This is a genomic window from Paracoccus gahaiensis (genome assembly GCF_005048225.1).
In the GTDB taxonomy this organism is placed as follows: Bacteria; Pseudomonadota; Alphaproteobacteria; order Rhodobacterales; family Rhodobacteraceae; genus Paracoccus; species Paracoccus gahaiensis.
This window is the reverse complement of record NZ_SUNI01000007.1, coordinates 55,770-111,744: the sequence shown is the minus strand read 5'-3', so window position 1 is coordinate 111,744 and position 55,975 is coordinate 55,770. Positions and strand designations below refer to the sequence as shown.

The 55,975-nt window shown below is 69.6% G+C and carries 54 protein-coding genes, 1 tRNA gene and 1 riboswitch (2 of these 56 only partly in view); of the genes, 36 read left to right on the top strand and 19 right to left on the bottom strand.

Features of this window, described 5'->3' with window-relative positions:
* The 3 genes in view from cysT to FA743_RS10150 are tightly spaced (at most 16 nt apart) and all read left to right on the top strand, a layout consistent with a single transcriptional unit that may run on beyond the window.
* Positions 1 to 749 carry the 3' portion of a sulfate ABC transporter permease subunit CysT gene (cysT, locus tag FA743_RS10160; RefSeq protein WP_136885993.1) on the top strand. It extends 91 nt beyond the left edge of the window, so 749 of the gene's 840 nt are visible here — the last part of the coding sequence; the start codon falls outside the window, past its left edge; the stop codon is at positions 747 to 749.
* Positions 750 to 765: 16 nt separating this feature from the next.
* Positions 766 to 1,638, top strand: a complete 873-nt coding sequence (cysW, locus tag FA743_RS10155; protein ID WP_136886031.1) for a sulfate ABC transporter permease subunit CysW — start codon at positions 766 to 768, stop codon at positions 1,636 to 1,638.
* A gap of 14 nt (positions 1,639 to 1,652) precedes the next feature.
* Positions 1,653 to 2,372: a sulfate/molybdate ABC transporter ATP-binding protein gene (locus FA743_RS10150; RefSeq protein ID WP_136885992.1), complete on the top strand. Its 720-nt coding sequence runs from the start codon at positions 1,653 to 1,655 to the stop codon at positions 2,370 to 2,372.
* Between the two features lie 69 nt (positions 2,373 to 2,441).
* On the opposite strand, the gene FA743_RS10145 is transcribed toward FA743_RS10150, so the two are convergent.
* The 4 genes from FA743_RS10145 to FA743_RS10130 form a co-directional block, all read right to left on the bottom strand.
* Positions 2,442 to 2,518: transfer RNA gene (locus FA743_RS10145), tRNA-Arg, on the bottom strand.
* A gap of 52 nt (positions 2,519 to 2,570) precedes the next feature.
* Positions 2,571 to 3,308 carry a triose-phosphate isomerase gene (gene tpiA / locus FA743_RS10140; RefSeq protein ID WP_136885991.1) on the bottom strand — a complete coding sequence of 246 codons (738 nt, stop codon included), beginning with the start codon at positions 3,306 to 3,308 and terminating at the stop codon, positions 2,571 to 2,573.
* Between the two features lie 72 nt (positions 3,309 to 3,380).
* Complete coding sequence (locus FA743_RS10135) at positions 3,381 to 3,752, bottom strand: HesB/IscA family protein (protein ID WP_136885990.1); 372 nt, start codon at positions 3,750 to 3,752, stop codon at positions 3,381 to 3,383.
* 164 nt (positions 3,753 to 3,916) lie between these two features.
* Positions 3,917 to 4,273, bottom strand: coding sequence for an SUF system Fe-S cluster assembly protein (locus tag FA743_RS10130; protein ID WP_136885989.1), 357 nt, complete (start codon positions 4,271 to 4,273; stop codon positions 3,917 to 3,919).
* A 125-nt stretch (positions 4,274 to 4,398) separates the two neighbouring features.
* Here FA743_RS10130 and tgt point away from each other — a divergent pair, with 125 nt between their 5' ends.
* Both tgt and FA743_RS10120 read left to right on the top strand, forming a co-directional pair.
* Positions 4,399 to 5,529 carry a tRNA guanosine(34) transglycosylase Tgt gene (gene tgt, locus FA743_RS10125; protein ID WP_136885988.1) on the top strand — a complete coding sequence of 377 codons (1,131 nt, stop codon included), beginning with the start codon at positions 4,399 to 4,401 and terminating at the stop codon, positions 5,527 to 5,529.
* Positions 5,530 to 5,583: 54 nt separating this feature from the next.
* A riboswitch (FMN riboswitch) is annotated at positions 5,584 to 5,715 on the top strand.
* A gap of 77 nt (positions 5,716 to 5,792) precedes the next feature.
* Positions 5,793 to 6,263: a 6,7-dimethyl-8-ribityllumazine synthase gene (locus tag FA743_RS10120; RefSeq protein WP_136885987.1), complete on the top strand. Its 471-nt coding sequence runs from the start codon at positions 5,793 to 5,795 to the stop codon at positions 6,261 to 6,263.
* 157 nt (positions 6,264 to 6,420) lie between these two features.
* On the opposite strand, the gene tkt is transcribed toward FA743_RS10120, so the two are convergent.
* Positions 6,421 to 8,445: a transketolase gene (tkt, locus tag FA743_RS10115; protein WP_136885986.1), complete on the bottom strand. Its 2,025-nt coding sequence runs from the start codon at positions 8,443 to 8,445 to the stop codon at positions 6,421 to 6,423.
* Between the two features lie 131 nt (positions 8,446 to 8,576).
* On the opposite strand from tkt, the gene FA743_RS10110 reads away from it, so the two are divergent.
* From FA743_RS10110 to FA743_RS10045, 14 genes are all read left to right on the top strand, one after another.
* A complete protein-coding gene (locus FA743_RS10110) occupies positions 8,577 to 9,359 on the top strand; it encodes a DeoR/GlpR family DNA-binding transcription regulator (protein ID WP_136885985.1) in 783 nt (260 codons plus the stop codon).
* Positions 9,356 to 10,117 carry a triose-phosphate isomerase gene (locus tag FA743_RS10105; RefSeq protein ID WP_136885984.1) on the top strand — a complete coding sequence of 254 codons (762 nt, stop codon included), beginning with the start codon at positions 9,356 to 9,358 and terminating at the stop codon, positions 10,115 to 10,117. The genes FA743_RS10110 and FA743_RS10105 overlap by 4 nt, the downstream gene beginning before the upstream one ends.
* Positions 10,114 to 10,575: a D-erythrulose-4-phosphate isomerase gene (derI, locus tag FA743_RS10100; RefSeq protein ID WP_136885983.1), complete on the top strand. Its 462-nt coding sequence runs from the start codon at positions 10,114 to 10,116 to the stop codon at positions 10,573 to 10,575. The genes FA743_RS10105 and derI overlap by 4 nt, the downstream gene beginning before the upstream one ends.
* Positions 10,575 to 11,549: a class 1 fructose-bisphosphatase gene (locus FA743_RS10095; protein ID WP_136885982.1), complete on the top strand. Its 975-nt coding sequence runs from the start codon at positions 10,575 to 10,577 to the stop codon at positions 11,547 to 11,549. Before derI ends, FA743_RS10095 begins: the two co-directional genes overlap by 1 nt.
* 6 nt (positions 11,550 to 11,555) lie before the next feature.
* Positions 11,556 to 12,596: a class II fructose-bisphosphate aldolase gene (gene fba, locus FA743_RS10090; RefSeq protein WP_136885981.1), complete on the top strand. Its 1,041-nt coding sequence runs from the start codon at positions 11,556 to 11,558 to the stop codon at positions 12,594 to 12,596.
* Positions 12,597 to 12,777: 181 nt separating this feature from the next.
* Positions 12,778 to 13,482, top strand: coding sequence for a gamma-glutamylcyclotransferase (locus FA743_RS10085; RefSeq protein ID WP_136885980.1), 705 nt, complete (start codon positions 12,778 to 12,780; stop codon positions 13,480 to 13,482).
* Positions 13,483 to 13,577: 95 nt separating this feature from the next.
* Entirely contained in the window at positions 13,578 to 14,231 is a 654-nt protein-coding gene (locus FA743_RS10080) for a GNAT family N-acetyltransferase (RefSeq protein ID WP_136885979.1), read from the top strand.
* Positions 14,232 to 14,454: 223 nt separating this feature from the next.
* Positions 14,455 to 16,050, top strand: coding sequence for a glycerol-3-phosphate dehydrogenase (glpD, locus tag FA743_RS10075; protein WP_136885978.1), 1,596 nt, complete (start codon positions 14,455 to 14,457; stop codon positions 16,048 to 16,050).
* 21 nt (positions 16,051 to 16,071) lie between these two features.
* Entirely contained in the window at positions 16,072 to 17,550 is a 1,479-nt protein-coding gene (gene glpK / locus FA743_RS10070; RefSeq protein WP_136885977.1) for a glycerol kinase GlpK, read from the top strand.
* A gap of 172 nt (positions 17,551 to 17,722) precedes the next feature.
* Positions 17,723 to 19,321: an ABC transporter substrate-binding protein gene (locus tag FA743_RS10065; protein ID WP_136885976.1), complete on the top strand. Its 1,599-nt coding sequence runs from the start codon at positions 17,723 to 17,725 to the stop codon at positions 19,319 to 19,321.
* Positions 19,322 to 19,421: 100 nt separating this feature from the next.
* A complete protein-coding gene (locus tag FA743_RS10060; RefSeq protein WP_425467181.1) occupies positions 19,422 to 20,438 on the top strand; it encodes an ABC transporter permease in 1,017 nt (338 codons plus the stop codon).
* A complete protein-coding gene (gene nikC / locus FA743_RS10055; RefSeq protein WP_136885975.1) occupies positions 20,435 to 21,379 on the top strand; it encodes a nickel transporter permease in 945 nt (314 codons plus the stop codon). Before FA743_RS10060 ends, nikC begins: the two co-directional genes overlap by 4 nt.
* Complete coding sequence (locus tag FA743_RS10050) at positions 21,376 to 22,290, top strand: ABC transporter ATP-binding protein (RefSeq protein WP_136885974.1); 915 nt, start codon at positions 21,376 to 21,378, stop codon at positions 22,288 to 22,290. The genes nikC and FA743_RS10050 overlap by 4 nt, the downstream gene beginning before the upstream one ends.
* A 75-nt stretch (positions 22,291 to 22,365) precedes the next feature.
* Positions 22,366 to 23,136, top strand: a complete 771-nt coding sequence (locus FA743_RS10045; protein WP_136885973.1) for an ABC transporter ATP-binding protein — start codon at positions 22,366 to 22,368, stop codon at positions 23,134 to 23,136.
* Here FA743_RS10045 and FA743_RS10040 read toward each other — a convergent pair.
* The 8 genes from FA743_RS10040 to FA743_RS10005 form a co-directional block, all read right to left on the bottom strand.
* Entirely contained in the window at positions 23,133 to 24,290 is a 1,158-nt protein-coding gene (locus FA743_RS10040) for a glycosyltransferase (protein WP_246054916.1), read from the bottom strand. The genes FA743_RS10045 and FA743_RS10040 overlap by 4 nt on opposite strands.
* 2 nt (positions 24,291 to 24,292) lie before the next feature.
* Entirely contained in the window at positions 24,293 to 25,270 is a 978-nt protein-coding gene (locus tag FA743_RS10035; protein WP_136885972.1) for a glycosyltransferase family 2 protein, read from the bottom strand.
* On the bottom strand, positions 25,267 to 26,421 hold the full coding sequence (locus tag FA743_RS10030; protein ID WP_136885971.1) for a glycosyltransferase: 1,155 nt from the start codon (positions 26,419 to 26,421) through the stop codon (positions 25,267 to 25,269). The genes FA743_RS10035 and FA743_RS10030 overlap by 4 nt, the downstream gene beginning before the upstream one ends.
* Positions 26,414 to 28,519 (bottom strand): HAD-IIB family hydrolase, encoded by a 2,106-nt coding sequence (locus FA743_RS10025; RefSeq protein WP_169308839.1) that lies wholly within the window; start codon positions 28,517 to 28,519, stop codon positions 26,414 to 26,416. The genes FA743_RS10030 and FA743_RS10025 overlap by 8 nt, the downstream gene beginning before the upstream one ends.
* A gap of 103 nt (positions 28,520 to 28,622) precedes the next feature.
* A complete protein-coding gene (locus FA743_RS10020) occupies positions 28,623 to 29,495 on the bottom strand; it encodes an ABC transporter ATP-binding protein (RefSeq protein WP_136885970.1) in 873 nt (290 codons plus the stop codon).
* Complete coding sequence (locus FA743_RS10015; RefSeq protein ID WP_246054915.1) at positions 29,495 to 30,541, bottom strand: FecCD family ABC transporter permease; 1,047 nt, start codon at positions 30,539 to 30,541, stop codon at positions 29,495 to 29,497. Before FA743_RS10015 ends, FA743_RS10020 begins: the two co-directional genes overlap by 1 nt.
* Complete coding sequence (locus FA743_RS10010) at positions 30,538 to 31,593, bottom strand: FecCD family ABC transporter permease (protein WP_136885969.1); 1,056 nt, start codon at positions 31,591 to 31,593, stop codon at positions 30,538 to 30,540. Before FA743_RS10010 ends, FA743_RS10015 begins: the two co-directional genes overlap by 4 nt.
* Positions 31,590 to 32,567 (bottom strand): iron-siderophore ABC transporter substrate-binding protein, encoded by a 978-nt coding sequence (locus FA743_RS10005; RefSeq protein ID WP_136885968.1) that lies wholly within the window; start codon positions 32,565 to 32,567, stop codon positions 31,590 to 31,592. Before FA743_RS10005 ends, FA743_RS10010 begins: the two co-directional genes overlap by 4 nt.
* 253 nt (positions 32,568 to 32,820) lie before the next feature.
* Here FA743_RS10005 and FA743_RS10000 point away from each other — a divergent pair, with 253 nt between their 5' ends.
* Entirely contained in the window at positions 32,821 to 34,920 is a 2,100-nt protein-coding gene (locus FA743_RS10000) for a TonB-dependent siderophore receptor (RefSeq protein ID WP_136885967.1), read from the top strand.
* 16 nt (positions 34,921 to 34,936) lie between these two features.
* On the opposite strand, the gene FA743_RS09995 is transcribed toward FA743_RS10000, so the two are convergent.
* Positions 34,937 to 35,842 (bottom strand): helix-turn-helix domain-containing protein, encoded by a 906-nt coding sequence (locus tag FA743_RS09995; protein ID WP_211242234.1) that lies wholly within the window; start codon positions 35,840 to 35,842, stop codon positions 34,937 to 34,939.
* 217 nt (positions 35,843 to 36,059) lie between these two features.
* On the opposite strand from FA743_RS09995, the gene FA743_RS09990 reads away from it, so the two are divergent.
* Positions 36,060 to 37,349: a glycerate kinase type-2 family protein gene (locus FA743_RS09990; protein ID WP_136885966.1), complete on the top strand. Its 1,290-nt coding sequence runs from the start codon at positions 36,060 to 36,062 to the stop codon at positions 37,347 to 37,349.
* 3 nt (positions 37,350 to 37,352) lie between these two features.
* On the opposite strand, the gene FA743_RS09985 is transcribed toward FA743_RS09990, so the two are convergent.
* Positions 37,353 to 38,048: a GntR family transcriptional regulator gene (locus tag FA743_RS09985; RefSeq protein WP_136885965.1), complete on the bottom strand. Its 696-nt coding sequence runs from the start codon at positions 38,046 to 38,048 to the stop codon at positions 37,353 to 37,355.
* A gap of 84 nt (positions 38,049 to 38,132) precedes the next feature.
* Here FA743_RS09985 and uxaC point away from each other — a divergent pair, with 84 nt between their 5' ends.
* The 9 genes from uxaC to FA743_RS09940 are packed head-to-tail and all read left to right on the top strand — an operon-like array spanning position 38,133 to position 47,266.
* Positions 38,133 to 39,539 carry a glucuronate isomerase gene (uxaC, locus tag FA743_RS09980; RefSeq protein ID WP_136885964.1) on the top strand — a complete coding sequence of 469 codons (1,407 nt, stop codon included), beginning with the start codon at positions 38,133 to 38,135 and terminating at the stop codon, positions 39,537 to 39,539.
* A 23-nt stretch (positions 39,540 to 39,562) separates the two neighbouring features.
* Entirely contained in the window at positions 39,563 to 40,534 is a 972-nt protein-coding gene (locus FA743_RS09975) for a TRAP transporter substrate-binding protein (RefSeq protein WP_136885963.1), read from the top strand.
* A gap of 55 nt (positions 40,535 to 40,589) precedes the next feature.
* Complete coding sequence (locus FA743_RS09970; protein WP_136885962.1) at positions 40,590 to 41,252, top strand: TRAP transporter small permease; 663 nt, start codon at positions 40,590 to 40,592, stop codon at positions 41,250 to 41,252.
* 4 nt (positions 41,253 to 41,256) lie between these two features.
* Entirely contained in the window at positions 41,257 to 42,537 is a 1,281-nt protein-coding gene (locus FA743_RS09965) for a TRAP transporter large permease (protein WP_136885961.1), read from the top strand.
* Between the two features lie 11 nt (positions 42,538 to 42,548).
* Positions 42,549 to 42,830: a cupin domain-containing protein gene (locus tag FA743_RS09960; protein WP_136885960.1), complete on the top strand. Its 282-nt coding sequence runs from the start codon at positions 42,549 to 42,551 to the stop codon at positions 42,828 to 42,830.
* A 13-nt stretch (positions 42,831 to 42,843) separates the two neighbouring features.
* Positions 42,844 to 43,668 carry a 5-dehydro-4-deoxy-D-glucuronate isomerase gene (kduI, locus tag FA743_RS09955; protein WP_136885959.1) on the top strand — a complete coding sequence of 275 codons (825 nt, stop codon included), beginning with the start codon at positions 42,844 to 42,846 and terminating at the stop codon, positions 43,666 to 43,668.
* Positions 43,665 to 44,390, top strand: a complete 726-nt coding sequence (gene kduD / locus FA743_RS09950; RefSeq protein ID WP_136885958.1) for a 2-dehydro-3-deoxy-D-gluconate 5-dehydrogenase KduD — start codon at positions 43,665 to 43,667, stop codon at positions 44,388 to 44,390. Before kduI ends, kduD begins: the two co-directional genes overlap by 4 nt.
* A 1-nt stretch (position 44,391) precedes the next feature.
* Positions 44,392 to 45,798: a mannitol dehydrogenase family protein gene (locus tag FA743_RS09945; RefSeq protein ID WP_425467180.1), complete on the top strand. Its 1,407-nt coding sequence runs from the start codon at positions 44,392 to 44,394 to the stop codon at positions 45,796 to 45,798.
* Complete coding sequence (locus tag FA743_RS09940) at positions 45,791 to 47,266, top strand: UxaA family hydrolase (protein WP_136885956.1); 1,476 nt, start codon at positions 45,791 to 45,793, stop codon at positions 47,264 to 47,266. Before FA743_RS09945 ends, FA743_RS09940 begins: the two co-directional genes overlap by 8 nt.
* A gap of 79 nt (positions 47,267 to 47,345) precedes the next feature.
* Here the strand turns inward: FA743_RS09940 and FA743_RS09935 are convergent, their stop codons facing one another.
* The 3 genes from FA743_RS09935 to FA743_RS20995 form a co-directional block, all read right to left on the bottom strand.
* Positions 47,346 to 48,257 (bottom strand): sugar kinase, encoded by a 912-nt coding sequence (locus tag FA743_RS09935; protein WP_136885955.1) that lies wholly within the window; start codon positions 48,255 to 48,257, stop codon positions 47,346 to 47,348.
* Between the two features lie 25 nt (positions 48,258 to 48,282).
* Positions 48,283 to 48,945: a GntR family transcriptional regulator gene (locus FA743_RS09930; protein WP_136885954.1), complete on the bottom strand. Its 663-nt coding sequence runs from the start codon at positions 48,943 to 48,945 to the stop codon at positions 48,283 to 48,285.
* Between the two features lie 180 nt (positions 48,946 to 49,125).
* Positions 49,126 to 49,212, bottom strand: coding sequence for a small membrane protein YohP (locus FA743_RS20995; RefSeq protein ID WP_135314421.1), 87 nt, complete (start codon positions 49,210 to 49,212; stop codon positions 49,126 to 49,128).
* A gap of 249 nt (positions 49,213 to 49,461) precedes the next feature.
* On the opposite strand from FA743_RS20995, the gene FA743_RS09920 reads away from it, so the two are divergent.
* The 3 genes from FA743_RS09920 (at position 49,462) to FA743_RS09910 (ending at position 50,384) form a co-directional block, all read left to right on the top strand.
* Complete coding sequence (locus tag FA743_RS09920; protein ID WP_169308838.1) at positions 49,462 to 49,623, top strand: hypothetical protein; 162 nt, start codon at positions 49,462 to 49,464, stop codon at positions 49,621 to 49,623.
* Positions 49,624 to 49,717: 94 nt separating this feature from the next.
* Positions 49,718 to 49,981, top strand: a complete 264-nt coding sequence (locus tag FA743_RS09915; protein WP_136885952.1) for a hypothetical protein — start codon at positions 49,718 to 49,720, stop codon at positions 49,979 to 49,981.
* Between the two features lie 106 nt (positions 49,982 to 50,087).
* Positions 50,088 to 50,384 (top strand): PRC-barrel domain-containing protein, encoded by a 297-nt coding sequence (locus FA743_RS09910; protein WP_136885951.1) that lies wholly within the window; start codon positions 50,088 to 50,090, stop codon positions 50,382 to 50,384.
* 12 nt (positions 50,385 to 50,396) lie between these two features.
* Here FA743_RS09910 and FA743_RS09905 read toward each other — a convergent pair whose 3' ends face one another.
* Entirely contained in the window at positions 50,397 to 50,906 is a 510-nt protein-coding gene (locus tag FA743_RS09905; protein WP_136885950.1) for an RrF2 family transcriptional regulator, read from the bottom strand.
* Positions 50,907 to 51,037: 131 nt separating this feature from the next.
* Between FA743_RS09905 and FA743_RS09900 the strand changes: the two genes are divergently transcribed.
* The 3 genes from FA743_RS09900 to FA743_RS09890 all read left to right on the top strand — a co-directional run.
* On the top strand, positions 51,038 to 52,699 hold the full coding sequence (locus FA743_RS09900) for an ABC transporter ATP-binding protein/permease (RefSeq protein WP_246054914.1): 1,662 nt from the start codon (positions 51,038 to 51,040) through the stop codon (positions 52,697 to 52,699).
* Positions 52,696 to 54,351: an amino acid ABC transporter ATP-binding/permease protein gene (locus tag FA743_RS09895; protein WP_136885949.1), complete on the top strand. Its 1,656-nt coding sequence runs from the start codon at positions 52,696 to 52,698 to the stop codon at positions 54,349 to 54,351. Before FA743_RS09900 ends, FA743_RS09895 begins: the two co-directional genes overlap by 4 nt.
* A 121-nt stretch (positions 54,352 to 54,472) precedes the next feature.
* A protein-coding gene (locus tag FA743_RS09890; protein ID WP_136885948.1) for a cytochrome ubiquinol oxidase subunit I crosses the window boundary here: on the top strand, positions 54,473 to 55,975 show its 5' portion. It continues 108 nt past the right edge of the window; the window shows 1,503 of its 1,611 coding nt (coding positions 1-1,503); the start codon lies at positions 54,473 to 54,475; its stop codon lies off the right edge, out of view.

The following is a 55,975-nucleotide window of genomic DNA, read 5'->3' as shown; positions in this document are numbered from 1 at the left end:
CCCTGCCCATCGGCGCGCTGCTGTGGCAGGGCGCGAACTTCGGCCTGTCCAACATCTGGGCCACCATCAACCGCGACCGGGTCTGGGCGGCGCTCTGGCTGTCCTTCCGCCTGTCCTTCCTGGCCGCCTGCTTCAATCTGGTCTTCGGCGTGATCCTGGCCTGGGTGCTGGTCCGCTACCGCTTTCCCGGCCGCCGGATCATCGACGCGGCCGTCGACCTGCCCTTCGCCCTGCCCACGGCGGTGGCGGGCATCGCGCTGACCGCGCTCTATGCCCCGAACGGCGTGCTGGGGGGGCTCACCGACCAGATCGGTTGGCAGATCGCCTATACCCGATGGGGCATCTTCCTGGCGCTGGTCTTCGTGGGCCTGCCCTTCGTCACCCGCACCGTCCAGCCGGTCATCGAGGAGATCGAGACCGAGGTCGAGGAGGCCTCCGCCACCCTGGGTGCCTCGCGTAGCCACACCCTGCGCCATGTCATCGCGCCGATGCTGATGCCCGCCGCGCTGACCGGCTTCGCGCTGTCGCTGGCCCGCGCGGTCGGCGAATACGGCTCGGTCATCTTCATCGCCGGCAACATCCCGCTGCGCACGGAAATCGCACCCCTGCTGATCGTCATCCAGCTGGAGGAATACAATTACGACGCCGCCGGAGCGATCGGCCTCGCCATGCTGGCGATCAGCTTCACGATGCTTCTCTTCATCAATCTCATCCAGATCTGGTCACGCAAAAGGATTGGTCATGTCTGACGCCACCCTGCCCAAGATGCAGGCCCGTCCTGCGGCCACGGCGCCGCGCTTCAGGTCCGCGACCGAGGAATCCCCTGCCGCCCGGGGGGCGCTGATCGCCATCGCGACAGGCGGCCTAGCGCTGCTGGTCGGCGCGCCGCTGGCCGCCGTCTTCGCCGAGGCGCTGATGCAGGGCTGGGGCGCCGCCGTGGCCAGCCTGGCCAGCCGGGACGCCCAATCGGCCATCCGCCTCACCCTGCTGATCACCGCCATCGCCGTGCCGCTGAACGCGGTCTTCGGGATCGCCGCCGCCTGGTTCATCACCAAGTTCGACTTTCGCGGCAAGGCCTTCCTGATCACCCTGATCGACCTGCCCTTCAGCATTAGCCCGGTCGTAGCGGGCCTGTGCATCGTGCTGCTCTTCGGCGCCAATTCCGCGCTCGGCGGCTGGCTGGTGGCCAGCGGCCATCCGATCGTCTTCGCCGTGCCCGGCATCGTTCTGGCCACCGTCTTCGTGACCTTTCCCTTCGTGGCGCGCGAGCTGATCCCGGTGATGATCGAACAGGGCCGCGCCGAGGAAGAGGCCGCCCTGACCCTCGGCGCCACCGGCTGGCGGGTCTTCCGCACCGTGACCCTGCCCAACATCCGGTGGGCGCTGCTCTATGGCACGCTGCTCTGCACCGCCCGCGCGATGGGCGAATTCGGCGCCGTCGCGGTCGTCTCGGGCAAGATCCGCGGCCAGACCGCGACCATGCCGATCACCATCGAGATGTTCTACAACGAATACCTCTCGGTCGCGGCCTTCTCGATGGCCGCCCTGCTGACCGGTTTCGCCCTGCTGACGCTTCTGCTGAAAACCGCGCTGGAGCTGCGTCACGCCGACGCCCTCTCGGCCACCCGCCGCCATTGAGGAAAGGGACCCCCATGCATATCCAGATCGACGAGATCGCCAAGGAATTCGGCACTACCACCGCGCTGCACCCGGTGTCGCTGTCCATCCCCTCGGGCGCGCTTGTGGCGCTGCTGGGGCCCTCGGGTTCGGGCAAGACCACGCTGCTGCGTATCCTGGGCGGACTCGAGTTCCCGACCTCGGGGCGGGTGCTCTTCAACAGTCAGGACGCCACCGGCCTGTCGGTGCAGGAGCGTCGCGCAGGCTTCGTCTTCCAGAGCTATGCCCTCTTCCGCCACATGACGGTCTTCGACAACATCGCCTATGGCCTCAACGCCCGCCCGCGCGCCAGCCGTCCCAACAAGGCCGAGATCGACCGCCGCGTGCTGAAACTCCTGGACCTGATCCAGCTGCCCCAGATCGCCGCCCGCTATCCGACGCAACTCTCCGGCGGCCAGCGCCAGCGCGTGGCCCTGGCACGCGCCCTTGCCATCGAGCCCCGCATGCTGCTGCTGGACGAGCCCTTCGGCGCGCTGGATGCCAAGGTCCGCAAGGAACTGCGCCAGGGCCTGCGCGACATCCATGACGAGACCGGCCTCACCTCGATCTTCGTCACCCACGACCAGGACGAGGCCATGGAGCTGGCCGATCTGGTCGTCGTCATGTCCATGGGCCGCATCGAGCAGATCGGCAAACCCGCCGACATCCGCGCCAGACCGGCCACAGAATTCGTCCGCGAGTTCATCGGGGCGTGACATGATCCAGGCACATCCACCCGGCGGTGAGGGATGCACAGCGCGATCCGCACAAGAGAATGTCGTGATTGGTGCACCCGACTGGATTCGAACCAGTGACCTCTGCCTTCGGAGGGCAGCGCTCTATCCAGCTGAGCTACGGGTGCCTGTGCCGCCTGATTACCGGTCCCGCCGGGGCGGCGCAATGGCGAAAATCGCCTAGGCCGCGTCCAGGGCGGTGACGATCGGCAGGAAATCCCCGGCCGTCAGGCTGGCCCCGCCGACCAGCGCCCCATCGACATGGGGGATCGCGAAGATCTCGGCCGCATTGGCGCCCTTGACGCTGCCACCGTACAGCAGGCTGACCTCGGCTCCGTCCGGCAGCCGCGCCGACAGATCCGCGCGCAGACGGGCATGGACCTCGGCGATCTGCCCGGTCGTGGGCGTGCGCCCCGTGCCGATGGCCCAGACCGGCTCATAGGCGATGACGGTGTTCGCGGCCGTGGCGCCCTCGGGGACCGAGCCCGCCAGTTGCGCCGCGATGACCTCCAGCGTCTGCCCGGCGTCGCGCTGGTCCCCGGTCTCGCCCAGGCAGATGATGGCAACCAGCCCCGCCTGATGGGCGGCACGGGCCTTGGCGCGGACGACGTCGTCAGTCTCGTGGTGATCGGCCCGACGCTCGGAATGGCCCAGGATGACATGGGTCGCGCCGGCATCGCGCAGCATCGCGGCCGAGATGTCGCCGGTATGCGCGCCCGAGGCCTCGGCATGGCAATCCTGCCCGCCGACCCGCACCACGCCCTTGGCGACCAGTGCCGGAACCAGCAGCGCCGGGGGGCAGATCAAGACGTCGCAGGATGCGCCCCTGACCGCCCCGGCCATCGCGTTGATCTGGGCCAGCGTGGCCAGATCCCCGTTCATCTTCCAATTGCCTGCAGCCAGTTTGCGCGGTGCCATCCATGCCTCCCTTTTCGGACGGGCTTAGACAGCCCGCCGCAGGGGTGCAACATTGGTAGCGCTGCCAGACGGTCAGCTTTGCGCGCGGCTGCCCTCGATCGGCTCGAAGCGGACGGATTCGCCGCAGCCGCAGCTGTCGGTGACATTGGGATTGCGAAAGCGGAAGCCGGATTCCAGCAGGCCGGTCTCGTAATCGATCTCGGTGCCGAACAGGAACATCTGCGCCATCGGCGCGATCATCACGCGGGCGCCGTCCAGTTCGACCACCTCCTCGTTGGGGGCAGGGGTCGCGGCCAGCTCCATCGTGTATTCCATGCCCGCACAGCCGCCCTTCTTCAGGCCGATCCGCAGGCCATAGGCCTCCTTGCCGGCCATCAGCCGCGCGATCTGTGCGGCGGCAGCAGGCGTGATCGAGACGGGGGGCGTGCCGGGGATGGCGAACATGGACATGATCCTTTCGGGGCTGGCCTCAAGATAGGCATGCGGGGCCCAGTCCTTCAAGCCCGCCCTGCCGCTTCTTCTTTGTGCAAATACCCTCGGGGGGAGGGCGCCGCAGGCGACCGGGGGGCGGACAGCCCCCTGCGACCGATCCGCCCGCGCGCAGCGTTCTACATGAAGCCCAGTTCCAGACGCGCCTCGTCGGACATCATGTCCATGCCCCATTGCGGCTGGAACGTCATTTCGACATCGACCTGCTTGACGCCGGGCACCGCCTCGACGGCATCCGCGACCCAGCCCGGCATCTCGCCCGCGACCGGACAGCCCGGGGCGGTCAGCGTCATGATGACCCGCACCTCGGAAGCATCGTTGATCTCGACCGTATAGATCAGGCCCAGATCGTGGATGTTCACCGGGATCTCGGGGTCGTAGACCGTCTTGCAGGCCTCGACGATCGGCTCGTAGAGCGGGTGATCGGTGGTCGAGGGCGCGATCAGCGGGGCGCCTTCCATCAGGGGTTCGGTCATCGCGTCATCCTTCAATTCCGACCGATTATATAGGGCACCAGGGGGCCGTGGTCCAGTGGTGGCCCGCATTGCGCCGCAGGTTCCGCAGGGCTACAAGCGCCCGGTTCCCGATCGCAGGCTTGATGATGACCACGCCCTTTTCCTTCTCCCTGACCGCCACCGACGGGGGTGCCCGCAGCGGCGTCATCGACACGCCGCGCGGGCAGATCCGCACCCCGGCCTTCATGCCGGTCGGCACGGCGGCGACCGTAAAGGCGATGCTGCCCGAAAGCGTGGCCGCGACCGGGGCCGACATCCTTCTGGGCAACACCTATCACCTGATGCTGCGCCCCGGGGCCGAGCGGGTGGCGCGCATGGGCGGGCTGCACCGCTTCATGAACTGGGACCGGCCCATCCTGACCGATTCGGGCGGCTTCCAGGTCATGAGCCTGGCGGGCCTGCGCAAGCTGACCGAAAAGGGCGTGACCTTCTCCAGCCATGTCGACGGGTCCAAGCATTTCCTCAGCCCCGAAACCAGCATGCAGATCCAGGCGCTGCTGGGCAGCGACATCGTGATGGCCTTCGACGAATGCCCCGCGCTGCCCGCCACGGACGAGGCGGTGGCCGCCTCCATGCGCCTGTCGATGCGGTGGGCGCAGCGCTCGCGAGACGCCTTCGGCGACCGCCCCGGCCATGCGCTCTTCGGGATCATGCAGGGCGGCGTGACGCCGGACCTGCGCGCGGAATCGGCCGAGGCGCTGACCGGCATCGGCTTTGACGGCTATGCCGTGGGGGGCCTCGCCGTGGGCGAGGGGCAGGAGGCGATGTTCGGCGTCCTCGACTATGCCCCGGGCCTGCTGCCCGTGGACAAGCCGCGCTACCTGATGGGCGTGGGCAAGCCCGACGACATCGTGGGGGCGGTGCAGCGCGGCATCGACATGATGGATTGCGTGCTGCCCTCGCGATCCGGGCGCACCGGGCAGGCGTGGACCCCGCGGGGCCAGGTCAACATCAAGAACGCCCGCCACCAGGACGACCCGCGCCCCCTGGACGAGGATTGCACCTGCCCCTGCTGCACCGGCTATTCCCGCGCCTATCTGCACCATGTCTTCCGCGCGAAGGAGATGATCAGCGGCATGCTGCTGACCTGGCACAACCTGCATTACTACCAGCAGCTCATGGCGGGCCTGCGCGACGCGATCGCGGCGGGCCGGCTGGACGCCTTCGTGGCGGAGTTCCACGCCACCCGCGCGCAGGGCGACATCGACCCGCTCTGATCACCTTTGACGTCGCGTGCCCCTTGGCGCGGGAGCAAGCAGGGGCTATCTTGGACGGGTTCTCAGGGCGGGGTGCAATTCCCCACCGGCGGTCACAGCCCGCGAGCGCCCTTTCCTCGGAAAGGGGTCAGCAGATCCGGTGAAATTCCGGGGCCGACGGTATAGTCCGGATGGAAGAGAACCGCGACCGAGGCGCCCCCAAGCGCCCGGGCGTGGTGCATGCCTTGGGACCTGACGCAATTCACACGTAAGGTTCCTGACCGATGACCACATTCCCCCGTATCGCCTTCATCAGGGCCCGCTGGCACGCCGATGTCGTGGACCGCGCGCATGAGGGCTTCCTGGCCGAGGCCGCCCGGCTGATGCCCGGCGCGCAGATTGATCCTTGGGACGTGCCCGGCGCGTTCGAGATGCCGCTTCTGGCCAAGCAACTGGCGCAGACCGGCCGCTATGACGCGGTGGTCGCCGCCGCCCTGGTGGTCGATGGCGGCATCTACCGCCACGATTTTGTGGCGCAGGCCGTAGTGTCGGGCCTGATGCAGGCGGGGCTGGAGACGGGCGTGCCCGTCTTCTCGGTCTCGCTGACGCCGCACCACTATCAGGAAACCGAACTGCTGACCGGCTTCTATCGCGCGCATTTCATCGAGAAGGGCGCCGAGGCCGCCCGGGCCGTGGCGCAGATGATCGGGGCGCGCGCGCGCCTCGCCGATCTGGGCCGCGCCGACGCGGCCTGAGGTCTGCATGACGCCGGGGCGCGGAAAGGCCGTGCCCCGGGCGGTGCCGTTCCGCCTTCGGGCCACAGCTGAAAAGGGACGGGCCGGGGAAACCCCGGCCCGGTCGTTGCCACTGGGCCCCACGCGCGCGATGCGCGCGCAGGGAACCGCGACGGGATCAGCGGTTGGTCAGCGCCTTGGCGCGGGCCACGATCGCGTCCGAGGTGATGCCGAACTCGGCATAGAGCCGGTCGATGGGCGCCGAGGCGCCAAAGCCGGTCATCCCGATCACGTCATCCTCGGAGGCGACATAGCGCGTCCAGCCGAACTTGCCCGCCGCCTCGATCGCGATGCGCGGGGCGGTGCCCAGAACCTCGGCCCGGTAGTCGGCGGGCTGGGCATCGAACAGCTCCCAGCTGGGCATGGAGACGACGGCCACGGACAGGCCCTCGGCCGACAGCGCCTCGGCGGCCGTGACAGCGATGGCGACCTCGGTGCCGGTGGCGATCAAGGTCACGTCGCGGCCCTCTCCGAACTGCCGGATCACATAGGCGCCCTTGGCGGTCAGGTTCTCGGTCCCCGGCTCCAGACGCAGCTGCGGCACGTCCTGACGCGACAGCGCCAGCAGGGACGGCACGTCGCGGGCGCGGATGGCGATGTCCCAGGCCTCCAGCGTCTCGATCACATCGGCGGGGCGCAGGACCGTCAGGCCGGGGATCGCGCGCAAGCTGGCCAGATGCTCGATCGGCTGGTGCGTGGGGCCATCCTCGCCCAGGCCGATGCTGTCATGGGTCATGACATAGATCGTGCCCACTCCCATCAGCGCCGACAGGCGGATCGCGTTGCGGGCATAGTCCGAGAAGACCAGGAAGGTGCCGCCATAGGCGATGAAGCCGCCATGCAGGTTGATGCCGTTCATCGCGGCGGCCATGCCGAACTCGCGCACCCCGTAGCCGATATAGCGGCCCGGCGCGTCGCGGGTGTACTGGCTGTCCACCGCCTTGACGCGGGTCAGGTTCGACCCGGTCAGATCCGCCGATCCGCCGATCATCGCGGGCAGGGCCGGGGCCAGCGCCTCCAGCGCCATCTGGCTGGCCTTGCGGGTCGCGGCCTTCTTGGGCGCGTCGAACAATGCCTTGCGGGCGTCGGCCACGGCGGCCTCATAGCCCTCGGGCAGCTCGCCGGTCAGGCGCGCGGTCAGCGCCTCGCGATGGTCGGATGCGGCCAGCCGCTCCTCCCATGCAGCACGGGCGTCCGCACCGCGCGTGCCGATCTTGCGCCATTCGGCACCCAGATCCTCGGGGATGGCGAAGGGCTCGGAGGCCCAGCCAAGCGCCTCCTTGGTCAGCGCGCCCTCGTCCTGGCCCAAGGGGGCGCCATGCACCGAATAGCTGCCCGCCCGGTTGGGCGAGCCGAAGCCGATGATGGTCTTCATCGCGATCAGCGAGGGCTTGCCCGTCTCGGCCTTGGCCGCCGTGATGGCGGCATCCAGCGCCTTGCCGTCATGGCCGTCGCAGGTCTGCACATGCCAGCCGCAGGCGGCCAGGCGGGCGGGCACGTCCTCGGAGAAGCTGATCGAGGTCGGCCCGTCGATGGTGATCGAATTGTCGTCATAAAGGACGATCAGCTTGCCCAGGCCCAGATGGCCCGCAAGGCTGATCGCCTCTTGCCCGATGCCCTCCTGCAGGCAGCCGTCGCCTAGCATTACATAGGTGTGGTGATCGACCAGATCGGCGCCGAATTCCCCGGCCAGCGCGCGTTCGGCCAGCGCCATGCCCACGGCGGTGGCGATGCCCTGACCCAAGGGGCCGGTCGTCGTCTCGATCCCCTTGGCATGGCCGTATTCCGGATGGCCGGCGGTGATCGCGCCCCATTGGCGGAAGTTCTTGACCTGCTCCAGCGTCATGTCCTCGTAGCCGGTCAGGTGCAGGAGGCTGTAGAGCAGCATCGAGGCATGGCCGTTCGACAGCACGAAGCGGTCGCGGTCGGGCCAGTCGGGGTTCAAAGCGTCGAATTTCAGGTGGTTGCGGAACAGCACCGTGGCGGCATCGGCCATGCCCATGGGCGCGCCGGGATGGCCGGAATTCGCGGCATTCACCGCGTCGATGGTCAGCGCACGGATGCAGTTCGCCAGCGCGAAATTCTGCGGGTCCAGATCGGCCTTGGCGGCCAGGGCGGGGTCTTTGGGCGTGTCTAAGGGCATGGGATCCTCCTTTGCAAAAAGCCATACCGCGTCGCGCGGCTCATCACAAGAATAAATCACAAAGTCACAACAAAGGTGTTGTTATGTGGGTTTCCCATGTTATGACCGGGGCGGACAAAGGGGAGGAACCGGTGAAGCGCGAAGAACGCAGGCAGGCGATCATGGATCAGCTGGTCGCGGCGCGTGCCGTCGATCTTGACGATCTTGCGTTGCGCTTTGCTGTCAGTCGCATGACGATTCACCGCGATCTGGACGATCTGGAACAGGCGGGCCTGCTGCGCAAGGTCCGGGGCGGCGCCACGATCGAGGCGGGCACCCAGTTCGAAAGCGATTTCCGCATCCGAGAGCTGCAGGATGGCGAGGCCAAGGCCCGCATGGCCCGCGCCGCGCTGGACCTGGTCGAGCCGGGGATGACCGTGATGGTCAATGACGGCTCGATGGCGGCGCTCCTGGGCGCGCGGCTGACCGACCGGGCGCCCCTGACCGTCATCACCAACAACGCCGCCGTCATCGACCGGCTGAAGGACGCCCCCCGCGTCACGCTGATCGCGCTTGGCGGGATCTACAGCGCCAAGTTCAACGGCTTCTTCGGCATGGTGACCGAGGACGCGCTGGCCGGGCTGCGGGCGGATCTGGCCTTCATCTCGACCCCCGCCGTGGCCGGGCTGCAGGCCTTTCACATGGACGACGACGCGGTGCGCGCCAAGCGGGCCATGATGCAGGCGGCCGAGAAGAGCGTGCTGCTGGTCAACCATGCCCGCTTCGGGCGCAGCGCGCTGCACATGCTGGCCGACCTGACGGAATTCGATGCCATCATCACCGACGCGCCCCCCGCGCCCGAGGATCGCGCCGCGATCGACCGGGCGGGGATCGCGCTGACCATCGCCCCCGAGCCGAAGGAGCCCCTGACATGACCGACTTCTGGATCGGCACCAGTTGGAAGATGAACAAGACCCTGGCCGAGGCCCGCGCCTTTGCCGAAGGGCTGGCGGGTGCCCCGGGCGATCCGCGCATCCGGCGCTTCGTGATCCCGCCCTTCACCGCCTGCCGCGAGGTGGCCCAGATGCTGGCGGGCAGCGACGTCAAGGTCGGCGCGCAGAACATGCATTGGGACGACGCCGGCGCCTGGACCGGAGAGATCAGCCCGGTGATGCTGACCGATTGCGGCCTGGACATGGTCGAGCTGGGCCACAGCGAACGCCGCGAGCATTTCGGCGAGACGGACGAGACGGTGGGCCTGAAGACCGCCGCCGCCATCCGTCACGGCCTGATCCCGCTGATCTGCATCGGCGAGACCCTGGCGGAACGCGAGGCGGGCCGCGCGCAGGAGGTGCTGGAAACCCAGGTCCGCGGCGCATTGCAGCCGGTGGCCGGGTCCGACGCCCCGATCCTCCTGGCCTACGAGCCGGTCTGGGCCATCGGCGCCAACGGCATCCCGGCGACCTCGGATTATGCCGATGCGCGGCAGGCCGAGATCATCGCCGTCGCGCGGGACGTGCTGGGGCGGCGCATCCCCTGCCTCTATGGCGGGTCGGTTAATCCCGGCAATTGTGCCGAGCTGATCGCCTGCCCGCATGTGGACGGGCTGTTCATCGGACGCTCGGCCTGGGACGTGGCCGGCTATCTGGACATTCTGGCGCGCTGCGCCGCAACCATCGGAGATGACGCATGAGACTGGCAATTGCAGGCGACAGCGCGGGCGAAGGCCTGGCCAAGGTTCTGGCCGATCACCTGAAGGACCGCTTCGAGGTGTCCCAGATCAGCCGCACCGATGCGGGCCCCGACGCCTTCTATGCGGGCCTGTCGGACCGGGTGGCCTCGCAGGTCGTCGATGGCACCTATGACCGCGCGATCCTGGTCTGCGGCACCGGCATCGGGGTCTGCATCGCGGCCAACAAGGTGCCGGGCATCCGCGCCGCGCTGACGCATGACACCTATTCGGCGGAACGCGCCGCGCTGTCGAACAACGCCCAGATCATCACCATGGGCGCCCGCGTCATCGGGGCCGAGGTCGCCAAGACCATCGCCGATGCCTGGCTGGCCGAGACGATGAACTTCGACGCCGGCGGCAAGTCCGCCGGGAACGTGGACGCCATCGACGCGGTCGGTGCCAAGTATTCCAAGACCTGATGCTGCGCTTGCCCAATGACGGGGCCGCCACCGGCCCGCTGCTGGCCGAGGTGCTGGACGCCGGCGGCCCCTCGGCCATCGTGCGCGCCATCGCCGAGGCGCTGCCGCCGCTGGCCGCGCGTCTGGCGGCGGGGCGGCTGCATGGCGATCCCGAGGCGATCGTCGGCATCAATGACAGCGGCGACAAGCAGAAGGCGCTGGATGTCGCGGCGCATGACCACATGATCGCCGTGCTGCGCGACGCGGGCGTCCGGCAGGTCCTGTCGGAGGAGGCCGAAGAGGTCATCCTGCTGGACCCAGAGGGCGCCTTCGACGTGGCCATCGACCCGATCGACGGGTCGGGCAGCATCGGCATCGGCGCGCCCCTGGGGATGCTGTTCAGCGTCCTGCCCGCCGATCCGCGGGGCTTCCGGCGCCCGGGGCGGCATGTGGTGGCGGCGGGCTATGGCTCGTTCGGCCATTCGGTCGATTTCGGCTGGTCCACCGGCGCGGGCGTCCATGTGGCCACCTGGGACGCGCAGGTCTCGGCCTTCCGCGTCGCCCAGCAGGACCTGCGCCTGAGGCCCAGCTCGTCCACCATCGCCTACAACGCCTCGAACGAGCGGCACTGGCCGCCGGGGCTGCAGGCCTGGGCGCGCGATCTGAGGGCCGGGCGCGAGGGGCCGCGCGGGCGCGATTTCAACATGCGCTGGCTGGCCGCCGCCGTGGGCGAATTGCACCGCATCCTGCTGCAGGGCGGCGCGTTCATGTATCCTGCCGATGCCCGGCCCGGATATGCCCAGGGCCGCCTGCGGCTGATCTATGAAAGCGTGCCCATCGCCTTCCTGATCGAGCAGGCGGGCGGGCAAGCGACCGACGGCCACGGCCCGATCCTCGACCGCCAGCCCGACGGGCTGCACGACATGACCCCCCTGATCTTCGGCGCGACGGACGAGGTCGCCGCCATCCACCACGCCCTTGCCAGCAAAGGATAACGCCCCATGGCCATGATCACCCTCCGCCAGCTTCTGGATCACGCCGCCGAGCAGGGCTATGCCGTGCCCGCCTTCAACATCAACAACATGGAGCAGGGCCTTGCGGTGATGCAGGCCGCCGAAGCCACCCGCTCGCCAGTCATCCTGCAGGCCAGCCGGGGCGCGCGCGCCTATGCCAACGACCTGGTCCTGGCGGGGCTGATCGAGGGGCTGGCCCGCGCCTATCCCGACATCCCGATCTGCATGCATCTGGACCATGGCAACGGCATGGAGACCTGCGCGACCGCGATCCAGAACGGCTTCACCTCGGTGATGATGGATGGCAGCCTGAAGGCCGATGGCAAGACCCCCGCCGATTATGCCTACAATGCCGACATCACCCGCCGCGTGACCGAGATGGCCCATGCCTGCGGCGTGTCGGTCGAGGGAGAGCTGGGCGTGCTGGGCAGCCTGGAGACCGGCATGGGCGATCAGGAGGACGGCCACGGCGCCACCGAGAAGCTGGGCCATGACCAGCTCTTGACCGACCCCGCCGAGGCCGAGCAGTTCGTCAAGGATACCGGCGTGGACGCTCTGGCCATCGCGATGGGCACCAGCCACGGCGCCTACAAGTTCACCAGGAAGCCCGACGGCGCCATCCTGGCCATGCATGTGATCGAAGAGATCCACAAGCGCCTGCCCAACACCCATCTGGTGATGCACGGGTCCTCCTCGGTCCCCGAGGATCTGCAGGAGATCATCAACAGCCATGGCGGCGAGATCCGCCCGACCTGGGGCGTTCCGGTCGAGGAGATCCAGCGCGGCATCCGGTCCGGTGTGCGCAAGGTCAACATCGACACCGACAACCGGCTGGCGATGACGGCGGCGATCCGCAAGACGCTGACCGAGGATCCGTCCGAATTCGATCCGCGCAAGTATCTCAAGCCCGCGATGCAGATGATGGCGCAGGTCTGCAAGGACCGCTTCGAGGCCTTCGGCACCGCCGGTCAGGCCGACAAGCTGCGTCCCCTGCCGCTGTCGGTGATGGCGGGCCGCTACACCGCCTGATCCTGCGGACCGCGACATCGAAAGGCCGCCCGGGATCGATGCCGGGCGGCCTTTTGCCGTGCCGATCCCGGCGATCCCGGCGCGCCGAACGGGCAGCAGGGGCGGTTCCCACCCGTTGCCGCTTGACCCCGGCCGCGCGGGTGACCAGATCGGACCCGACCCCCGATCCCGCAGGACCCCCATGCCCCAGACCATCCCGCTTGTTCTGTCCGACGACCATGTCGCCCGCGTCGCCCCCGCCGAGGGGCTGATCCACGACCCCGCCTGGCGGCTGCTGGAAGAGGTCGATCTGGACGCGCTGGCGGACCGGCTGACGCAGGGGCGGCCCCGCCCGATCCCGATCTTCGCCTATGGCTCGCTGATCTGGAACCCCGGCTTCGAGGTCCAGGACCGCCGCCGCGCCACGGCCATCGGCTGGCATCGCGACTTCTCGCTCAGCCTCGACCATTTCCGCGGCACGCCCGAGCGGCCGGGGCTGATGCTGGCCCTGGCCTCGGGGGGCAGCTGCGAGGGGCTGGTGCTGGACATCGCCCCCGGAACGGAACGCGACTCGCTGCGCGCCATCCTGAAACGCGAGCTGGTCGCCCACGAGCTGGCCGCCAACGCCTGCTGGATCGAGGTCGAGACGGCGCGGGGCCGCGAGCAGGCGCTGACCTTCTATGCCGATCCGGTCGACACGCCGATGGCGCGGCTGACGCTGCCCCAGCAGGCGCAGAGGCTGGCGAGCGCGGCGGGGGCGGCGGGATCGGGCGCCGAATACCTGCTGCGCACCGCCCGGGGCCTGGCCGAGCTGGGCATCCACGACGCCTATATCTGGACGCTGCAGCGGCTCGTGGCCGAAGAGATCGACGCCGCGTCGCCTGCCGGGTGCCCGCCGCCGGATTGATCCTCAGCCCGCGCGCCGGGCGGTCCCGGAGGGGTGTTTACTTTGCGCCCCCGCCGGGCTTTGCTGGCCGCCGGCATCAAGGATGGGGGCGGCAGGTGGATCTGGCGGACTGGACCGGGGCCCCGCGCCCCCCATGCGCGGCGATCGAGGGACGCTATGTCCGGCTGGAGCCTCTGGGCCCGGACCACGCCGCGACCCTCTACGAGGCCGCGACCGCGCCGGGGCAGGACGATCGCTTCCGCTGGCTGTTCGAGACCCCTCCCGCAAGCCGGGACGAGTTCGACGACTGGATCGCCCGCGTCTCGGGCAGCGACGATCCGCTGGTTTTCGCTGTGATCGACCGTGCCACCGGGCGCGCCGAGGGGCGGCAGGCGCTGATGCGCATCGACACCGCGCATGGCGTGATCGAGATCGGCGGCATCATGTGGGGCCCGGCGCTGCAGCGCACCCGAATGGCGACCGAGGCGCTGTTTCTGACCGCCCGCCATGTCTTCGACCTGGGCTATCGGCGGCTCGAATGGAAATGCAATGCGCTGAACGCCCCCTCGATCCGTGCGGCCACGCGGTTCGGCTTCCGCCCCGAGGGGGTGTTCCGCCAGCACATGGTCGTCAAGGGCGCCAGCCGCGACACCGCCTGGTTCGCAATGACGGACGGGGACTGGGCGCGGCTGCGGCCCATCTATGAGGCCTGGCTGGACTCCGCCAATTTCGATGCGGCGGGGCGGCAGCGGGTGCCTCTGACGGTGTGAGGGCGGCGGGGAATGTTCGTTCCTGCGCGGTTTGGGGGCGGCGGCAGGCAGGATCTCCCCTGACGGAGGCCACCAGAGCACAGCGCAGAACCGCGATACTCGGCCGGCCGCCCCTGTCGGACCTCTCGCCATGGTCCGGATGTGAACAAAACCGAAGCCAAAACCCTTTCCTTTTGACGCGAATTCTGCCAGACAGGACGTCTCCAATCGAAGGAATGCGCGCGTGACGGAAGCAGACGGGACCGTGGATCTGTTCGTGATTGGCGGCGGCATCAATGGCTGCGGGATCGCCCGCGACGCCGCCGGGCGCGGAATGTCGGTGACCCTGGCCGAGATGGGCGATCTGGCGCAGGCGACCTCCAGCGCCTCGACCAAGCTGTTCCACGGGGGCCTGCGCTATCTGGAATATTTCGAGTTCCGGCTGGTCCGCGAGGCGCTGATCGAACGCGAGGTGCTGCTGCGCGCCATGCCCCATATCAGCTGGCCGATGCGCTTCGTGCTGCCCTGGCATCCCGACATGCGGTTCGAACAGGACACGCCGACCTCGAAGCTGCTGGGGATCGTGATGCCCTGGATGAAGGGCCGCCGTCCGTCCTGGCTGATCCGTCTGGGGCTGTTCCTTTACGATACCCTGGGCGGGCGCAAGATCCTGCCCGGCACGCGCACCCTGTCGCTGGAGGGCTCCCCCGAGGGCGCGCCCTTGCAGGAGCGGTTTCACCACGCGTATGAATATTCCGACTGCTGGGTCGAGGATTCGCGGCTGGTCGTGCTGAACGCCCGCGATGCCGAGGCGCGGGGCGCGACCGTGATGGTCGGCACCAAGGTCCTGTCCGCCGACCGCCACGCCGACCACTGGATCGTCACCACCCGCGACGCCCAAGGCGCCACGCGGCAGCACCGCGCCCGCATGCTGGTCAATGCCGCCGGCCCCTGGGTCGGAGAGATCATCCGCGGCACGCTGCGCCTGAACGCGACCGACGGGGTGCGGCTGGTGCGCGGCAGCCACATCGTGACGCGCAGGCTCTACGATCACGACAAGTGCTATTTCTTCCAGGGGACCGACGGGCGGATCATCTTCGCCATCCCCTACGAGACCGACTTCACGCTGATCGGCACCACGGACGCCGAACACGAGGACCCCTCCGTCAAGCCCGACTGCACGCCCGAGGAACGCGATTACCTGCTGAATTTCGCCAACCAGTATTTCCGCCGCCAGCTGACGGCGGAGGACGTGGTCTGGTCCTATTCCGGGGTCCGGCCCCTCTATGACGACGGCGCGCAAAGCGCCTCGGCGGCCACGCGCGACTATACACTGAAGCTGGACCGGACGGGCGGGGCGCCGGTGCTGAATGTCTTCGGGGGCAAGATCACCACCTATCGTCGGCTGGCGGAATCCGCGCTGCAGAAGATCGCGCCGGTCTTCCCAAGCCTGCCCGGGCCCTGGACGCGCGAGGCCTCGCTGCCCGGCGGGGATTTCCCGGTGGACGGGGTGGGTGCGCTGGTGGCGCGGCTGCAGGCGGATCATCCCTTCCTGACCGAGCGATGGGCGCTGCGCCTGGTGCGCGCCTATGGGACCGAAGCGGCGGCGATCCTGCAGGGCGCCCGGACCCCCGCCGATCTAGGCGCCGATTTCGGCGCCACGCTGACCGAGGCCGAGGTGATCTGGCTGATGGACCGCGAATATGCCCGCCGGGCCGAGGACGTGGTCTGGCGCCGCAGCAAGCTGGGCCTGCGTCTGGACGCGCCTCAGATCGCCGCGCTGGAGGACTGGATGGCCGCGCGGCAGGCACGGGAACCCGGACGCGCCGCCGCCTCTTGAGACCAACGGAGGAGCTTTCTCATGACCCATATCCTTGCCATCGACCAGGGCACGACCTCGTCCCGGGCGATCATCTTCGACGCCGACCTGCACCCCTGCGCCAGCGCGCAGGAGGAGTTTCCCCAGCATTTCCCCCGCCCGGGCTGGGTCGAACACGATCCGCGCGACCTGTGGTCCAGCACCGCCGCGACCTGCCGCGCGGCCATCGAGAAATGCGGCAATCCCCGGATCGAGGCCATCGGCATCACCAACCAGCGCGAGACGGTGGTGATCTGGGACCGCAGGACCGGCAAGCCCGTCCACAACGCCATCGTCTGGCAGGACCGCCGCACCGCCGAGTTCTGCCGTGAGCTGGAGGCCGGGGGCCATGCCGAGATGATCACCGCCCGCACCGGGCTGCTGGTCGATCCCTATTTCTCGGCCACCAAGGTCAAGTGGATCCTGGACCATGTGGAGGGTGCCCGGGACCGCGCCGAAGCCGGTGATCTGGCCTTCGGCACGGTGGACGCCTGGCTGATCTGGAACCTGACCGGCGGTAAGGTCCATGCGACCGATGCCACCAACGCCGCGCGCACGATGCTCTATGACATCCACAAGGGGCGCTGGTCGGCGACGATCTGCAAGCTGTTCGACATCCCCATGTCGATGCTGCCCGAGGTCAGGGATTGCGCGGATGATTTCGGCACCACGCGGCCCGACCTCTTCGGGCGTCCGATCCCGATCACCGGGGTGGCGGGCGACCAGCAGGCCGCCACCGTGGGGCAGGCCTGCTTCACGCCCGGCATGATCAAGTCGACCTATGGCACCGGCTGCTTCGCGCTTCTGAACACCGGGGACCAGCCCGTGGCCTCGACCAAGCGGCTTTTGACGACCATCGCCTATCAGCTGGACGGCAAGCCCACCTATGCGCTGGAGGGCTCGATCTTCATCGCGGGGGCGGTCGTGCAATGGCTGCGCGACGGGCTGAAGATCATCCGCCACGCCAAGGAAACCCAGCCCCTGGCGGAACGCGCCGATCCCGACCAGCAGGTGATCCTGGTTCCGGCCTTCACCGGCCTCGGGGCGCCCTATTGGTCGCCCGACAGCCGCGGGGCGATCTTTGGCCTGACCCGCAATTCGGGGCCCGAGGAGCTGGCCCGCGCGGCACTGGAAAGCGTGGGCTTCCAGACCCGCGACCTTCTGGAGGCGATGAAGGCCGATTGGGAACCCAAGGGCGAGACCGCCCTGCGCGTGGATGGTGGCATGAGCGCGTCCGATTACGCGATGCAGTTCCTCTCCGACATCCTGGGCGCCCCCGTCGACCGGCCCGCCGTGCTGGAGACGACGGCCTTGGGCGCTGCCTGGCTGGCGGGGCAGGGGCCGGGGATCTATCCCGATCAGGAAGGGTTCGCCAAGGACTGGGTGCTGGACCGCAGCTTCGCGCCCGACATGGAGGCGGCCGACCGCGACGCCCGCTATGACGCCTGGCTGCGGGCCGTCAAGGCGACCATGTCACTTTAGGTGCGGGACGCGTTGCCTTCGGAAACGGCGGTGGCGGGATAATGCCGTGCGCATCGGCCTGGACCCCAGGGCCATGCATCGCCCCCCTTGCAAGGGGCCGGGGCTTGGGCCAACCTGCAGATCGCGCAACTCCGCAGCAAGCGGAGGCCGTTCACCATCAGGGATCACCGACATGACATTCCACCTGACCTCGCGGGCCGTGCTGCTGGCCTCGGCCCTGGCCTTCGCCCCTGCGGCCTTTGCCGAGACGCCCGCCGACACGCTGGTCGTGGCCCACACGATCGACGACATCATCAGCCTGGACCCGGCGCAAAGCTTCGAGTTCTCGGGCAATGACGTGAACAACAACACCTATGACCGGCTGGTCGATTTCGACCCGCTGGACCCCGAGGCGGGCTTTCAGCCCAGCCTGGCGGTAAGCTGGGAGGTGTCCGAGGACGGGCTGTCGATCACCTTCACCCTGCGCGAGGACGTGACCTTCCATTCCGGCAATCCGGTCCGGGCCGAGGATGCCGCCTGGTCGCTGCAGCGCGCGGTCAAGCTGGACAAGACCCCGGCCTTCATCCTGACGCAGTTCGGCTTCACCGCCGACAATGTCGACCAGATGATCACCTCTGAGGGCAACACCCTGACCCTGACGATGGACAAGCCCTATGCGCCGTCCTTCGTGCTGAACTGCCTGACCGCCAACATCGCCAGCGTGGTCGACATGGAGACGGTCATGGCCAACGAGGCCGATGGCGATCTGGGCAACGGCTGGCTGAACACCAACGAGGCCGGGTCCGGCGCCTATGTGCTGGCCGCCTGGCGCCCCAACGAGCAGGTGCAGCTGACCGCCTATGAGGACTACTGGCAGGGCGCGCCCACGATGAAGCGCGTGATCGTGCGCAACGTCGCCGAATCCAGCGCGCAGCGGCTGCTGCTGGAACAGGGCGACATCGACGTGGCCCGCAACCTGACGCCCACGGATGTCGAATCCATCGCCTCGGTCGAGGGGGTGACGATCCAGGACGAACCGCGCGGCCGCATCCTCTACATGGGCCTGAACCAGAAGGACGAGCTGCTGTCGAACCCCGCCGTGGTCGAGGCGATGAAGCATCTGGTCGATTACGAGGGCATCACGAACAGCTTCCTCAAGGGCCAGTTCGTCACTCATCAAAGCTTCCTGCCGCGCGGCTATCTGGGCGCGCTGGACGAGACGCCCTGGACCTATGACATCGAGAAGGCCCGCCAGATCCTGACCGATGCGGGGATCGAGGGCGGCACGATCACCACCCGCGTGCGCGACCTGCGCGAATATATCGACGTGGCGCAGACCCTGCAGGCCGCGATGGGCCAGGTCGGCCTGACACTGGAGATCGAGCAGATGACCGGCGCGCAGGTGCTGGACGCCTATCGCGCCCGCGAGGTGCCGATCTTCCTGGGCGAGTGGGGCCCGGATTACTCCGACCCCAACACCAATGCCGCGACCTTCGCCTACAATCCCGACAACAGTGACGAGGCCGCCGCCGTGGGCCTTCTGGCCTGGCGCAACGCCTATGAGGTGCCCGCCGAGATGAACGAGGCCACCGTGGCCGCGACCCTGGAACAGGACACCGACACCCGCGCCGCGATGTATCAGGACATCCAGCGCCAGTATCAGGCCGAGGCGCCCATCGTGCCGCTGTTCCAGCGCATCGAGCAGGTCGGCATGGGCGACGGCGTCCAGAACTGGTGGAGCGGCGGGGCGATCAGCTCGGTCATGTACCGCCAGGTGACGAAGGGCGAATAACCCCGTGTCCGCGACCGACATCACCGGCACCGGGGGACCGCCGTCCCCCGGTGCGACCCCTCCGGGCCGGGGCCGACCCGATCTGGCGGGCCGCCGCGCCCTGCGCCGCCGCCGCGCCCGCAGCGTGGCGGGCACGATCCTGTCGCTGGCGCTGACGCTCTTGGGTCTGCTGCTGGTGACCTTCATCATCGGTCGCGTCATGCCGATCGACCCGGTGCTGAAGGTGGTGGGCGACCGCGCGACGCAGGCGCAATACGACGCCGCCTATATCGCCATGGGGCTGGACCAGCCGCTGGTGGTGCAGTTCCTGACCTATATCGGCGACGTGCTGCAGGGCGATTTCGGGCGCTCGATCTCGACCGGGCAGCCGGTCAGCGCCGACATCGCCCGCGTCTTCCCCGCCACGCTGGAGCTGGCGACGCTCGGCACGCTGATCGGGGTGGTGATCGGCGTGCCCCTGGGCGTGATCGCCGCCGCCCGCCGGGGCGGGATCATCGACCAGGTCGCCCGCGTGGTGGCGCTGGTGGGCTATTCCATGCCGATCTTCTGGCTGGGGCTGATGGGCCTCCTGATCTTCTACGGCATGCTGGGATGGGTCGGCGGCCCGGGGCGTCAGGGGATCCTCTATGACGGGATGGTCCCCAATGTCACCGGGATGGTGCTGGTCGACAGCCTGATCGCCGGGGACTGGCCCGCCTTCCAGGACGCCTTCAGCCACATCATCCTGCCGGCCAGCCTTCTGGGCTATTACAGCTTGGCCTATATCAGCCGGATGACCCGCAGCTTCATGCTGGAGCAGCTGTCCCAGGAATACATCACCACCGCCCGCGTGAAGGGCCTGTCCGAACGCGCGGTGATCTGGCGCCATGCCTTGGGCAACATCGCCATCCCGCTGGTCACGGTCATCGCGCTGTCCTTCGGCTCCCTGCTCGAGGGCTCGGTCCTGACCGAGATCATCTTCAGCTGGCCGGGCCTGGGCAGCTACATCACCCGCGGCCTGCTGTCGGGCGACATGAACGCGGTGCTGGGCGGCACGGTCGTCGTCGGCGCCTGCTTCGTGGTGCTGAACCTGCTCAGCGACATCCTGTATCGCTTCCTTGACCCGAGGTCGACATGACCGCCGCCCCGACCTCCCCCGACAGCCCCCAGACCCGCCCTCGGACCCGGCGCGACTGGCTGCTGTCGGATGCGCCGCAGACCCGGCGCCAGGCGCGGCTTGGCGCGATCTATCAGGGCTGGCTGACCTTCCGCGCCAACAAGCTGGCGATGCTGGGGCTGGTCATCCTGGTCCTTCTGATCGGCATGGCGATCCTGGCGCCCTGGATCGCGCCGCAAAGCCCCTATGCCCAGAACCTGGCCGACCGGCTGCAGCCGCCCTCGGCCGCGCATTGGCTGGGCACCGACGCCTTGGGCCGGGACATCCTGTCCCGCCTGATCCACGGCTCGCGCATCACGCTGTTCATCGTGGGCACGGTGGCGCTGATCGCGCCGATCATCGGGCTGTTCATCGGCACCGTCGCGGGCTTTGCCGGGGGCTGGGTCGATCAGGTGCTGATGCGCATCACCGACATCTTCCTGGCCTTCCCCAAGCTGATCCTGGCGCTGGCCTTCGTCGCAGCCCTCGGGCCCAGCATCGGCAACGCGGTCCTGGCGCTGGCCCTGACCGCCTGGCCGCCCTATGCCCGCCTCGCCCGGGCCGAGACGCTGACCATCCGCAATGCCGATTTCATCGCCGCCGCCCGGCTGCAGGGCGCGGGCCGCCTGCGCCTGCTCATCGGCCATATCTGGCCCCTCTGCGTCAGTTCCCTGATCGTGCGGGTGGCGCTGGACATGGCGGGCATCATCCTGTCGGCGGCAGGCCTGGGATTCCTGGGCCTCGGCGCGCAGCCGCCCCTGCCGGAATGGGGGGCGATGATCTCGGACGGGCGGGCCTATATCCTCGATTTCTGGTGGGTGGCGGCGATGCCGGGACTGGCGATCTTCACCGTCTCGATGGCCTTCAACCTGCTGGGCGACGGCTTGCGCGACGTGCTGGACCCCAAGGGGGACAAGTCATGACCCAAGACGCCCCTCTCCTGTCCGTGCGCGACCTGCGGGTGAGCTTCCCCACGCGGCAGGGCAGCTTTCAGGCCGTGCGCGGCGTCAGCTTCGATCTGGGCCGGGAACGGCTGGGCGTGGTGGGCGAAAGCGGCTCGGGCAAGTCGATGACCGGCCGCGCCATCCTGGGCCTGATCCGCCCGCCGGGCCGGATCGAGGCCGCGTCGATGACGCTGGAGGGCCGCTCCATCCTGGACCTGCCCGAGCGCCAGATGCGCAAGATCCGCGGCGGGCGCATCAGCATGGTCATGCAGGACCCCAAGTTCAGCCTGAACCCGGTCATGACCGTCGGCCGCCAGATCATCGAGGCCTACCGCCTGCACGCCGCCGCCCCCCGCGATCAGGCCCGCCGGAAGGCACTCGAGATGCTCGAGGCGGTGCAGATCCGCGACCCCGAGCGGGTCATGGACGCCTATCCGCACGAGGTCTCGGGCGGCATGGGCCAGCGCATCATGATCGCGATGATGCTGGCACCTGGCCCGCAGATCCTGATCGCGGACGAGCCGACCAGCGCGCTGGACGTGTCGGTCCGGACCGAGGTCCTGCACATCATGGACCGGCTGGTCCGCGACCGGGGGATGGGGCTGATCTTCATCAGCCACGACCTGAACCTGGTGGCGCAGTTCTGCGACCGGGTGCTGATCATGTATGCGGGCCGCATCGTGGAAACGCTGCCCGCCCGCGACCTGCACCAGGCCCGCCACCCCTACACGCGCGGCCTGCTGAACAGTCTGCCGCGTCTCGACGCGCCAGTGTCCCGCCTGCCGGTCCTCGCCCGCCAGGACAGCTGGCGCGACGACGATACTTTGTCGCCAAGCGACGGCGACCCCCTCTCGCCCCGCGCCGACACCGCGCTGCCCGGAGGGCTCTGACATGCACATTCATCTTGGCGCAAATATCCCGCGGGGGTGCGGGGGCGCGAAGCCCCCGCTCCGACGGCCCCGCCCATGCTGAGCGTGTCGGATCTGAACGTCTGGTTCGGCCAGATCCCCGACCGCGTGGACGCCGTGCGCGGCGCGGGGTTCCAGGTGGCCCCGGGAGAAAGCTTCGGCCTGGTGGGCGAAAGCGGCTCGGGCAAGTCGACCGTCCTGCGCGCCATCGCCGGGCTGATCCCCACCTGGTCGGGGTCGATCCGCGTGGACGGGGCCGACCTGCGCGAGGGTCGCCGCGACCGGGCCTTCTTCAAGACCGTGCAGATGGTCTTTCAGGACCCCTATGCCAGCCTGCATCCGCGCCATTCCGTCGATGCCGTCCTGGCCGAGACGCTGCGCCTGCAGGGCATGGACCGGATCGACCAGCGCATCGTGCGGCTGCTGGACGATGTGGGGCTGGGGCAGAGCTTCCGCTTCCGCTATCCCCACCAGCTGTCGGGGGGCCAGCGCCAGCGCGTGGCCATCGCCCGGGCGCTGGCCGCCGAGCCGCGCCTGCTGCTGCTGGACGAACCCACCAGCGCGCTAGATGTCAGCGTGCAGGCCGAGATCCTGAACCTGCTGGCCGACCTGCGGGCCGAACACAAGCTGACCTATCTGATGGTCAGCCATGACCTGTCGGTGATCGGGCATATGTGCGACCGGCTGGCGGTCATGCAGCAGGGCCGCATCGTCGAGATCCTGCCGGTCGCGGACCTGCGGGCCGGCCGCAGCACCGCGCCCTATACGGCGCAACTGATGGCCGCCTCGGAAGGCTACCGCGCCTTGGAGGCAGCCCCCGCTCCCTAGATCGCCTGCGAAAGATCAGACCGGTCCCATGCGGCGACCAGCCTCTGCGGCAGCTCGATCTCGGGGAAGCGGACGGGGTCGTGCCCGGGATCCCGCGCGGCCAGCGCACCGGCATAGAGCGCCTCATAACCTTCGATCATCCGCTCCAGCGTGAAGAGCCGCTCGACCCGGCGACGGGCGCGCGCGCGGGGGATGGTCAGCGCCTCCTGCAAAGCCCGGTCCAGATCGGACCCGTCGGCCTTCGCATAGGCGCCGGCATCGCCCACGACCTCGCGTACCGCGCCCATCTCGATCGCCGCGACCGGGGTGCCGCAGGCCATCGCCTCGATGGCCGACAGCCCGAAGGGCTCGTCCCATTGCGGGGTGAACAGCAGGACCGAGGCCCGACCGTATTCCCCCGCCAGATCGGACCCGGCCAGATGCCCGCCATGGCGGATGCGGGGGCCAAGCGCGGGACGCACCAGCGCCTCGTAATATCCCGAATCCTCGATGCTGCCGAAGATGGTCAGGGGAATGCCCGCCCGAAGGGCGGCGGCGATGGCCAGATGCGTGCCCTTGTTGGGGGTGATGCGCCCGGCCCAGACCGCCTCGCCATTGCCCGTGGCGCTGAAGGGCCAATCGGCGGGATCGATTCCGTTGGGCACCACATGCGCGTCCCGCGCCACCCCGCCCGGCCAATAGGCATCCAGATGCCGGCGCGAGCATCCCGTCACCGGATGCCACGGCGCCACGCTGTCGCGCACCGCACGGGCCAGCGCGTCGAAGGGCGGCACATGCAGCGAGGTGACCATCGGCAGTCCCACGCTGCGCGCCAGCCGCGGCGGATAGCGGTGCAGCGTGTTGTTGTGGACGATGTCGAAGCCCTCGTCCCGCAGCCGGGCCAGCGCCTCGGCATGGCTCAGGTCCAGATGGTCGTTCAGCACCTTGGTGCCGTGGAAATCATGCCAGGGATAGGCGCTGTCGTAATGCTGCCGCATCAGCGGCAGGACCGGCACCCCCACGCGGCTGTCGCCCGCAGCGACCAGCGTCACCTTATGGCCGCGCGCCTGCAGGGCATGGGCCAGGTGATGGGCATGGACCTCCATCCCGCCCATGAAGGGGGGCGAGATCGGATGGCGGCAATGCGCCATCACGGCAATCCTCAACAGGCGCATCGCTATCCTGCTGCGGGCATCAGAAGGCTGTCCTGCGCCCGGCGCAGCTCGGCCAGCCGGTCGGGGGCAGAGCGGCGGTCGGCCTGAACCTGATGCAGATGGTCGATCACCCGGCGCGAATTGGCATAGGGCATGTGCCCCTCCTGCGCGCAGAGGGCGATGTCGGCGCTGTCAGGCTCGCGCAGCACCTCCAGCCCCGAGGGCGTGTTCCGGATCAGCCCCATCAGCTGGAAGGCATAGAGCCAGTGCTCCATCGTCCGGTGGCCCCATTTGCTGGCGAAGACCTCGGTGTTGCGCAGGACGGAATGCAGGTGATGGACGGGGGGCATGCAATGGGGATGGTACTGGTGATAGACGCGCCCCCCCTTGATCCACCAGATCGGGATGCCCGCGTCCGACAGAGCGCGGCCGAAATCGGTGTCCTCGCCGCCATAGCCGGTGAAGCGTTCGTCGAAGCGGGGCCCTGCCTGCCAGTCCGCGCGGTGCAGGGCGAAGTTCAGCGACCAGAAGCAGCGGTAGTCGGGGCAGGCCTCCAGCCCCGCGGCCGGCGGGCCCTGACGGTCCGAATGGCGCACGGCCGTTTCCGCGAAACGGTCGAAATCCAGCCCTCCCTGCGTGGCGCCCTCGGGCAGGTACAGGACCTCGCCCATGAAGAGGCCCGTCTGCCCCTCCATGCAGGCCAGATAGCCCGCGATGAAGTCGGGATCGGGCATGCAGTCCACATCGACGAAGACCAGCACCTCGCCCGTCGCGGCGTCGGCCACGGCATTGCGCGCGGCGGCCAGCCGCAATTCGGGGCCGGTGATGCGGATCTGGCGGATGGGGAAATCGGTGGCGGGCAGGTCGGTGTAATCGCTGTCCTGCATGACGCCGATGATCAGCTCGACCGGGGGATGGGTCTGGGCCTGAAAGCCGCGGATGACATTTCTCAGATGCGCCTCGCGGCCCGAGGCGATGGTCAGGGCCGAAACAGTCGTCATGCATGTGCTCCTTGCACGGGATGGAGGGAGAGGGGCTCCGCGCCCCACAGATCGTCCGAAAGCCTCTCCAACCAGCGCGCCGCTGCGGCGGCCGGATCGGCCGAGATCAGCCGCGCCTGCCGGGCCGGATCGTGGCGGGCCATGGCTTGTGTCACTGCCGCCCGCCAGGACTGCGCGCTGGAAGGCAGATGCGGCAAATGCAGCGCCGCGCCCGCGCGGTCCAGGGCCTCGGCCTTCAGGCGCTGCTCGTCGAAATAGCGCCATTCGGGCACCACGATCCACGGGCGGCCCGCCGTCAGCACCTGCGCGCAGGTCGTGTTGCCGGTGGACGAGATCACCAGATCGGCGGCGGCCACGTGAGTCTCGGGGTCGTCGACCCAGCCCTTGGAGGTCAGGTTGCGCCCTTCGGTCGCGTGCCATTCCTCCTGCAGCTTGCCGATGGTCAGCCAGGTCCAGCCGGGAAAGGCCCGCGCCGCGACGCCCAAAGGCGCCTGCGAGAACCCGGTGCCGCCCGCGCCCGACAGGACCAGCGCCACGGGGCGGTCGTGGTCCAGGCCAAGCGCGTGCCGGGCGGCGGTGCGGTCGCCCGAGGGGCCTGCCGTCACGCCCAGACCGGGGGCGAAGTGGATCTTGTGTGCGAAGGCTTGCCAGTCGGGCTGCGCCAGCTCGGCGGCGAAGGGGGCCAGCAGGCCCGCCGCACCGGCATAGGCCGCCTGATGGCCGGCATCGTCGCGGGCGCCGTGCTGCAGGATCTTGACATGCGGGACCGAGCAGATGCGCGCTAGCTGCGCGATCTCGGCACTGACATCGCAGATCATCAGGGCCGGATCGGCGCTGGCGAACCATGCGGCCATCGTGCCCATCGCCTGACGGATGCCGGGCCAGCCCAGGGGCGCGCAATGCAGCGTCTCAGGCGTCTCGATCTGGTCCATGTCCGTCTCGGCCCCGCCACGCTCGAACAGCGAGGGGATGCGCAGGATCTCCACATGGCCGGGCAGGGCCGGAAAGATGTCGTCGCGGGCGCAGAAGATCGTCACGGGCCGGTCGGCGGGCAGGGCGGCCAGCAGGGCGGCGCAGCGCTCGGCATGGCCCCGGCCCTGATGGTGGACGAAATAGCCGAAGGGACGGCGCGGCAGGGGAATGTCACGCATGGGCGGGCTTCGCCGCCTTGGCGGCATTGCTGCGCGCCAGACGCGGGGCCGGGGTCTGCGCGGGCGCGCGGGGGCGCACCGGCGCCCCGAGGCCAAGCCGCGTCAGCCCGTCGATCACCCCCGCCGCATGGGCACAGGGGCTGCGATAGATGCCGGGGCCGCGCAGATGGTCCAGCTCGGCATAGGCATTGGCGGGCAGGATCGCGGCGCCGCTGACGGCCAGCATGTCGGCATCGTTGCCGCTGTCGCCCGCCGTGATGCAGTGGCTAAGGTCCAGCCCCCACCGCTCGGCCTCGAAGCGCAGGGCGGCAGCCTTGCCGGCGCGGGGCGGCAGGATGTCGATGAACTGCCCGTGCGAGGCGATGACGCGGGCGCCCAGGCCCCGCTGCGCCAGATCGCGGCGCAGATCGTCGGCCAGATCGGCGGTCCCGAACAAAGACAGCTTCCAGCGGCGCTGCTCGTATCCCGGCTGCCAGTGCGGATCGTGCTCGGCCAGCAGGGCGGCCACCGCCGCGCGGTCCCACTCGCCGTCAAGATGGCGGGCGTAATCGGCGCAGCGCGCCAGCCGCCCGTCCGGGGACCAGCGCCAGATCTCGCTGCCGACCGAGGTGATGAACAGGTCCGGGCGCGGCAGCTGCCAGTCGTCCAGCACGCGGCGCGCCTGAGAGACGGCTCGCCCGGTGGCGACCGCGAACATCAGCGTCTCGGACCGGGCGGCGTGCCAGTCGCCGAAGCGCAGCGCCGCCGCATAGCTGCCGGTCAGCGTGCCGTCGATGTCGCTGGCCAGGATCCGCCGCACGATCCGGCGGGGCCGCGACGCCGGCTGGCCGAGTGTGCGGCACAGCGCGACCGAGCGCTCGGCCCAGTCCCCCCAGTCGAAGACCGCCAGCGCGCGTACCTGCGCCATGCGGACCCGGGCGGCGCGGTCGGGATCGTCCATCAGCCCAAGGCAGGCGGCGGCGATCTGCGCGGGGTCCTGCGGATCGACCAGCGCACCGTGGCCCAGCTGCGCCAGGATGTCGACCGGCCCACCGTTCCGCGTGGCCACCACCGGCACGCCGGCCTGCGCGGCCTCGATCAGGGTCAGGCCGAAGGGCTCGTGAAAGGCCGGGTTCACGAAGACCCCGCCCCGGGCGGCCCGGTCATACAGCGCTCGCAGCTGCTCGGCATCGTGGCGCGGTGGCAGGGCGACCTTGCCCCACAGCCCGTGCCGGTCGACGCAATCGAACAGACCGCGCAGCACCTCGTCCTGTTCGGCGGGTCCCCGCGCGATGCCGTCGCGCAGCCCGGCCAGGATCACCAGATTGGCGCGGGCCTGCAAAGCGGGGGAGGCGGCATAGGCCTCGACCAGGCCGATCAGGTTCTTCTTGCGGACCGGGCGCGCCACGGCCAGCAGGATCGGCAGGGACGGATCGCGCAGGAAGGGCGCTAGCAGTCCGTCAGCCGCCGAGGCATCCGATAGCGGCGCCAGATCGACCCCCGGCGCCAGGCAATGACTGCGCCCCTCGGCATCCGCGCCATAGGGCAAAAGCTGCCGTTCTGCCTCGTCCCGCGACGAGACGATGATCGCGCCCGCCCCTGCGATGGCGGCGCGTTCGAAGGCGATGCGGGTCTGCAAAGCGGGCAGATGTGCGGCATCAGGGCCCTTCTGCAGGGCCAGCGAATGGGGCGTGTAGATCCAGCGGATGCCGAACTCGGCCTCGGCGGCCTGGGCCAGACGCGCGGCATCGGCGAAATGCGCATGGATCACGTCGGGGCGGTGGGGCATGTCCCGCAACAGGTCCAGAAAGGCCTGCGTCAGGGCGGGCAGCTCGGCCTCCAGCGCCTCCTTGCTCAGATAGCCGGCATTGGCGGTGCGCAGGCGCAGGATGCGGCAGTTGGGCGAGACCTGCTCCGATGTCCGGTCGTGAACCTCGTTCAGTCCCGGCGCCCGGAAGGCGCGGGTGACGATGTCGACCGCATGGACGTCGTCCAGCCGCGCCTGCGCCATGGCGGCGCCCAGAATGTAGGCGATGTGACCGCCGGTGTCTTCCGTGATGCCATAGCTGACCGGCGGCGCCTTGAGGCACCCGCCAAGGGCGACGTGAAGGATGTGCATGAATGGCCTTTCGGCGGGAAAAAGAGGCCGCGTGCGACACGCAGCCCACCCCAACGCACTCTGGCCAACACGGTTCAGTGAGGCCGTCAGAAACTGCGAAAGATTAACCACCCTCATGCGGCACGAGGGCCCGGAGATGGGCCTGCCCGGCCTCGGGCACCGCGCTGCGGTGCCGTCCCAAGGGCAGCATCAGTGGCCGTCCCGAGACCGGATCGGCGATGATCCGGCTGTCCAGACCGAAGACATGGCGCACCATCTCGCGCGTCAGCACCTCGGACGGGCGGCCCGCGGCATGGATGCGGCCCCCGGACATGGCGATCAGGTGATCGGCATAGCGCGCCGCCAGATTGAGGTCGTGCAGCACCATCACCACGGTCGTGCCCCGGTCGCGGTTCAGGTCCGTCAGCAGGTCCAGCACCTCGATCTGGTGGCTGATGTCGAGGAAGGTCGTGGGCTCGTCCAGCAGCAGCAGGTCGGTCTGCTGGGCCAGGGCCATGGCGATCCAGACGCGCTGGCGCTGGCCGCCCGACAGCTCGTCGACCGGACGCTCGGCCAGATCGGCGGTGCCGGTGACCTCCAGCGCCTCGGCCACGGCGCGGTCGTCGGCGGCGCTCCAGCGCGAGAGCAGGCCGTGATGGGGATGGCGGCCCCGGCTGACCAGATCGGCCACAGTGATCCCCTCGGGCGCCACGGGCGATTGCGGCAGCAGGCCCAGGATCTGCGCCAGCTGCCGGGGCGGCATGGCATGGATCGACCGACCGTCCAGCAGCACCTGGCCCGCGCGGGGCGGCAGCAGCCGCGTCAGGCTGCGCAGCAGCGTCGACTTGCCGCAGGCATTGGCGCCGACGATGGCGGTGATCCGGCCCGGCGGCAGATCCAGATCCAGCCCGGTCAGGATCTGCGCGGGGCCGTAGCCCGCCGTCAGGGACCGGGCGATCAGGGCATGGGTGGCGGGGCTTTGGGCGGGAGGGGGCATCAGGTCGCTCCGATCCGGTTGGCGCGGATGATGAGAAGGATCAGGTAGGGGGCACCGAGCGCGCCGGTGACCACCCCCACCGGATAGCGCGCGGGCAGCAGGAACTGCCCTGCATAGTCACCCACCAGGACCAGCAGCGCCCCCACCAGCGCCGCCGGCAGCAAAGCCGAGCCCCGCGGCCCGGTCATCCGCGCCGCGATCGGCCCCGACAGGAAGGCCACGAAGGCGATGGGCCCGGTGACGGCCGTGGCGACCGCGATCAGCGCCACGGCGGCCAGGATGACCGTCGCGCGGGCGCGGCCCACGCGGACTCCAAGGGCAGCGGCGGTGTCCTCGCCCAACCGCAGCGTCTCCAGATCGCGGGCGCGGGACAGGATCAGCCCGCCGCAGAGGATCAGCGTCACCGCCAGCGGCAGCGCCTGGTCCAGCCGAGCGCCGTTGACGCTGCCGGTCAGCCAGCGCATCGCCTCCTGCAGGTCCCACGACGGCGCGCGGGCCAGCACATAGGCGATTACGCTGTCCAGCATGGCCGAGATGCCGATGCCCACCAGGATCAGCCGCGTGCCCGCGATGCCGCCCCGGAAGGACAGCCCATAGATCAGCACTGCCACGCCTAAGCCCGCCAGCACCGCCATCAGGGACAAGGCCGCGCCCTCCAGCCCCAGGACCACGATGCCCAGCACCGCCGCCGCGCTGGCGCCCGACGATATGCCGATGATGTCGGGGCTGGCCAGTGGGTTGCGCAAGAGGATCTGGAAGGCGGCTCCCGCCATCCCGAAGCTGGCCCCGGCCAGCAGCGCCAGCGCGGCGCGGGGCAGGCGCAGCTGGCCCACCACGAAGGCCGCGCCGGGGGCGTCCTGTCCGCTCAGTACCCGCCAGACCTCGGCCGGGGGGGTGAAGGATTGGCCCAGCATCAGCGTCAGCGCGACCAGCGCCGCGACTGCGATCGCCAGTCCCAGCACTGCGCGGCGCCATCCGCGAAGCCGCTGCCGGCGCAGGGCAGCGATGCGGGGCGCGGTTATCGGCGGGAAAGGGGCTTGGCTCACAGCTCGCGGATCCTCTGCCGGCGGACGATCCAGATGAAGACCGGCCCGCCCAGAAGCGCGGTGACGATGCCCACGTCCAGCTCGGCCGGGCGCGCGATCAGCCGGCCCAGGATGTCGGCCGCCAGCAGCAGGCAGGCCCCCGCCAGCGCCGAGAAGGGCAGCAGCCAGCGGTGGTCGGTGCCGGTCAGCAGCCGGCAGGCATGGGGCACGACCAGCCCCACGAAGCCGATCGGCCCGCAGATGGCGGTGGTGGCCCCGGCCAGCAGGATCGCACCCGCTGCCGCCCAGGCCCGGGCGCGGGCCACCCGTTCTCCGAAGCCCGCCGCCAGCTCGTCGCCCAGGGCCAGCGCGTTCAGCTTGCGCGCCGAGATCATCGCCAGCCCGAAGCCAAGCGCCAGGAAGGGCGCGACATGGCCGATGCCCTCGAAGGTCGCGCCGCCGACGCCGCCGATCTGCCAGGACCGGATGCCGCCCGCCAGATCGGCGCGGGGCAGCACCACCGCCGCCACCAGCGACGAGAAGGCGACCGAGGTCGCGGCCCCCGCCAGCGCCAGCTTCAGCGGCGTGGCGCCGCCCCGGCCAAGCGAGCCGATGCCATAGACGAAGACCGCCGCCGCCCCCGCACCCAGGATCGCGGTCCAGACATACTGCTCCAGCGCGGTGATGCCGAACCAGGCGATGCCGATCACCACGGCCAGCGAGGCGCCCATGTTGACCCCCAGGATGCCGGGATCGGCCAGCGGGTTGCGCGTCACGCCCTGCATGATCGCCCCCGACAGGCCCAGGGCGGCGCCCGCCAGCGCCGCCAGCGCGGTGCGCGGCAGCCGGGCCGAGACGGCGGCGGTCGCGATGCTGTCCACCTGGCCGCGCAGGGCCAGCGCGATGTCGGGCCAGCCGACCGTCCGGGTGCCCACCGCGACCGAGGCCAGCGCCAGCGCGCCCAGCAGCAGCAGGCCCAGGGCCAGCCACAGGGGCCTGCGACCGGAAAGCGCCCGGCGCAGGGGCAGCTCGGCCCGCGTCGCAGCGGCCCCGGAGGGTGCGTTCGCCCTCATCGCGCCTTGCGCGCCGCGTCGGACAGCAGGCCCACATAATCGGGCAGCACATAGGAGATCGACAGCGGCGTCGGCGTCGCCGCCGTGCCCAGGGGATCGTTCCCCAGCATCACCACCGCGTCGTTGGCCACCGCCGGCATCCGCGACAGCAGCGGATCGGCCCGCAGCGCCGCCAGCAGGTCGTCGCCGCCATAGGTGACGATGATGTCCACATCGTCGAACAGGTCGATCCGCTCGGCGCTGATCGCGCCGGAATACTGCCCGGGCAGCGTCGCCTCGGCGACGCTCTGCGGCAGCTCCAGCCCCAGATCGCCGAAGAACTTCACCCGCGCATCGTTGCCGGTGTAAAAATTGATGACGCTGAGGTTCGTGCTGTCCAGATGCGTCACGAACATCGCCCGCTTGCCCGCCAGCCTCGGATGGCCCTCCAGGGTCTGGGCGATCTCGGCCTCGATCCGGGCGATCAGGGCGTCGCCCTCGGGCGCCATGCCGAGGCCAGCGCTGTCCATGCGGATCGTCTGGCGCCAGTCGGTGGCCCACGGCGCGTCGGGATAGGCCACGACCGGGGCGATCATGCCAAGCGTGGCATAGTCGTCGGCGCTGATGCCGGAATAGGCCGCCAGGATCACGTCCGGGGCGCTGGCGGCGACCGCCTCGAAATCGATCCCGTCGCCCTCGTCGAACAAGGGCGGCACCGGCGCGCCCAGCTCCGCCAGCCGGGCCGAGACCCAGGGCAGCACCCCATCGCCGTCATCGTCGCCGAAATTGGCGCGGGCCATCCCCACCGGCACGATGCCCAGGGCCAGCGGCACCTCGTGATTGGCCCAGGCCACCGTCGCCACGCGCTGCGGCGGGGCCGCGATTGTGGTGGTGCCGAAGGCATGGGGGACCGTGACCGGAAAGCCCGCATCCTGGGCAAAGGCCGGGGCGGCCGCCAGAAGCAGTGCGGTGGAGAGGGGGCGGAGACGCGACATGGGGCAGGGCCTTTCGAAGGGCGGTCGGGGTGCCGAGTGCCCCTGGCGCCGCCCCTCCGTCAAGTCCGGGGCGCCGCCGCCTGCCGGGACCGGCGACGATTTGCAGTGTTTCTGACAAAAACGATAGGATTATACAAGACAAGCTCTGCGAAAGGGTCTAGCAGCCCGACCAGCCATCGGTCGCAGCCGCCCCGCACGGGGACCCGCGCCGTCGCCAGAACCCGCCCCCACCTTCAGTCCGGAACCCCCTCCCATGCGCTCTTGTCCGTCCATCCGCCCTTTGTCCCTGATCGCCGCTCTGGCCGGCTGCGCCTCGGTCCTAGCGGTCACCGCCGGGGCGGGGCTGGCGCAGGACAGGCCCGCCAATGTCACCATTCTCGATCCGATCGTTCTGGAGGCGGTCGAGCGCGACGATGACGCGGGCTCGATCGTGGCCACGACCAGCAGCGCGGGCGGCCGCCTGGCCGCACCCCTGCTGGACACGCCCGCCTCGGTGTCCGTCATCACCTCACGCGAGATCGCGCAGCGCGGCGCGCAGGGGGTCGAGGAGGTGCTGCAATATTCCGCCGGCGTCACCGCCGATTTCTATGGCGCCGATGACCGCTTCGATTACTTCAAGATCCGCGGCTTCGACGCCTATGCCGCCCGCGACGGCCTCAGCCTCGGCCGCCCCTTCGGCGGCATCCGCGAGGAAACCTATGCCTTCGAGCGGGTCGAGGTCGTGCGCGGCGCCATCTCGACCGCGACCGGCCTGTCCGATCCGGGCGGATCGGTAAACTATGTCACCAAGCTGCCGCGCCGCGCGCGGTTCGGAGAGGTCTATGGCACGGTCGGATCGCATGACCGGGGCGAGATCGGCTTTGATCTGGGCGACAACTTCACCCCCGACGCGACCCTGTCCTGGCGCCTGACCGGCAAGCTGCGCGAGGCGGATGCCGAATACGACAGCTCGCGCGACGATGCGGGCTTCCTGATGGGCGGCCTGAGCTGGCGCCCGTCGGAGGCGACCCGCCTCAGCGTGGTGGTCGATCATCTGGACCTGGACGGCGTGCCGGGCAGCGGCGGCCATCCGATCGGCACCGATTTCGACCGCGACCGCTTTTTCGGAGAGCCGGGCTATAACTTCCGGGGCACCGAGCGGACCAGCGTCACGGCGCTGCTGGACCATGATTTCGGCACCGGGCTCAGCGCCAGCGCGCGGCTGCGCTATTCCGACACGGCCAGCGATTACGGCTATGCCTATATCGCGGCCACCCCCACCGATGGCAGCACCATCGCCACGCGGTCCTTCTTCGGCAATGACAGCGCCCTGACGGCGCTGATCGGCACCGCGCAGCTGCAATACGACACCAGCTTCGGCGGCACCGGCAGCCGTACCGTCGCCGGGGTGGAATTCGCCGACCGCGACCGCGACAACGACACGTTCTTCGGCCCGGCGCCGGGGATCGACTGGACCGACCCCGTCTATACCGGCGCGCCGGACGATGTGCCGCTGATCGCCAGTTCGCGCAACGAACAGCGCGGCCGCGCCCTCTTTGCCGAGCAGGAGCTGACCTTTGCCGACCGGTTCATCGTCACCGCCGGGCTGCGCCACGACTGGCTGGACATCACCGAGACGGACAACCTGGCCGGCACCGCCGCCGAAGGCGAGATCAGCGAGACGACCGGCATGCTGGGCCTGACCTACAAGGTCACCGATCAGGTCTCGACCTATGCCAGCTATGCGCAATCGGTCGTGCCCGCCGGGATCGGCGTCGAGCCCGAGGAGGGCAGTCAGGTCGAACTGGGCGTCAAGGTCCAGCCCATCGGCACGACCGCGCTGTTCAGCGCCGCCCTCTACGATCTGACCCGCACGAACCTGACCCGCACCGACCCGGTCACGCTGCTGCCCCAGACCCTTGGAGAGGTCCGCGCCCGCGGCCTGGATCTGGAGGCCAAGGCCGAGATCGCCCCCGCGATCAGCCTGACCGCCGCCTATTCCTGGCTGGATCAGGAGATCACCCGGAACGGCACGGCGGGCGACGAGGGGAACCGCCCGCAGCTGGTGCCCGAACATTCGGCCTCGCTCTGGGCGACCTATACTTTGGCCGGTCAGAACGGGCGCGGGGACATGACCTTCTCGCTGGGCGGCCGCTATACGGGGCAGTATTTCTACGACGACGCCAATACGGTCGGCACGGGCGGCACGGTGGTGGTCGATGCGGCCTATGGCTGGCAATTGCGCGACGACACCTCGCTGGCGCTGAACGTCAGCAACCTGTTCGACCGCAAATACGTGGCCAATGGCGGCTTCGGGGCGGATTTCTACAATCCCGGGCGTCAGGTCGCGGCGACCCTGCGCCGGACGTGGTAGGGGCCTGCGGGGGCGCTCAGCCGGGGCGCTGGCTGCGGCGCCAGGCGGCGGGGGTGGTGCCGGTCACCTGGCGGAAGCTGCGCGTCAGGTGCGCCTGATCGGCAAAGCCCGCCCGCGCGGCGATGTCGGACAGGGGCAGGTCGCTCTCGATCATCAGCGCGCGCACCCGTGCGATGCGGCGGTCCATCTGCCATTGCCGGGGCGTCGTGCCGGTGGTGGCCTTGAAGGCGCGGGCGAACCAGCTTTCCGACAGCCCCACCGTCTCGGCCATCTGCGCCACGCTCAGCCGCCCGTCGCGGGCCTGCCGCAAGCGGCAGGTCAGCCGGGTCATCTGCGCCGGGGTCAGCCCGCCCAAGGCGCGCTCAGTGGGCAGCTCATCCCCGGGGGCCGACAGGTCCAGCAGGCCGGTGGCGATCCCGGCCACCAGGCTTTCGGCAAAGGCGGGGTGTCGGGCGGGGCGGGCGATCTCGTCCGCAAGCAGCCCGACCAGCAGCTCGACCCCGCCCAGATCGCGCATCTCGACCGGGCGCCGGATCGCGGCCTCGGCGACCGAGGCGCCGACCAGCGGCTGCAGAAGGCCCCGCAGCCGGTCGGCATGCAGATGCAGGTCGAGATGGGCAAAGCGATGCGCCGCCGAGAACCGCGTCCACAGCGGCATCCCCGCCGGAACATAGACCACCCGCGTCATCGGGCGGCGGTCGCGGTCCAGACCCTGCGGGGCATTGGCCATGCCGATCCGGTCGCCCAGATCGGCCGAGAACAGCACGAAGCGCGGATCGGGCGACAGGTAGTAGCCGGTCGCCCCGGCCCGGCCCTCGGCCTCCCAGCAGACGCCCATGATGCCGTTGAGACCCCGCCAGCGGACGGGCCTGGTGGTCTGGATGCCTGCCGTCTGGCAGGTCATGGAGTGGCGATAGCTCATGGGCCCTGACCCTGCTGGTCCGATCCTGCGATGGCGGCCTGCCTGGCGGACGGCGCCCGGAGGGGGCGGCCGTCGATAGCTTGGGGGGCGTCGGGCCCCAGATAGCGCGGGGGCCGGGGGCAAGGCAAGCCGCCCCGTGCCCCCGGATGGGTCCGCCTGCGGTGGAAACCACCCGGACCTGCGCCTATGCTGCGCCGAACAGACAGGGAGGACCGCGATGACGCATCAGGACGACTGGACCGAAGACCGGGCAAAGGCGCTGCTGCGCGCGATGTTCGACGCGGCGGTGGCGGCCGCCGATCCGGCGCGGGTGCTGGCCGCGCATCTGCCCGAGCCCCCGCGCGGGCGCTGCATCGTGCTGGGCGCGGGCAAGTCGGCGGCGGCCATGGCGGCGGCGGTCGAGGCCGCTTGGCCCGATGTCGATCTGTCGGGCGTGGTCGTCACCCGCCACGGCCATGCCGTCCCCACGCGCCGGATCACCGTGCGCGAGGCCTCCCACCCGGTGCCCGATGCTGCTTCCGAGGCCGCCGCGCAGGAGATCCTGGCGGCGGCGGAGGCGGCGGGACCGGACGATCTGGTGCTGGCGCTGATCTCGGGCGGGGGGTCGGCGCTGATGGCCGCCGCGCGCCCGCCGCTGACGCTGGCCGACAAGATCGCGGTGAACCGGCTGCTGTTGCGGTCGGGCCTGACGATCGAGGACATGAACCGCATCCGCCGCCGCCTGTCGCGGGTCAAGGGCGGCGGGCTGGCGCGGGCGGTGGCGCCGGCGCGGCTGGTGACGCTGGCGATCTCGGACGTGCCGGGCGACGATCCGGCGGCCATCGCCTCGGGGCCGACGGTGGCCGATCCCACGGCGGGCGACGATCTGGCGCCGCTGGTGGCGCGTCTGGGGGAGGACCTGCCCCCGGCAGTGCGCGACATGCTGCTGGCCCCGCCCCCGCCGCCGCTGCCGGACATGGACGCCGATTACCGCCTGATCGCCACCCCGCAGATGTCGCTTCTGGCGGCGGCCGAGGTCGCGCGGGCGGCGGGCGTCACGCCCCTGCTGCTGGGCGACGCGCTGGAGGGCGAGGCCGCGCAGCTGGGCATCGCGATGGCCGGGATGGCCCGCGCCACGGCCCGCCACGCCACGCCCACAGCCCCGCCCGCCGTGCTGCTGTCGGGCGGCGAGACGACGGTGACCATCGGCGCGCGCGCGCCGGGACGCGGCGGGCGCAACACCGAGTTCCTGCTGTCTCTGGCGCTGGCCCTGCGCGGCCTGCCGGGCACCTTCGCGCTGGCGGCGGATACCGACGGCATCGACGGCACCGAGGATGCGGCGGGCGCGGTGATCGGCCCCGACCTGAGGACCCGCGCGGCGGATCTGGGGCTGGACCCGCAGGCCAGCCTTGATGCCCATGACAGCTGGACGCTGTTCGAGGCGACCGGCAGCCTGATCCGCACCGGCCCGACCCTGACCAACGTGAACGACTTCCGCGCCGTGCTGGTCACCGGACGCGTCGGATAGGCGTCAGCCCAGGATGCCGGGCTGGTCGCTGCGCAGGCGGTCCAGGATATGCTCGATGCGGCTCAGATGCAGGCGTACGGCGGCGGCGGCGGCCTCGGGGTCGCGGGCGCGCAGGGCGGTCAGGATCTGGCGATGCTCGATCCAGGCGGTCGAGGCGCCGTAGGACAGCGACAGGAACCGCGCGCGGTCCATGTGCCCCTTGGTGTCGCGGACGAGGTTCCAGACGAATTCCTTGCCCGCGCCCGCGCAGATGTCATGGTGGAACTGGTCGTCCAGCGCGTGAAAGCCCGCGCGGTCGTCGGCGCGGCTGGCGGCCTCCTGCGCGTCGATCAGCGCCTCCAGCCCGTCCCAATCGGCGGGGGCCAGTTGAAGGGCGGCGACGCGCATCGTGGCCTCCTCCAGCGCCCGGCGCACGAAATAGGCCTGCATCACCGCCTCGGTCGAGATGGGCGTCACGGTGGTCGCGCGCTGCGGGCGGATCTGGATGAAGCCCAGCTGCGACAGCCGATAGAAGGCATCGCGCACCGGCTGGCGCGACACGCCCATCTGCGAGGCGACCTCGGCCTCGGAAAGCTTCGCGCCCGGGGGCAGGGACAGGTTCACCACCCGCGCATACAGATCGTGGAAGATGTGGTCCGTCACGCTGCGCGGGCGCAGGTCCTCCATCGCCGGCAGGGCTGCGACATCCGGCTGGGGCATGGGAACGGCTCCGATTGACGTGTCTCGTAAACTAGCATATTAGACAACAAGCCTTATGGCAAGCGAGTCGGAGGAGAGCGTCGCGTGGCACTTGTGGCAGAAGACCGTCTTTTTCCCGTCGAGGGGCGCAGCCGCGATCTGGCCCGCGCCCTGTATGATCAGGTCCGCGATCTGCCGATCCTCAGCCCGCATGGTCACACCGATCCGCGCTGGTTTGCCGAGAACGAGGCCTTCCCGGATCCCGCGCAGCTGTTCGTGACGCCCGATCACTATGTCTTCCGGATGCTGTGCTCGCAGGGGGTGCCGCTGGCCGATCTGGGCGTGCCCCGGGTCGATGGCGGCGCGACCGAGACGGACGGGCGCAAGATCTGGCGGCTGTTCGCCGAGAACTATCACCTGCTGCGCGGCACGCCCTCGCGGCTTTGGCTGGACCATTCGTTCCAGCATCTGTTCGGCATCGACCGCCGCCTGTCGGCCGAGACCTCGGACTGGTATTACGACCGCATCGCAGAGTGCCTCGCCACCCCCGAATTCCGCCCGCGCGCCCTGTTCGAGCGCTTCAACATCGAGGCGATCGCCACGACCGAGGCCGCCACCGACGATCTGCTCTGGCACAGGATGATCAAGGACAGCGGCTGGCAGGGCAGGGTGCTGACCGCCTATCGCCCCGATGGGGTCGTCGATCCCGAGATGGCGGGCTTTGCCGACAACATCGCCCTCATGGGCGAGCAGACCGGATTCGACACGGGCACTTGGGCGGGCTATCTGGATGCGCACCGGGCGCGGCGGGCCTTCTTCATCGAACATGGCGCCACCTCCAGCGATCACGGGCACCCCAATGCCCGGACCGAGGATCTGCCCCAGGCCGAGGCGGCGGCGCTGTTCGCCAAGACCCTGCGCGGCGACTGCTCGGCCGAGGAGGCCGACGCCTTCCGCGGCCAGATGCTGACCGAGATGGCCCGGATGAGCCTGGACGATGGGCTGGTCCTGCAGATCCATCCCGGATCGCGCCGCAACCATTCCGATCAGGTCATGGGCATGTTCGGGCGCGACAAGGGCTTCGACATCCCCGGCCGCACCGATTACGTGGCCGCCCTGCGCCCGCTGCTCAATGCGGTGGGGATGCGCCCCGACCTGACCGTGGTCCTGTTCACGCTGGACGAGACCTCCTATGCGCGCGAACTGGCCCCCTTGGCCGGCGTCTGGCCCTGCCTGCGGCTCGGGCCGGCCTGGTGGTTCCACGACAGCGCCGAGGGCATGCGCCGCTTCCGCGAGATGACCACGGAAACGGCTGGCTTTTACAATACCGTCGGGTTCAATGATGACACCCGCGCGTTCTGCTCGATCCCCGCGCGCCATGACGTCGCCCGCCGGGTCGATTGCAGCTACCTGGCCACTCTGGTCGCCACGGGGCGTCTTGCGGAAGACGAGGCCCCCGAGGTGGCGCATGAGCTGACCTATGGCCTGGCCAAACGGGCCTACAAACTTTGACCGTTCATATCTGGGAGGATACCATGAAACTTCTGATGACATCCCTTGCGGGCCTGCTGGCCTCGGCCAGCTTCGCCGCCGCCTGCGAGATCACGCTGCGGTCCTCGGACACCCATCCCGACGGCTATCCGACCGTCGAGGGCGTCAAGGCCATGGCCGAGGAGGTGCTGGAGCGCACCGACGGCCGGATCTGCATCGAGGTCTTTCCGTCCAGCCAGCTGGGCGAGGAGCGCGACACGATCGAGCAGACCCAGTTCGGCGTGATCGACCTGGTCCGCGCGTCCTTCGGCACGTTCAACGACATCGTGCCGGTCACCCAGACCTTCTCGCTGCCCTACCTGTTCCGCAACGTGGACCACATGCACGCGGTCATGGACGGCCCGATCGGCGAGGAGATCGGCGCGGCCTTCGAGGAACGCGACCTGGTCGTGCTGGCCTATTACGACGGCGGCGCGCGCAGCTTCTACAACTCGCAGCGTCCGATCAACTCGATCGAGGATCTGGCGGGCCTGAAGATCCGCGTCATCCAGAACGACGTCTTCGTGGACATGATGGACGCGCTTGGCGCGGTCGCGACGCCCATGCCCTATGGCGAGGTCTATTCCGGCATCCAGACCGGCGTGATCGACGGCGCCGAAAACAACTATCCCAGCTATGACAGCTCGGGCCATGCCGAGGTGGCGCCCTACTTTACCCTGGACGAGCATCTGATGGTGCCCGAACTGGTCGCCATGTCCAAGACCAGCTGGGACGCGCTGTCGCCCGAGGACCAGGAGGTCGTCCGCGATTCCGCGCGCAATTCCTCGACCACGCAGCGCCAGCTGTGGGCCGAGGCCGAGGCCGCGTCCGAGGAGGCCGTGATCGCGGCGGGCGCCGAGATCGTGCGCGAGATCGACAAGCAGCCCTTCATCGACGCCATGGCCCCGGTCTACGAGAAATACGCGACCTCTCCCGAGGCGCAGGACCTGGTCGAGCGCATCCGCGCGACCGAGTGATCACGACAGCCGCCCGCAATCCTTGCGGGCGGTTTTCTTTTTGGGGGGACGCGCGATGCGCGAGGGATTGATCAGATTTGCCACAATGACCGGCGCCGTGGCGCAGGCGGCGCTGTGGCTGGCGGGAACCGGGCTTGTCCTGATGACCGTCTTCGTCTTCGCGCAGGTGTTCTATCGCTATGCGATCGGCTCCAGCCTGTTCTGGGCGGAGCCGGCGGCGGTCATGCTGATGGGCTGGTTCATCTTCCTGGGCGCCGCCGTGGGCGTCAAGGAGGGCTATCACCTGTCCTTCGACGTGGGCCTGATGGTCGTGCCGGAAAGCTGGCGGCCGTGGTTCCACAGCTTCTCGGACGTGGTCGTGACGGGCTTCGGCTTCGGCATGGCCTGGTTCGGCTGGCAGCTGGCCGCGCGCGCCTCGACCGGCGTCGTGCCGGGCCTCGGGATCTCGCGGCTGTGGGATTTCGCGCCGCTGATCGGCGGGGGCGTGCTGCTGATGCTGTTCTCGGTCGAGCGCATCCTGCGCCGGGCCGCCGGTCTGCGCACGATGCGCTTCGGCGACAATGACGATGCCATCGACGGCGAGATCGACGGGCTTGCCGGCGCCGGATCGGCCGCGGCCCTGATGGCCGCCGATCCCCGCACCACCGATCCCCACGCTACCGATCCGCGGGCCGACCGCACCACGACCGCGGCGCCGCGCGCCCGCAAGGGAGACTGACGCCATGGAATTGTGGATCCTGTTTGGCAGCTTCGTGGCGCTGCTGCTGATCGGCACGCCGGTCGCCTTCTGCCTGGGCGTGGCCAGCTTCCTGACCGTCCTCTATCTGGGCCTGCCGCCGGTGGTGGTGTTCCAGCGGTTGAACAGCGGCATTTCCGTCTTCGCGCTGATGGCCATTCCCTTCTTCATCTTCGCGGGCGACCTGATGGTGCGGGGCGACATCGCCCGGCGGCTGGTGGCGCTGGCGGGGGCCATGATCGGCCATGTGCGCGGCGGCCTGGGGCAGGTCAACATCGTGGCCAGCCTGATGTTCGGCGGCGTGTCGGGATCGGCCGCGGCCGATGCGAGCGCTGTCGGCGGGCTGATGGTGCCGCAGATGAAGGAACGCGGCTATGACGTCGATTACGCGGTCAACATCACGGTGGTCAGTTCGATCATCGCGCTGATGGTGCCGCCCAGCCACAACATGATCATCTATTCGATCGCCGCCGGCGGCCGCCTGTCCATCGCGGACCTGTTCACCGCCGGGATCATCCCGGGCCTGCTGCTGGCCTTCATGCTGATGATCGCCGCCTGGTGGGTGGCCCGCAAGAAGGGCTACCCGACCGAGCCCTTCCCCGGCTTGCGGATGCTGGGCACCCTGGCCGTCGCCGCCCTGCCGGGCCTGATCCTGATCGCCATCATCTTCGGCGGCGTGCGCTCGGGCTGGTTCACGGCCTCGGAATCCTCGAACGTGGCGGTGGTCTATGCGCTGCTGGTCACCACGCTGGTCTATCGCAGCCTGCCGTGGAGCGAATTCGTCGAGGCCACCAAGGGCGCCGTGCGCACGACCGCGATGGTGCTGCTGGTGATCGGCACCGCCGCCTGCTTCGGCTGGCTTCTGGCCTATCTGCGCGTGCCGACCCAGCTGGTCGAGATCCTGCAGAACGTGTCGGACAATCCCATCGTGATCCTGCTCTTGATGAACATCATCCTGCTGATCCTGGGCACGTTCATGGACATGTCGCCGCTGATCGTGATCACCACGCCGATCTTCCTGCCGGTCGCCGTGGCCTTCGGGGTCGACCCGGTGCATTTCGGGGTCATCCTGATCCTGAACCTGGGCATCGGCCTCTGCACGCCCCCCGTCGGCGCGGTGCTGTTCGTGGGCTGCGCGGTGGGCCGCATCAGCATCTGGCAGGCGATGCGCACCATCTGGCCCTTCTACGGCGCGGCCTTCGCCACGCTGATGCTGGTCACCTACGTGCCCGCGCTGTCGCTGTGGCTGCCCTCGATGTTCCGCTGAAAGGACACTCCATGACCGATCCCATCCGCACCGTGCTGGCCCATGCGCCCGAGCTGATGGTCGTCCGCTTCGCCTTCAAGGCGGGCGACAGCGGTGCGCTGCACAGCCATCCGCATGTGCAATCGACCTATGTGCGGTCGGGCCGCTACCGCTTCACCATCGACGACCGCGCCTTCGAGGTCGGACCCGGCGACGCCTTCGTCATCCCCTCGGGCGCCACCCATGGCTGCCTCTGTCTGGAGGAGGGCGAGCTGATCGACAGCTTCACCCCCCGCCGCGACGATTTTCTCTGAAAAGGACCACCCCATGACCCATGTCGACACCCGCCACGCGATCCATCCCGACCACGCCCGCGCCATGGACACCGCCACCCTGCGCCAGCATTTCCTGGCCGAGGGGCTGTTCGCCGAGGGAGAGGTCCGGCTGGTCTATACCCATTACGACCGCTTCGTGGTGGGCGGCGCCGTGCCCGCCGGCGGCAGCCTGGTGCTGGACAAGATCGAGGAGACCAAGACCCCCAGCTTCCTCGATCGCCGCGAGATGGGCATCGTGAACATCGGCGGCCCGGGCCGCATCGAGGCCGCGGGCGAGGGCTGGGACATGAATTCGGGCGACGTGCTCTATCTGGGCATGGGCGCGGGGGCGGTGACCTTCTCGGGCGAGGGGCGGTTCTACATCACCTCGGCGCCGGCGCATCGCGCGCTGCCGCATCGGCTGGTGACGGTCGAAGAGGCCAAGAAGGTCGAGATGGGCGCCACCGAGACCTCGAACAAGCGCGTCATCAAGCAGTTCATCCACCCGCTGGTCATGGAAAGCTGCCAGCTGGTGCTGGGCTATACCTCGCTGCAGGAGGGGTCGGTCTGGAACACCATCCCCAGCCATGTCCATGATCGCCGGATGGAGGCCTATCTGTATCACGGCATGGCGCCGGACTCGCGCGTCCTTCACCTGATGGGCGAGCCGACTGAGACGCGCCACATCTTCGTGTCGAACGAGCAGGCCGTGCTGTCGCCGCCCTGGTCGATCCATTCGGGCGCGGGCATCGGCGAATACACCTTCATCTGGGCGATGTCCGGGGACAATGTCGATTACACCGACATGGACTTCATCCAGCCCAAGGACATGCTGTGAGCGCGTTCTCGCTCGAGGGCCGCACCGCGCTGGTGACCGGGGCCAATACCGGCATCGGTCAGGCCATCGCGGTGGCCATGGCGCAGGCGGGGGCGGATGTCATCGCCTCCGGTCGTCGCGACTGTGACGAGACGCTGGAGATGATGGGGTCCGGGCGCAGTCTGCGTCTGGATTTCGCCGATCCGATGGCCGCGCGCGACGTCTTTGCCGATCAGCGGATCGACATCCTGGTCAACAACGCCGGCATCATCCGCCGTGACGATGCGGTCGATTTCTCCGAGGCCGATTGGGACGCGGTGATGGACGTGAACCTCAAGGCGCTGTTCTTCACCTGCCAGGCCTTCGCCAAAGCGGCGCTGCCGCGCGGCAGGGGCAAGATCGTCAACATCGCGTCCCTGCTGTCCTTTCAGGGCGGCATCCGCGTGCCCTCCTATACCGCGTCCAAGCATGGCGTGGCGGGGCTGACCAAGCTGATGGCGAACGAATGGGCGGCCAAGGGCCTGACCGTCAACGCCATCGCGCCGGGCTATATCGAGACGAACAACACCGAGGCGCTCCGTGCCGATCCCGACCGCTCGAAGGCGATCCTGGACCGCATCCCGGCGGGCCGGTGGGGTCGCCCCGAGGATATCGCGCAGACGGCGGTCTTCCTGGCCGCGCCCGCGTCGGATTACATCAATGGCGCCGTCCTGAACGTCGATGGAGGCTGGCTTGCCCGATAGGTTGCACCACACCCCGTCCACCGCCCCCTCGGGCATCGTCCATCTGGGCCTGGGCGCGTTCTTCCGCGCGCATGGCGCCATCTTCGTGGCCGAGGCGATGGCCGCGTCCGGCGGCGAATGGGGCATCACCGGCGTCTCGCTGCAATCGCCGGGCACGCGCGACAAGCTGCGTCCGCAGGGCTGGGCCTATACCGCGCTGGAACTGGGCCCGGATGGCGAGACGGAGCAGGTCGTCACCGTGCTGCGCGACGTGCTGGTCGCGCCCGAGGACCCGCAGGCGGTGCTGGATGCGATGGCCGCGCCCTCGGTGCGGATCGTCAGCCTGACGGTCACCGAGAAGGGCTATTGCCACGAGCCCTCGACGGGTCGGCTGAATGCCGGGCATCCCGATATTGTCCATGATCTGGCGGGCCCCCTGCCGAAATCGGCGCCGGGCTTTCTGGTCCGCGCGCTGCAGGCGCGCCATGCGGCGGGGATCGCGCCCTTCACCGTGCTCTGCTGCGACAACCTGCCGGAAAACGGCAAGGTCGTGCGCGGCGTCGTGCTGGATCTGGCGCGGCTGATCGACCCCGACCTGGCGACTTGGATCGGGGCCGAGGGGGCCTTTCCCTCGACCATGGTCGACCGCATCGTGCCCGCCACCACCGCCGCCGATCTGGACCGGCTGGAGGCGCTGACGGGCGCCCGCGATGCGGCCCCGGTCATGCACGAGCCCTTCCGCCAATGGGTGGTCGAAGATCACTTCGTCGGTGGCGAGCGCCCCGATCTGGGCGCGGTCGGCGTGCAGCTGGTGGACGACGTGACGCCCTTCGAGCACATGAAGCTGCGGATGCTGAACGGCACCCATTCCAGCCTGGCCTATCTGGGTTATCTGGCAGGCCACGAGACCATCGCCGAGGTCGCCGCCGACCCGGTCTTTGCGCAATTCGTCGACCGGCTGTGGAAGACCGAGATCATTCCGGCGCTGACGCCCCCTCCGGGAGAGGATCTGGGCGCCTATGCCGATGCGCTGGCGGCGCGCTATGCCAATCCGTCGATCCGGCACCGGACCTGGCAGATCGCCATGGATGGCAGCCAGAAGCTGCCGCAGCGCATCCTGGGCACGATTGCCGAGGGCCGCGCGGCGGGCCGGGCCGTCCCGGGGCTGACCTTGGCGGTGGCGGCCTGGATGCGCTATGCCTCGGGCACCGGCCTGGACGGTGCGGCGATCGAGGTCAAGGACCCGATGGCCGCCGATCTGGCCACCCTCTGGCGCGACGATCCGGCCGAGACGGTGGCGGGCTTCCTGCGCCTGGCGACGGTCTTTCCGGCGGCCCTGCGCGAGGATGCAGGCTTTGCGGCCGATCTGACGGCGGCGCTGACGGCATTGCAGGACAAGGGCGCGCGGGGTGCCGTGGCCGATGTCTGACCCGCTGGTCCTGAACGCGGTCGACAATGTGGCGATCCTGACCGCGCGGGGCGCGGCCCCCGCCGGGCACAAGATCGCCCGCCGCGCGATCGCCCAAGGGGCGGCGGTGGTGAAATACGGCCAGACCATCGGCTATGCCACGGCCCCCATCGCGCCGGGCGATCATGTCCACAGCCACAATTGCGCCTTCGGCGCACATGGCCGCGACTATCGCCCCGGCAGCGGGCTGGCGGCGGCCGAGGCCGTCCTGGCCCGGCATCCGCGCGAGGGGCTGACCTTCCAGGGCTATCACCGCCCGGGCGGGCAGGTGGGCACGCGCAACTTCATCGCGCTGGTGGCGACGGTCAACTGCTCGGCCACGGTTATCCGCCGCGCGGCGGAGGAGCTGCGGATCGAGGGTGCGCTGGCGGCCTTTCCGAATGTGGACGGGGTGGTGGCCTTCGCCCATGGCTCGGGCTGCGGGATGGCCGACAACGGGCCGGGCTGGCAGGCGCTGCAGAGGGTGCTGACCGGCCATGCGGGGCATCCGAATGTCGGCGCGGCGCTGTTCGTGGGGCTGGGCTGCGAGGTGATGCAGATCGCCCGCATGAAGCAGGAGCTGGGTGAGGCCGCGCGCTTTCACGGGCTGACCATCCAGGAGAATGGCGGCACGCGGACCACCATCGCGGCGATCAAGGCGCGGGTCCGCGAGATGCTGCCCGTCGTCAATGCGGTGACGCGCGCGCCCGCGCCGGCGGCGGCGCTGAAGATCGGGCTGCAATGCGGCGGCTCGGACGGGTTCTCGGGCGTGACCGCGAACCCGGCGCTTGGCGTGGCCTGCGACATGCTGGCGGCGCAGGGGGCATCCGTGGTGCTGTCCGAGACGCCCGAGATCTATGGCGCCGAAAGCCTGCTGCTGGACCGCGCCGCGCGCCCCGAGCTGGCTGAGCATCTGCTGGAGCGGCTGCGCTGGTGGGAGGGCTACACGGCGATGAACGGTGCGTCGCTGGACAACAATCCCAGCCCCGGCAACAAGGCCGGCGGGCTGACCACGATCCTCGAGAAATCCCTGGGCGCGGTCGCCAAGGCGGGGGCCACGCCGCTGAACGCGGTGTTGGACTATGGCCAGCCGATCACCGCGCCGGGGCTGAACTTCATGGACACGCCGGGCTATGACCCGGTCTCGGCCACGGGCCAGATCGCCGGGGGCGCGCAGCTGATCGTCTTCACCACCGGGCGCGGATCGGCCTTCGGGTCCAAGCCCGCGCCGACCATCAAGCTGGCCACGAATGACGCGCTGTTCGCGGCCATGCGCGACGACATGGACCTGAACTGCGGCGACATCCTGTCGGGGGTGAGCATCGAGGCGAAGGGGCGCGAGATCGTCGATCTGATCCTGCGCACGGCCTCGGGGGAGGCGACGCGCAGCGAGGATCTGGGGTTGGGGGACAACGAGTTCCTGCCTTGGCAGATCGGCGCGGTGGTCTGACGCAGGAGGGGGCAGGGGGGGCGCTGCCCCCCATCGCGTGCCGCGATCCCCCCCGGGATATTTTCGCCAAGATGAAAGTCTAGGGGGCTGCCACGGCCTGCGGGACGAGGGCGCCGTGATGGCGGATGACCCGGGCGCTGAGGGCATGGCCCGCCAGGATCGCCGTGGCGCAGTCCTGGCCCGTGAGGGTGGCCGCGAGATAGCCCGCGTTGAAGCTGTCTCCGGCGGCGGTCGTGTCGACGGGGGTCTCGGGCGGCAGGTCGGTGACCACGCCCATCCCTTGGGCGCCGCCGAAATGGATCGGGCCGCCGCCGTTCTTCACCACCACATGCCCCGCGCCGCCCTGCAGATAGCGGGCGAGCGTCGCTTCGGGATCGGCATCGCCGAAATGCGCGGCCTCGTCGTCGAAGCTGGGCAGGACCAGATCGGCACGGTTCGCGGCCTCTTGCGTGGCGGCGCACATGGTGGCGGCATCGGGCCAGAGGCGTGGGCGCAGGTTGGTGTCGAAGACGATGGTCGTGCCGGCGGCGCGGGCGGTGTCCAGCGCCTCCATCAGCGTCTTGCGTCCGGCGGGCGGCAGGATCGCTAGGGTGATGCCCGACAGATAGGCCAGGCGGCAGTCGCGCAGGGCGGCAGCCAGGACCTGAGGCTGGTCGGCCAGCCGGCGGGCGGCCGAGGTGTCGCGCCAATAGGCGAAGCTGCGCTCGCCCCCCTCCAGGCTGATGGCGTAGAGGCCGATCTCGCGGTCGGTCTCGGCCCGGACATGGCTGGCGTCGATCCCGGCCTTGGCCAGGAAGTCCAGCATCCGGTGCGAGAGGTCGCCCGTGCCCACGCGGGTGAGGTAGCCGACCTGCCAGTCCTCGCCCAGAAGGCGGCGTAGGTACCAGGCGGTGTTCAGCGTGTCGCCGGCAAAGCCCATGCGCCAGAGCGACGGCTGGTCGGCCTGCGAGAGTTCGACCATGGCCTCGCCGATGGACAGGATGCGGGTCATGTGGGGGCCTTTCGGTGGGGGACGGTCAGTCGGTGAAATAGTCGGGATGGGTGCGTGCCATTTCGGGCAGTTCGGTCAGCATCTGGCGCAGATGGGTGCGGATCGCGGTCTCGGCGGCGTCGCCGTCGCCCGCCTGCAGGGCCGTCAGGATGGCGCGGTGCTGTGCGATGGTCGCGCTGCGATCGAAGACCCGCATCGACAGGTGGCGCATGCGGTTCATCTGCGCCTTCAGGCGTTCCAGATCCTGCCAGACGGCGGGATGGCCTGCCGCCTCGGCCATGGCCCCGTGGAAGCGGTCGTCGCTTTCCACGAAGGCGGGCACGTCGCCCGCCGCATCGGCGCGGGCCTGCAGGTCCAGCTCGGCCGCCATCGCCGACAGGTCGGGGCGGCTGCGGGCGACCATGCGTCCCAGATCGCTTTCCACCGCCTCGCGGATCAGCCGGGCCGACAGCACCGCGCGGACCGAGATGCGGCCGATATAGGTGCCGCGCTGCGGGCGGATCTCGGCCAGTCCGTCGCTGGCCAGGCGGATGAAGGCCTCGCGCACGGGCTGGCGCGACAGGCCGACCTGGGCCGCGATCTCGGTCTCCGACAGGCGCATGCCGGGCAGCAGATCACCGCGCAGCACGCAGCGATAGAGCCAGTCATGGACCTGCTGTGCGGTCGAGGCGGAGCGGATCGGGATCATGCGGCGGACATCCTGAGGGGTAGACCCAGTCTATGCCATACTTCCATACGAGTAAAGCAGGGGCGTTCAGGATGCGGCAATGATGGAAGAAAGGCCCTGCGGTGGACACCACAGGGCCTTTTCATGTGTCGGAGTGCAGGGTGACAAACCTGTCAGCCGCCTGCCCGACAGGTGCGCCGATCAGAAGATCAGCGACAGGATGCCGATGACGACCAGAAGGCCGATGACGAAGATGATGCCGACGGCGCCGCCGAGGAATTTGAACATGAGTCTCTCCTATATATGTGCCGTTCAACTTGCGGTGTGCGCTGCGGTTCCGGGGGGATGTGCGAAAACCGCGCGGCCGGGCGCCCATCGGGGGACCGTGATCAGCGCAAAGGCGCCTGTCGCGGCAGAGATGGCCGGGACAACGGCTCTTTTCGCAACGGAAGGGGGAAACATTTGTCTGCCTGCCCGTTAAGCGGTCCGAACCAGAACCAAGAGCAGGCGGAGCCAACCGTGCGGAATGATGTGATCGTGACCACCACCACGCAAGATGACCTGAACCTGATCGTGGCCGCCCTGTCGGCCTATCAGCACAACACGCGCTATCGCGCGCTCTATCTGCGGCTGGTCCGCCAGATCGAGCGGCGCAATGGCGCCGTCCACATGCCGCTGCTGCTGGCCACCGACGGCTGACGGCAGGCACTGACGGGCCCGCCCTTCCGCACCTCGGTGGACCCGGATCGGCCCCGCCCGCGTTCCGGGTGCATCCCAAGCAAGGACCAGACCCATGACCGATGCCACATTGATGCTCAAGGACATGTCGCCGCTGACCGGGACGGTCGAGACCGGCGGCGATTATGTCCGCTTTCGCACGCAGGCCGATCTGGACCCGCAGGTACTTGGCGACCCGCGGGAGGGCGTGATCGAGATCGAGGGGCACCGCGAGGAGGTCGTGCTGGAAAGCGCCCATCCCTACCGGCCCACTCCGGGGCTGGAAACGGGTCCCGAGGGAATGGAACTGATCCTGCGGCGGCGCGCGCCCTCGGCCTGAGGTCGCAGGCGGCCCTGTCCTCACGGTCACGTGGGGCGGGCCGATCTTTGGAACAGGGACGTCGTCCCTGCGTTTCCCTTGCACACATCCTGAGGAGGATCCGATCATGGACCATGCCAACCACACCCGACTGACCGCCAGCGAATATACCGAAGCCGTGCTTGACGGCGCCACCGTCTATGGACCCGGCAACGAGACGGTCGGGTCCATCTCGCACACGCATGGTGCGGGCGAGAACACCGAGGTCGTCATCGATGTCGGCGGTTTCCTTGGCATCGGCGCCAAGCCGGTCCTGGTTCCCGCCCGGGATCTGGACCTGATGCGCGACGAGGCCGGGACCGTTCACGCGGTGACGACCTGGACCAAGGACGACCTCAAGGCGATGCCGACCCACGAGCACTGATCCCGCGTCGCCCTATGCCAAAGAAACGCCCGCCGGATGATCTCCGGCGGGCGTTTTCGCGTCGCAGGAGGGCAGGTCCCGCAGGCGGTCCGGCACGGAGAGCAGCGCTGCCAGACCGCAATTGCCCTCGGTCAGATCGGCCAGCGTGACCTTGTCCAGGGTGGCATAGAACGCCTCCAGCGCATGGGCCACGACGCCGCGCAGGCGGCAGGTGGCGGCAAGCGGGCAGGTGTTGGTCTGGGGCGCGAAGCATTCGGCGAAGGGCACGCCCGCCTCGAAGATGCGGAACACCGCGCCCATCGAGATCCGGGCCGCGGGGCGCGCCAGGCGCAGCCCGCCATGGCGGCCCCGCAGGGTCTCGACGAAGCCCTGCGCCTGCAGGGCGTTGACCACCTGCAGCAGGTGATTGGGCGAGGCGTTGCAGGTCCGGGCGATCTGGGCGCTGCGCAAGGTGGTGCCGTCATTGACCGCGCAGGCCATCAGCACCCGGGCGGCAAGGTTGGTCTTGGTGGTCAGACGCATCACAGCCTCATCCTGGGACGACGGATGGCCAAGCGGTAGCAGCAGGGCCCCGCGCGATCCTTGATCTGGATCACATCGGCGGGCCGGCGAATGCCTTAACTGACATCTTGTAGATCAGTTCGAGCGTGCCCGTGACCCCATCCCCTGCACCCCCTCCCGACCCGTCCGCCCGGCAGGCGGCCCTTCTGGCCCCCGGCCGCGAACAGCAGCGGCGGGCGGCAATGCTGTCGGTGCTGGGCGGGCTGATCTGGCCCCTGCAGGCGGCGGTCGTGGCCTGGGCCATCGGGCATCTTCTGGCGGGGACGGGGGCCTCGCCTCTCCTTGCGGCGGTCGCCTTCGGCGGTCTGGGCATCTGCCGCGCCGCCCTGGCCTGTCTGGCCGAGGCACAGGCGCAGGCGGCGGCCGAGGCGATCATCGCGCAGGCGCGCGGCGCCCTGATCGCATCCGAGGCGCGGCGGGCAGGCGACAGCCCCTTCGGCGGGGCGGGCAGCGTGGCGGCGCTGGCGGGCGAAAAGCTGGAGCTGCTCGGCCCCTATGTCGCGCGCTATGCCCCGGCGCGGGCGCGGGTGATGGTGCTGCCGGTCGTCATCCTGGCGCTGGCCGCCTGGCAGTCCTGGGCGGTGGGGGTGGTGCTGCTGATCTCGGGGCCGCTGATCCCGGTCTTCATGGCGCTGGTCGGACTGGCTGCGAAAGAGGCCAGCGCCCGCCAGATGACCCAGATCGGCACACTGAACGACGGTCTGGTCGAGCGACTGTCGGCGCTGGTGGACATCCGCCTGCTGGGGGCCGGAGACGCCGTGGCGGGCGGGTTTCGGCGTCAGGCGGGTGATCTGCGGCGGCGGACCATGGCCGTGCTGGGGGTGGCGTTCCTGTCCTCGACGGTGCTGGAGCTGTTCGCGGCGATCGGCGTGGCGATGGTGGCGGTCTATGTGGGGTTCTCGCTGCTGGGCGCCCTGGGCTTCGGGGCCTGGGGCGGGTCGCTGACGCCCGAGGCGGGGATCTTCCTGCTGCTGCTGGCGCCCGAATTTTTCCAGCCCTTGCGAGATCTGTCGGTGGCCTGGCACGACAAGGCGGCGGCCTCGGCGGTGATGGACGAACTGGCGGCCCATGGGGCGGAGGAGGGCGTGGCCCTGCCCGGCACCGGGGGGCCTGCGGCGCGTCTGGCGGGCCCGGCCAGTCTGCATCTGCGGGGATGCGTCACGCCCTCGGGCCGTCCCTTGCCCGACATCGTGATCGCGGCGGGCGAGCGGGTGGCGCTGGTGGGCGCCAGCGGCACGGGCAAGACCAGCGCGCTGCGCCTGATGGCCGGGCTGGAGCTGCCGCCGCAGGGCAGGGTCCTGGTCGCGGGGCAGGCGCTGACGCCCGAGATGGCCGATGCGTGGCGGGCGCGCTTGGGCTGGATGCCGCAGGCGCCGCATTTCCTGACCGGAAGCCTGCGCCAGAACCTGACCCTGGGCCGCGCGGGGGATCTGTCCGACGCCCTCGCCTCGGCGGCGATCGGCGCGGTGGTCGAGGCGCTGCCGCAGGGCCTGTCCACGCGGTTGGGCGAGACCGGGGCCGGGCTGTCGGGCGGCGAGGCGCGGCGGATCACGCTGGCCCGCGCGGTCTTCGGCAGCCCCGATGTCCTTCTGGCGGACGAGCCGACGGCGGATCTTGACCCCCTGACCGCCCGGCTGGTCACCGAGGGGCTGCTGGCGCAGGCCGACAGGGGGGTGACGCTGGTGATCGCCACCCATGACCGGACGCTGGCGGCGCGCATGGATCGGATCATCGATCTGGGGGACGGGACATGAGCGCGCTGTGGATGATTTTCGGGCTGATCCTGCGCGATCAGCGGCGCGCGATGCTGCGGGGGGCGGCGCTTGGCCTGATCGTGCTGGCGATGGGCGTGACGCTGCTGGGCCTGTCGGGATGGTTCATCACCGCGGCGGCGGCGGCGGGTCTGGCCGGGGCAGGGGCGGCCTTCGACGTGTTCCGCCCCTCGGCCATGGTGCGGTTCCTGGCGCTTGGCCGGGCGGCGGCCCGCTATGGCGAGCGGATGCTGACCCATGACGCGACGCTGCGCGCGCTGGAGACGCTGCGCCTGCGCGTGCTGGCGGGGCTTCTGTCGGCGCCCCATGACCGGATGATCCGCATCCGCGGCGCGCAGGCGCTGAACCGGCTGACGGCCGATATCGACGCGCTGGACGGGGTGCCCCTGCGGCTGGTCCTGCCCGTGCTGGCCGGGCTGGCGACACAGCTTCTGGCGCTCGTGGCGCTCTGGGTGCTGGTGGCGCCGGTCATCGCCCTCTGGATCGTCGGAGGCCATGTGCTGGGCGCCGCCCTGATCGTCGCGGTCGCCGGGCGGGTGTCCCTGCCCCTGTCGCGCCGGGCCGAAGTCGCGGCGCAGGCGGTCCGCACCCGGCTGATCGACCTGATCCGCGCCCGGCGCGATCTGGCGGTCTATGGCCGGCTGGTGGCGCAGGCCGAGGCCGTGCAGGGCGCCGAGGCCCGGCGCCGCGATCTGCGCCGGCATCTGGACCGCGCCGACCGCCGGGCGGGGGCGGCCTTGGGGATCCTCGCCTCGGTCATCGCCGCCGGCGCCCTGGGGATCGGCATGGCGCTGGTCCAGGCAGGGCAGCTGCCGCCGGCCTTCGCAGCCCTGGGGGTCTTCGCGGCACTGGCCCTGGCCGAGACGCTGGTGCCCCTGCGGCGCGCGGTGTCCGATCTGGGGCGCATGGCGGATGCGGCCCGCCGGGTCGGGCGCGATCTGGCCGACCCGCTGCCCACCGAGGCCCCCGTCGCGGGGGGCGCCGAAGGGGATGCCACGGCCTCTCCGCTGTGCCTTGCGGATGTGGGCCTGCACCGTTTGGGAACCGGGACCATGCTGATGGCGCCCCTGTCCTTCACCCTGCAGCCCGGGGAGACGCTGGCGATCACCGGGGCCAGCGGCAGCGGGAAATCGACCCTTCTGCAGGCCATAGCCGGGCTGCATCCGGTGGCCTTGGGCCGGATCACCCTGGGCGGGCGGCCCCTGGCCGACTGGCCCGAGACCGATCTGCGCGACCGCCTGACCCTGCTGCCGCAGCGCAGCACGCTGATGGCCGGCAGCGTGGCCGAAGCCTTGCACCTGGCCGGGCCCGCCGACGAGGCGCGGCTGTGGCAGGCTCTGGCGGCGGTCCAGCTGCAGCGGCTGGTCGAAGGCCGGGGCGGGCTGTCCGCCCGGATCGGCCCGCGCGGCGAGGGTCTGTCGGGTGGCGAGGCCCGGCGTCTGGCGCTGGCCCGCGCTCTGCTGCGCCGCCCCGATGTCCTGCTGCTCGACGAGCCGACCGAGGGGCTGGACGAGGCCACCGCCCGCGCCGTGCTGTGCGGCCTGCGGGATTTCCTGCCCGCTGCGGCGATCCTGATCGCGGCGCATCGGCAGGTCGAGACCGCCTTCGCAGACCGCCGGGTCATTCTTCCTTAACTGATCTTGATGATGTCAGTTTTTGATCTGGATCAAGGCCGCCTTTTGACTTGCGCGCGATAGAATTGCCCAGAGTAATTTGTTTTGCGGGGGAATCGCCCCGGCAGCTGGAGCCACGGATATGGAATTCGGAATCGTCGAGCTGTCACGGCTGCAGTTTGCCATGACGGCGATGTATCACTTTCTCTTCGTGCCGCTGACGCTTGGCCTGTCGGTCATCGTGGCGATCATGGAAACGGTCTATGTCATGACCAACCGCCCCATCTGGCGGCAGATGACCAAGTTCTGGGGCACGCTCTTCGGGATCAACTTCGTCCTGGGCGTCGCCACCGGCATCACCATGGAATTCCAGTTCGGCATGAACTGGAGCTATTACAGCCATTATGTCGGCGACATCTTCGGCGCGCCCCTGGCGATCGAAGGGCTGATGGCCTTCTTCCTCGAGGCCACCTTCGTCGGCCTGTTCTTCTTTGGCTGGGACAGGATGAGCAAGGTCGCCCATCTGACGGTGGCCTGGTTGGTGGCCATCGGGTCGAACTTCTCGGCCCTGTGGATCCTGATCGCCAATGGCTGGATGCAGAACCCGGTGGGCGCGGAGTTCAACCCGCAGACCATGCGGATGGAGATGACCGACTTCTTCGCGGTCCTGTTCAACGAAGTCGCGCAGGCCAAGTTCGTCCATACCGTCAGCGCGGGCTATGTCACCGCCTCGGTCTTCGTGATCGGCGTGTCGGCCTGGTATCTGCTGAAGGACCGCCATGTCCAGCTGGCCCGACGCTCCATCACCGTGGCGGCGGCCTTCGGGCTCGCCTCGGCCTTCTCGGTGGTGCTGCTGGGCGACGAATCGGGCTATTCCGCGACCCACAGCCAGAAGATGAAACTGGCCGCGATCGAGGCGATGTGGGACACGCATGCGGCGCCCGCGCCGTTCAACCTGGTGGGCTTTCCCGATCAGGAGGCGCGAAAGACGCATTACGCCCTCGAGATCCCCTGGGCGATGGGCCTGATCGGCACGCGCTCGCTGGATACGGAAATCCCCGGCATCAACGATCTGGTGGCGCAGGCCGAAACCCGCATCCGCAGCGGCATCATCGCCTATGACGCGCTGATGCATATCCGCGAGGCGCGCGAGGCGGCGGACCCCGCCATCACCGCGACCTTCGAGGCGCATTCGGCCGATCTGGGCTTTGCCTTCCTGCTGAAGAAATATGTCGACGACCCCCGCCGCGCGACCGAGGCGCAGATCGTCGCGGCCTCGAACGACACGGTGCCCACCGTCTGGCCACTGTTCTGGGCCTTCCGGATCATGGTCGTGCTGGGCTTCGCCTTCATCGGCACGATGGCCTATTTCTTCTGGCGCTCGTCCTTCCGGGGCATGGCCTATCCCCGCCCGGCCCTGTGGCTGGCGGTGGGGATGATCCCCGCGCCGTGGATCGCCGCCGAGATGGGCTGGTTCGTGGCCGAGTTCGGACGCCAGCCCTGGACGGTGGACGGCGTGCTGCCCACTGCCATGTCGGTCAGCGCCCTGTCGATCACCGAGGTCGCGCTGACGCTGGCGGGCTTCGTCGCCTTCTACACCGTGCTCTTCATCATCGAGATGGGGCTGATGCTGAAATACATCCGC

What these genes read in the sequence shown, in the direction of transcription:
- FA743_RS09910 (WP_136885951.1), top strand. Translation starts at nt 50,088, where the DNA reads ATGGACCATGCCAACCACACCCGACTGACCGCCAGCGAATATACCGAA.
- FA743_RS10105 (WP_136885984.1), top strand. Translation starts at nt 9,356, where the DNA reads ATGACCGACTTCTGGATCGGCACCAGTTGGAAGATGAACAAGACCCTG.
- FA743_RS10050 (WP_136885974.1), top strand. Translation starts at nt 21,376, where the DNA reads ATGACCCAAGACGCCCCTCTCCTGTCCGTGCGCGACCTGCGGGTGAGC.
- FA743_RS09990 (WP_136885966.1), top strand. Translation starts at nt 36,060, where the DNA reads ATGACGCATCAGGACGACTGGACCGAAGACCGGGCAAAGGCGCTGCTG.
- FA743_RS10135 (WP_136885990.1), bottom strand. Translation starts at nt 3,752, where the DNA reads ATGTTCGCCATCCCCGGCACGCCCCCCGTCTCGATCACGCCTGCTGCC.
- tgt (WP_136885988.1), top strand. Translation starts at nt 4,399, where the DNA reads ATGACCACGCCCTTTTCCTTCTCCCTGACCGCCACCGACGGGGGTGCC.
- FA743_RS09940 (WP_136885956.1), top strand. Translation starts at nt 45,791, where the DNA reads ATGTCTGACCCGCTGGTCCTGAACGCGGTCGACAATGTGGCGATCCTG.
- FA743_RS10025 (WP_169308839.1), bottom strand. Translation starts at nt 28,519, where the DNA reads ATGCACATCCTTCACGTCGCCCTTGGCGGGTGCCTCAAGGCGCCGCCG.
- FA743_RS09960 (WP_136885960.1), top strand. Translation starts at nt 42,549, where the DNA reads ATGACCGATCCCATCCGCACCGTGCTGGCCCATGCGCCCGAGCTGATG.
- FA743_RS10150 (WP_136885992.1), top strand. Translation starts at nt 1,653, where the DNA reads ATGCATATCCAGATCGACGAGATCGCCAAGGAATTCGGCACTACCACC.
- derI (WP_136885983.1), top strand. Translation starts at nt 10,114, where the DNA reads ATGAGACTGGCAATTGCAGGCGACAGCGCGGGCGAAGGCCTGGCCAAG.
- FA743_RS10035 (WP_136885972.1), bottom strand. Translation starts at nt 25,270, where the DNA reads ATGACGACTGTTTCGGCCCTGACCATCGCCTCGGGCCGCGAGGCGCAT.
- FA743_RS10010 (WP_136885969.1), bottom strand. Translation starts at nt 31,593, where the DNA reads ATGAGGGCGAACGCACCCTCCGGGGCCGCTGCGACGCGGGCCGAGCTG.
- kduI (WP_136885959.1), top strand. Translation starts at nt 42,844, where the DNA reads ATGACCCATGTCGACACCCGCCACGCGATCCATCCCGACCACGCCCGC.
- FA743_RS09935 (WP_136885955.1), bottom strand. Translation starts at nt 48,257, where the DNA reads ATGACCCGCATCCTGTCCATCGGCGAGGCCATGGTCGAACTCTCGCAG.
- FA743_RS10000 (WP_136885967.1), top strand. Translation starts at nt 32,821, where the DNA reads ATGCGCTCTTGTCCGTCCATCCGCCCTTTGTCCCTGATCGCCGCTCTG.
- nikC (WP_136885975.1), top strand. Translation starts at nt 20,435, where the DNA reads ATGACCGCCGCCCCGACCTCCCCCGACAGCCCCCAGACCCGCCCTCGG.
- FA743_RS10085 (WP_136885980.1), top strand. Translation starts at nt 12,778, where the DNA reads ATGCCCCAGACCATCCCGCTTGTTCTGTCCGACGACCATGTCGCCCGC.
- FA743_RS09975 (WP_136885963.1), top strand. Translation starts at nt 39,563, where the DNA reads ATGAAACTTCTGATGACATCCCTTGCGGGCCTGCTGGCCTCGGCCAGC.
- FA743_RS10065 (WP_136885976.1), top strand. Translation starts at nt 17,723, where the DNA reads ATGACATTCCACCTGACCTCGCGGGCCGTGCTGCTGGCCTCGGCCCTG.
- FA743_RS09970 (WP_136885962.1), top strand. Translation starts at nt 40,590, where the DNA reads ATGCGCGAGGGATTGATCAGATTTGCCACAATGACCGGCGCCGTGGCG.
- FA743_RS09915 (WP_136885952.1), top strand. Translation starts at nt 49,718, where the DNA reads ATGACCGATGCCACATTGATGCTCAAGGACATGTCGCCGCTGACCGGG.
- FA743_RS10045 (WP_136885973.1), top strand. Translation starts at nt 22,366, where the DNA reads ATGCTGAGCGTGTCGGATCTGAACGTCTGGTTCGGCCAGATCCCCGAC.
- cysW (WP_136886031.1), top strand. Translation starts at nt 766, where the DNA reads ATGCAGGCCCGTCCTGCGGCCACGGCGCCGCGCTTCAGGTCCGCGACC.
- FA743_RS09995 (WP_211242234.1), bottom strand. Translation starts at nt 35,842, where the DNA reads ATGAGCTATCGCCACTCCATGACCTGCCAGACGGCAGGCATCCAGACC.
- FA743_RS10030 (WP_136885971.1), bottom strand. Translation starts at nt 26,421, where the DNA reads ATGCGTGACATTCCCCTGCCGCGCCGTCCCTTCGGCTATTTCGTCCAC.
- FA743_RS10020 (WP_136885970.1), bottom strand. Translation starts at nt 29,495, where the DNA reads ATGCCCCCTCCCGCCCAAAGCCCCGCCACCCATGCCCTGATCGCCCGG.
- FA743_RS10040 (WP_246054916.1), bottom strand. Translation starts at nt 24,290, where the DNA reads ATGCGCCTGTTGAGGATTGCCGTGATGGCGCATTGCCGCCATCCGATC.
- fba (WP_136885981.1), top strand. Translation starts at nt 11,556, where the DNA reads ATGGCCATGATCACCCTCCGCCAGCTTCTGGATCACGCCGCCGAGCAG.
- FA743_RS09965 (WP_136885961.1), top strand. Translation starts at nt 41,257, where the DNA reads ATGGAATTGTGGATCCTGTTTGGCAGCTTCGTGGCGCTGCTGCTGATC.
- glpK (WP_136885977.1), top strand. Translation starts at nt 16,072, where the DNA reads ATGACCCATATCCTTGCCATCGACCAGGGCACGACCTCGTCCCGGGCG.
- FA743_RS20995 (WP_135314421.1), bottom strand. Translation starts at nt 49,212, where the DNA reads ATGTTCAAATTCCTCGGCGGCGCCGTCGGCATCATCTTCGTCATCGGC.
- tkt (WP_136885986.1), bottom strand. Translation starts at nt 8,445, where the DNA reads ATGCCCTTAGACACGCCCAAAGACCCCGCCCTGGCCGCCAAGGCCGAT.
- FA743_RS10095 (WP_136885982.1), top strand. Translation starts at nt 10,575, where the DNA reads ATGCTGCGCTTGCCCAATGACGGGGCCGCCACCGGCCCGCTGCTGGCC.
- FA743_RS10130 (WP_136885989.1), bottom strand. Translation starts at nt 4,273, where the DNA reads ATGACCGAACCCCTGATGGAAGGCGCCCCGCTGATCGCGCCCTCGACC.
- FA743_RS09905 (WP_136885950.1), bottom strand. Translation starts at nt 50,906, where the DNA reads ATGCGTCTGACCACCAAGACCAACCTTGCCGCCCGGGTGCTGATGGCC.
- FA743_RS09985 (WP_136885965.1), bottom strand. Translation starts at nt 38,048, where the DNA reads ATGCCCCAGCCGGATGTCGCAGCCCTGCCGGCGATGGAGGACCTGCGC.
- tpiA (WP_136885991.1), bottom strand. Translation starts at nt 3,308, where the DNA reads ATGGCACCGCGCAAACTGGCTGCAGGCAATTGGAAGATGAACGGGGAT.
- FA743_RS10120 (WP_136885987.1), top strand. Translation starts at nt 5,793, where the DNA reads ATGACCACATTCCCCCGTATCGCCTTCATCAGGGCCCGCTGGCACGCC.
- FA743_RS09895 (WP_136885949.1), top strand. Translation starts at nt 52,696, where the DNA reads ATGAGCGCGCTGTGGATGATTTTCGGGCTGATCCTGCGCGATCAGCGG.
- FA743_RS09930 (WP_136885954.1), bottom strand. Translation starts at nt 48,945, where the DNA reads ATGATCCCGATCCGCTCCGCCTCGACCGCACAGCAGGTCCATGACTGG.
- FA743_RS10005 (WP_136885968.1), bottom strand. Translation starts at nt 32,567, where the DNA reads ATGTCGCGTCTCCGCCCCCTCTCCACCGCACTGCTTCTGGCGGCCGCC.